Origin of the sequence: Helicobacter cetorum MIT 99-5656 (genome assembly GCF_000259275.1) — a bacterium.
Lineage (GTDB): Bacteria > Campylobacterota > Campylobacteria > Campylobacterales > Helicobacteraceae > Helicobacter > Helicobacter cetorum.
On sequence record NC_017735.1, the window covers coordinates 1,267,595 to 1,325,265 of the forward strand.

Genomic DNA, 57,671 nt, shown 5'->3' on the forward strand with positions numbered 1-57,671 from the left:
GGGGAGTTAAAAGTCTCTAGCGTGCGTGTGCATGAGACTAAGAACGGCTATGCCGAAAGCTTTTTAAAAGATTTAGAAAACCCCCATTTTAAAGCACTAGTTCATAAAAATTGCGTGTCTTTTTCACAAGGCATTCAAAACTTATGGCAAGACAAGAATTTTTTTAACAAAATCATTAGCGATGAAAACAAATGCTTTTTTCACGCCAAACCCCCACATCAAATCCCTTAAAAATAATGAAACTTCCGGTAGTTGAGAGCTTTTTTTCTCTCCAAGGCGAGGGCAAAAGGATAGGCAGACCAAGCCTTTTTTTACGCTTAGGGGGGTGCAATCTCTCTTGTAAAGGCTTTAATTGCAAGACCACGCTTAATGATGAAATTCTAGTGGGTTGTGATAGCTTGTATGCCGTGCATTCTAAATTTAAAGATTCTTGGGATTACTATAGCGAACCCAAATCCTTGATTAAACGCCTAGAAACTCTAACCCCAAGCTATCATCATTTTGATTTGATACTTACCGGTGGAGAGCCAAGCTTGCATTTTAATAACCCCATTTTATTGAGTGTTTTAGAATATTTTCATCATCATTCTATCCCCTTATATGTAGAGAGTAATGGCTCTATCTTTTTTGAATTTAGCCCTATTTTAAAGGAGTTGCATTTTACTTTAAGCGTGAAACTCTCTCTTTCTTTAGAGAAAGAAAACAAACGCATTAATCTTAAAGCCCTACAAAACATCTTAGATAATGCTAAAAGCGTGAATTTTAAATTTGTCTTAGATAGCATGAATGCCACTCAGTCTATTACAGAAATTCAAAACCTTTTAAAACAACTTACCTTAAAAAATAATGAAATCTTTTTAATGCCCTTAGGCACAACAAGTCATGAACTAGACAAAAATCTAAAAGCCCTAGCCCCCCTAGCCTTAGAGCATGGCTATAGTCTTAGTGATAGGCTTCATATCCGCCTGTGGAATAATGAGAAAGGGTTTTGAAAAACCAACAACACAAGATGTAAGTAGAACATGATTTAAGCCAAGTCTATAACTAAAAACTTGTCAACACCACTAATAAACATTAGATACAAAATACAAACACTAAAAACATATTTAGTCTATTAAGACTAGGACAACAACACTTCCTTTAATTTTTTTATGATAGCCTCTTCTCTTTTTTCATAAAAATCTTCTAAATTTTCCCATTCTAATTCTAAATTAGGCTCAATATAATTTCTTTTTTTATACTCTTCTATAGCTTGTTGATTATCCTTATATTCCTCTTTTAGCCAAAATTCTAGGTCTTTATCTTTTTTAGCCATGTTCTCTGTGCCTTCTAAAAGCTGGAGATTATAAAGATAATTTTTCCAATCATAGCATTCTTTATCTAGCTTTTTATTTTTTTGATTAAACTTAGATTTAGGATAAATATGGTCTATATGAAAAGTGGTATTTTTATAGTTTAGATGTAGATATAAAACCTGTAAAATAGGCAAAGTCTGAAAATCACCATATTCATAATATATCATATCTTCTATCATATCATTGGTAATTTTTAAAGGATTTTTTTCATGTTTAGCTAATGTTTGATTAACTTGTTCAAAGGTTTGACTTTCTTTAATAGTGTTAGCAATGATACCTAATTTTGTATCTGTTGAATTACTAAAATAGCTTGTGATTTGAGCGTTACGCACAAATTTAAGGGCTTGTTCTTCATCGTCTTTATTTATTTTTTGATTAAAAAAATAAAAATAGGCTAAAGTAGACAGAATATAGGCTGAGCTTAGATGACCTGCATAACCAAAAGATTGCAATAATTCTGTAGCCTTATAGATACTCTCTATAATTCTTTCGTAATCTTGCTCAATTTTTTTGATGTTTTCCTTGTTAAAATTTTCTAATTTAAAAGCGGTGTTACTACCAATTAAAAGCAAACAAGTTTTTAGCGCTTGGTCTCGCCCCATATTTGAAAAGCTTTTATCTTTTAAATCATCTACTAGCTTATTCATTTTTTCTCTAATATCACTTGAAAAGCTTGCTGTTAAAATAGACATCAATAAATCTGAATGGCTTAATTGAGTTCCACCACTATTAACACGGATAAAAATATTTAAAACTTTATCAAGATTTTTTTCTTTTTCTTCAAAATAAGAGATAAGTTTGTCTCTACAAAAAGTATTTTGTAATTTTTCTAATAATTCTGTCTCTTCATCATCTAAATTGTATTCTCTTGCGTATTTTGTAACACTCTTTAATTCTAAAATATCTCCCACCTTAAACCAAAAATGTTTTTCATCATTTTTAGGCGTTTTAATATGAAATTCAAATTGAAAATTATCTTCTGGGTCATCTGTATTTGGTCGGTGCTTTAAGTTTAAATACAAACATTTTTCTTCATAAGAGCTAGGATAATCAGCTTTACAATAAGGCTTTTTAAGTGTTCTAGTGCCTTTAAGTCCAATATAAAGCGAAGTTAAGCGTTGCTGACCATCTAGAACAATATACAAATCATCAACACTGATTTGTTCAACATTAATTTTTTCATTGTGGCTATTTCGCACATCATAATTTTCAATAAACTTATAAAGCTGAAAATTGAGTTTCTTACTACCTTGGTTGTTACTTGTTGCTATATCACTTTTTTGCAACTTCCAAAACAAAAAAGAACTAATGGGATAACCCCTAAGAATAGAATCAAAAAGTTGCTCTACCTTCTTAGCATCAGCATTTTTGAGCCACACATATTCACGCTGAATGTCAGGCAGAAAATAACGCCTATTTAAATCATCTATTACATCTTTAATGCTACTATCTAAAAACACACCCATAGAATACTCCTTTATTTACCTTTATCAAAACACACTTTTTTTAAAAAAGCATGTTTAATATACTTATTTCTTTGCCCTTTTTCTCATATTGGGGTCTAAAATCTTTTTTCTAATTCTTAGATTTAAAGGCGTAACTTCTAAAATCTCATCTTCTTCAATCCATTCTAACGCCCTTTCTAACGCCATAGTTCTTGGAGGAGTGAGCTTAATCGCATCATCGCTCCCACTAGCTCTCATATTGGTTAAATGCTTGGACTTAATAGGGTTAACATCTAAATCATTATCTCTACTATGCTCGCCTATAACCATGCCTACATAAACCTTAGTTTGTGGATTGACAAATAAGACACCCCTTTCTTGGATATTAAAGAGCGAAAAAGCGGTTGCTTCGCCATTTTCCATACTGATTAACGCCCCATTTTTGCGAGACTCCACACTTCCGCTAAACTCTCTAAATTCTAAAAAGCTATGGTTCATCACGCCTTCACCCTTAGTGTCGGTCAAAAACTCACTTCTATAACCTATAAGCCCCCTTGCTGGGATTTCAAATTCTAATCTTGTATAGCCATCACTCATAGGATTCATGGCTTTCATCTCAGCTTTTCTCTTGCCTAATCTCTCAATGATAGCCCCACTAAAATCTTGGGGAGTGTCAATCACTAAATGCTCAAAGGGCTCGCATTTTTTACCATTCTCTTCTTTAATGATTACTTCAGGGCGTGAAATACTAAATTCAAACCCTTCACGGCGTAAATTCTCCGCTAAGATTGTGATTTGTAATTCCCCACGCCCACTCACTTTAAACTTACCTTCACCCATTTCTTCGCATTTCATAGCGATATTAGTTTGCATTTCTTTTAATAGTCTGTCTTTAAGCTTGTTAGCGGTTACATGTTTTCCTTCTAGCCCTGCTAGGGGTGAATCATTGACCGCAAAATACACGCTCATGGTAGGTTCTTCTAAATGCATGGGGTCTAAGGGCATAGGATTAGATGGGTCAACTACACTATCGCCTACATCCATTGCATTAAAACCAGCAATCGCCACGATATCACCCGCATAGGCATTTTCAATCTCAGTTCTTGCTAGTCCTAAAAAGCCTATAAGTTTAGTGATACGCCCACTCTCCTTACTCCCATCGCTCTTCATTAAAAGAACGCTCTCATTCTTTTTAACCGAGCCATTAAACACTCTTGCAATACCGATTTTTCCCACATAGTTATCATAATCAAGTGTGAAAATTTGCATTTGTAACGGCTCATCTACGCTTCCGCTAGGACTTGGCACATGCTCTAAAATCGTTTCAAATAAAGGCTCTAAATTTTTCTTTTCATCATCTAAATTTTTCATCGCATAGCCATCTCTAGCGGCGGCATAAACTACAGGAAAATCTAGTTGCTTATCATTAGCCCCCATGGCTACAAATAAATCAAAAACCTCATCTACCACTCTATCAGGTTCAGCAGCAGGCTTATCAATTTTATTTACCACAACAATGGGGCAAATTCCAAAGCTCAAAGCTTTCTTAACTACAAATTTTGTTTGAGGCATGACCCCTTCTTGAGCATCTACTAAGAGCAATACGCCATCTACCATTTTTAAAACCCGCTCCACTTCGCCCCCAAAATCAGCGTGTCCGGGAGTGTCAATAATATTGATTTTAGTGTCTTTATAATGAATAGCAGTGTTTTTAGATAAGATGGTAATACCTCTTTCTCTTTCTAAATCATTGCTATCCATAACCCTTTCATCTACCTTTTCTCTCTCACTAAATGTGCCAGATTGAGAGAGCAAGCCATCTACTAAAGTGGTTTTTCCATGGTCAACATGCGCAATTACGGCGATATTTCTAATATTTTTCATAAATATTCCTATTCTAAATTAAAGGTATAAAAGCTAGAAGTATAATATATTTTAACTTGATAAAGGTTTAAGCAGTTTGTGTTATATCTAACCCTAAAATTTTAAATTTTTCTCTTAAATCTTTTTTGATATTAACACTTCTATGGGCTTTTAGAAGGCATTCATTTTTGCAATTAGGTGGCATAAAATCATCATTATCCCTATAGAAAAAGATAAAATAATTTTTCTTCAAGTAGTAAGTTAAATGGATTAAAAACGAATCCCCACCAATATACAAATCACTTTCTAAAATAAGATTTTTAACTTCTTCTAAACTTGTTTTGGTGTAGTAATAAGCCACTTCATCTTTTAAAAAAAGATAGCGTTCTTCAAAATCTAAAAGCGTGATAGAAAAGGGTTTTAAAAGTTTTAAAACAATTTGTAAATGCTCTAAAGAAATATTTCTATAATTTTCTCTAGTAAAGGGGTTAATCAAAATCTTTTTGGGGTTTTCCAAGCCAATAGAATATTGAGTGCTATCAAAAACATGCCCATAAATTTGTGAAAACAACTCCTGGCGGTTTTTATAGATATTCTTAATTTCTTTACTTGGAGTGCTTACTTGAATAAACTTAGATAAAAGAGAGCTTCTAAAATCTTGTTTTTCTAAAATCAAATGCTTGATTTGGTGTTTTTTAACCGCTTTTAACAACAGCAAAAAGTCCTTTATCGCAAAAATAACGCCTTGTTTTTTAATCTCATAAAAAGCTGGCACATTTTCAAAAATAGGCGTGATTTCAAAATGTTTTTCGCATTCCAAAAGTTTGGCAATTTTTAAAGTTAAATGTGTGCCTAAAATTTTAAGGGGTTTTTGTTGTTTATTGGCTATTTCTTTTAAAAGACTGAGCGTAATGAGATTATCCCCTAAGGCTAGAAGACAAGCAAAATGCATGATTTTTCCTTATTGTTTGATTGCAAAATGTTTAGGGTCTAATTTTTCTATTCCTAAACATTTTAAATAAGTTTTTTCATCAAACTTATCGTTAATAAACTGCGTAAATATGGGTAAGCATTCTAAATCTTTTCTTAAAATCTTATGCGTTCTAAAAAGTTTTTCAAAAATAAATTGCATTAAATCGCTGTTTAATAATTCTTTTAATGCGTAAGATTGAATAGGGAAATTTTCTTTTAAAACAAACATGTTTGCACTATTTAAAAAAAGGCGTTGCTTGGTATCACAAAAAAAGGCAAGTTTTGAAGAAATAAATTTATACACGATTTTTTCTCTAGCCTTGTATAGACTTAAGGGAGCGACTTGCTGGCATTTAGATAAATCAGCGTTAATAAATTTACTAGGGGGTTTTAAGCTATCCTTTAAAATATCTGAACCACTAAAAATAGGAATGGTATTCTTTTCTTGCTTGGAATATAATTTTTCTTTATTGTTGCCTGTAACAATCCCTAAAGCAAAATGAGCGTTATCTTTTAAAGTCATATGGGGAATGGAAAAAAGATGGTCTAAAACTTCATTTTCTTTACTAGAGCAATAGATATTAAAAATCTTTTTAGGGTTATTAAAAAAAGAATAAGGCGAGCGTTTGAACTCATTATTTTGATAAAAGCAAGAGATTTTTTCATCATTGTTAGGGGTTTTTTTAAGCACTAAACCCACAGCTCTAGTCATTAAGGTTTTAAAAGGTTTGTTAAAATCCATTAATTTTTTGATTTGAAATGTGAGAGCGATTTCTCGCATTTCACTAAACACATCAATATTCAAACAACTTTCTGGCAATAATAGTCCCAAATGAGCGTTTTCTTTCAAGCAATTCAAGCTCGCCATAAAAAATAGCGACGCACTATCTAGGCTTTGAGAGAGATTAAAACGCTGTTTGAAACTTTCTTTTTGGTTTTTAGGGTATTTCTTACCCCATGGTGGATTAGTGAAAATGCAATCAAATTGTGGGGTATGTTCTAAATTTAAAAAATCTTTTTGCAAAATATTAGGGCAATCTAAATGATAACGCTCTTTAATACGCTCTTTAGTTAAAGCGATAGCAAAGGCATCTATATCATAGCCATAGATATTTTCAACCTTGAAACCTAGTTTTAAGGCACGCATAATAAAATTCCCACTCCCACAGCACGGGTCGCAAAATGTCGCCTTAGATACATCAACATCTTTAGGAAGTGTAAAAAGTTGCTCTATTATTGTATTTGGAGTGTAGTAAATGCCTTCCAAATTTCTATGAGCATTAGAAAGCTCTTCTTCATAATGAGAACCTAAATTTTCTAAAAGAGAGCCATTTTCTAATTTTTTGAGATATTTTAAAGTGAGTTCTTTATGGTTGTGTGCGTCTTTTAAGGATTTATTAGCGTATTTATTAAGCTTATTTTTTCCTAAATGGTTTTGACAAAAATCTAAAAAAGAGCTAGTTTTGACATAAATTTTACTATCAATTTCTATGGTCTCTAAGAGATTGGTTTTTATCCAATTATGCACGCTACTATGAGAAACATTGAGCGAGTGAGCGATTGTTTCAATAGAAGTAGCGTTTGAAAGCATTTTTAAAAATTATAAACATAGCCAAAATTAAAAACCATAAGGCGTTTGAAAAAAAGCTCAGAGTTAAGCCCATTGCCATGCGATTCAAAATAAGAATTGATTGCTAAAGGAATTTTTACTCCCATTTCAAAGCCATTATGCTTATCAACATTAATACGAAAACCAAAATTTAAAGGAATTTGAAAGTAGCTTGTGTGCATCTTGGCACTATAATTGGGTAGATAATTATTAATAAAATCCATTTGACTAATCCATGCACTCGCACCTTTTCCTACCCAAGAGCTTCCTGCTAACGCAAATCCCACATAAAAACCAGCACTAAAATGCGTTTGTAAATTATCTATAAAATTAAGAAGATAATCCACGCCAAGCCCATAGACATTATTATTCATTTTGCCTAAACTTGTTGTGCCATTGCCTACAAATTTTGGGTTAGAATAGCCATAGTCATAGAATAAGTAGTAGCGAAACCCTTGATTTCTTTTTTTACCAAAGAAATGCTTGTAACCCACGCTTAAACTCACTCCATACATGCTTGAAATATTTTTAGAGTAAGTTAAGGGGTCAAGCGTGTTGAGCGAATGAGAAATTCCAGTCACTTGAGATGAAAGATGAGAAAGAATGCTATTTTGAGACTGAGCGAATTGAAGCTCTAGGTTTTTTAAATTAGTCTCAAATTCCGAAGGTTTAGTCAAGGGATTAGTAATAGGTTCTTGCATTTTTTCTAACGCTTGCACTAAATTAGGGTTTGAACTCGCACTATTGCTAATGACAATAATCTTTTGAATATCTTGTACAGTGGTTTTTAAATAGTGCAAGCCAAATGCCATGTCAATAGGGTTTTTAGTATCTTTTAAATTAGTGTTAATATATTCAAAGTTTTTTGACATTCCTTTCACTTGATTTTCAACCTTATTGAGTTGAGCGATTTTATTTTGAGCGTTTTCAATTTGAATAATACGCTCTTGATTTAAAAAAGGGTCGTTTTTTTCTACTGCTTTCATTAAAGAAAATTGCACCCCAAATCCTACAAACGCTCCATTCTCTTCAGCCAAACAAAAACACATTAAGGATAATAAATACAATAATATTTTTTGAACTCGCATAAATTTACCTTTTTAAAAATAATTTCAATAATACCCTACTTTTAATAAAAATACCGATAAACCAATTTTTAAGCCATTTTTGAATACAATAAGAGCATTTTATTTTTAAGGTTAGAATAATGAGTTTGATTGTTACTCGCTTCGCCCCATCGCCGACTGGGTATCTCCACATAGGGGGGTTAAGAACAGCCATATTCAATTATCTTTTTGCACGAGCTAATCAGGGAAAATTTTTTTTACGCATTGAAGACACAGATTTGAGTCGTAATTGTTTAGAAGCGACCAAAGCTATCATAGAAGCCTTCAAATGGGTAGGACTAGAACACGATGGAGAGATACTCTATCAATCCAAACGCTTTGAGCTTTATAAAGAATATATCCAAAAACTCTTAGATGAGAATAAAGCCTACTATTGCTATATGAGTAAAGATGAACTAGATACTTTAAGAGAAGAACAAAAAGCTAGAAAAGAAACCCCACGCTATGATAGCCGCTATCGTGATTTTAAAGGCACACCCCCTAAAGGCATAGAGCCTGTAGTAAGGATTAAAGTGCCACAAAATGAAATCATTAGCTTTAATGATGGAGTTAAAGGCGAAGTGAGAGTGAATACAAGCGAATTAGATGATTTTATCATCGCACGAAGCGATGGCACGCCTACTTATAATTTTGTCGTTACTATTGATGACGCTCTAATGGGAGTTACAGATGTGATTAGGGGAGATGACCACCTTTCTAACACCCCTAAACAAATCGTGCTTTATAAGGCTTTAAATTTTAAAATCCCTAATTTTTTTCATGTGCCTATGATTTTAGATGAAGAAGGGCATAAATTAAGCAAACGCCATGGGGCTACTAATGTGATGGACTATAAAGAAATGGGCTATCTTAAGGTGGCTCTACTTAATTTCTTGGTGCGTTTAGGATGGAGCCATAAAGACCAAGAGATTTTTAGCATGCAAGAATTATTAGAGTTGTTTAACCCTAAGGATTTAAATTCTTCGCCTAGTTGCTTTAGCTGGCACAAACTTAATTGGCTCAACGCTCATTATTTAAAAAACCAAAGCACACAAGAATTACTAGAACTTTTAAAACCTTTTAATTTTAGCAATACCACTCATTTAAACCCCGCTCAATTAGATTGCTTATTTGACGCTCTTAAAGAAAGGTCTCAAACCCTACAAGAATTAGCCCTTAAAATAGATGAGGTTTTGAACGCCCCTACAGAGTATGAAGAAAAGATTTTTAAAAAACTAGATAAAGCACTCGTTGTGCCATTGTTAGAAAAGTTTAAACTTGAATTAGATAAAGCTAGTTTCAATGATGAAAATACTTTAGAAAATGCCATGCACAATATCATTGAAAAAGAAAAGATTAAAGCAGGTGGCTTTATGCAACCTTTGAGATTAGCTCTACTAGGAAAAGGGGGCGGAATAGGGTTAAAAGAAACGCTTTTTATTTTAGGTAAAACAGAGAGTTTAAAGAGAATAGAGAATTTTTTGAAAGCTTTTTAAGGCTAGAGTTTTTTAATTTTGAAACGGATAACAGGCTTACTCAACTTAGCTTTGTTTAATGATTAGATAGCAAAAATAGAGCATTTTGACCATCTTTTTTGCATCTTTACATCTAAATTTGTCTCATTCTCTCGTTTTGCTACTCTCATAAAGCCACTAGATTACACAGAGTTTGACCACAATCAAATGTCAGTAGCTTGAAAATTTTAATTTTTTTAAAAATAACCGATCTTGAGATGTGATTTTAATTCAACACAAAGGATTATTTATGATTAAAAAAATTGCTTGTATTTTAAGTTTAAGTGCGACCTTAGCCATTGCGGGCGAAGTGAATGGATTTTTTATGGGTGCTGGTTATCAGCAAGGTGCTTATGGCTCTTATAAGGGCGAGTGGAAATATGCTGGAACCTTGTATGGATTAAATGCGAAACTAGGCTTTCAAGGTTTTGCAAATAAATGGTTTGGTGCTAGAATCTATGGCTTTTTAGATTGGTTCAACACACCTGCTAACGCCTACAATAAAAAGGACAATTTATTCACTTATGGTGGTGCTGGCGATATTATGCTTAATATCATTCCTCTAGATAAATTTGCCTTAGGTATTTTTGGAGGCGTACAACTGGCTGGAAATACTTGGATGTATCCTAGTTTTAATGCAACTAGATTTCAGTTCTTATTCAATGTGGGCGGAAGAATGCGTATTGGAAATCATAGTGCGTTTGAAGCGGGTGTGAAATTCCCTATGTTAAACCAAGGTGGAGTCCAACGCTATTATTCTTGGTATGTAGATTATGTCTATACATTCTAAAGCTGAACTTTTAGCTTTTTAATATTTTAGTCTAACTTGAGTTCCACTTGTTTAAAAGAAGTTGAACTCAAAAAGGCATTCACTAGGATAGAAAATTTGCCTTAGTTTAGTTATAATTCACTACTAAATTATGGCAAGTTTTTGGTTTGTAGTAGAATTTGTATTTGGGGTGTTTGAAGGGGTTTTGATTTTTAAACAATAATTACACATCATATTTCTAATCGTTTTTTTGCGGCTAGTTTTTTTGGAGTAATTTTTATTTTTGAAATGGGTTGTTTTGTTTGCTTTTATTTCTTTAGAATAAATCTATTTGGATTCACTAGGGCAAATTTTTATGGAAAATAGCACACTTTATATCATTGTTGTTGGCTTATGGCTTTCTGTAGGCTTTGGAATATTTTTGAAGAAATTAGATATTCCTGTTATTATCGGTTATATTTGCACAGGAACTGTCCTAGCAACCTTTTTTAAAATTGATGATTTTGATTTGCTATCTGATATTGGCGAATTTGGAATTGTCTTTTTGATGTTTATGATTGGTATTGAGTTTAATTTTGACAAGCTCAAATCCATTAAACAAGAAGTGCTGGTTTTTGGGCTTTTACAAGTTATTTTGAGTGCTTTAATCACTTTCTTATTGGGGTATTTTGTCCTAGGTCTTTCGCCCATTTTTTCCCTAGTTTTAGGCATGGGCTTTTCGCTCTCTTCAACCGCCATTGTGCTGAAATTCTTTGAAGACTCCAAACAGCTTAACACGCCTATGGGAAAGAGTGCTGTAGGTATTTTAATCTTTCAAGATATTGCAGCTATTCCTATGCTCTTAATCCTAACCATTCTCAGCAGTAAAGATTCTCATATCAACATGCTCATACTCAAAACCATCATTTCAGCAGGAATTATTCTGCTTATTTTGCTACTACCTGGCAAAAAAGGGGCTAATCTCATTTTAGAACACGCAAAAGACACGCATTTACCTGAAATTTTTATAGGCACTATTTTAGTGATTGTTTTTAGTGCGGCTGGGTTAAGCCACCTTTTTGGGTTTTCTATGTCCTTAGGGGCATTTATTGCCGGCATGGCGATTTCTAAATCACGCTACAAAATCAATGTCCAAGAAGAATTTGCACAATTAAAAAATCTCTTCTTAGCCCTTTTTTTCATCACCATAGGGATGCAAATTAATATTAAATTTTTTATAGAGAAATTCTTTGTCGTTATTTTTTTACTCATTCTAGTCATGGGTTTTAAAACATTTGTGATTTATGCTATTTTACGCTTTTTTAGAGATACCAAAACGGCTATAAAAACCGCTCTTTCTCTGGCTCAAATCGGAGAGTTTTCTTTTGTTATCTTCTTAAATTCAGGCTCTCACCAGCTCTTTAACCTACAAGAAAAAAAGGGGATTTTTGGTTTCTTACATGAAAAGAATATCTTACAAGCCACTCATAATGACATCCATCAACTCCTTATTCTTATGGTAGTCTTTTCTATGTTAGCCACCCCATTTATCTTAAAATATTTGGATTCTTTGGCTCAATTTGTCCTAGAAAATACCCATAGCCACACCAAAAAATGAGAAGCAAACCGCCTACAAAGTCCATTAGTTTGCTTGTATTGTAAGTGTTATGTTAAAATACACGCATGCGTTAATTTAAACAAAAATAAAAGGGGTTTTTATGCAAGAGCAAGAGTGGAATTTAAACGCCTTATTTGAAAATAAAGAAAGTGTAGAAGAGTGCCTAAAAGCGTTACAATTGACAACAAAAGATTTTGAAACGACTTATCAAAACCGCTTAAAAACCTTGAGTGCCACACAATTTTTAGAAGCCCTTAAGCATTATGAAAACCTGCTAGAAAAGATTTCTAGCGTAATGACTTATGCTTACTTGCTTTTTGCCAAGAATACCAAAGAAGCTAAATTTTACTCGCAATGCGAAATGGCTTGTGCTGATATTCAACAACACATTTTGTTCTTTGAGATTGAGTTTGTTAATCTAGACACCAAAAAACAACTGGCTTTCATTAAGAAATGTAAAAACCACGCCTTTTATCTAAACAATCTCATAGAGAAGAAAAAACATACCCTAAAACTAGATGAAGAAAGAATTGCACTAGCACTTTCGCCTGTTGGAGCGGGTGCGTTTAGCCGTCTTTTTGATGAACATTTATCTTCTTTGAAAATTCCTTTTAAAGAACAAACTTTAAGCGAAGAAGAGATTTTAGCTCTCTTACACAATCCTAACCGCAAAACTCGTAAGAAAGCTCAAAAAGCCTTTAGTGCTACTTTAGAAAAATCTCGTTTTTTACTTACCTACATTTTAAATATGGTGCGTAAAAACTTGCTGATTGAAACCAAACTAAGAAATTATGAAAAAAAAGAGAGTTTCCGCCATATTGACAATCAAATCTCACAAGACAGCGTGAATAGCATGATAGATATTGTGAACGCCAACTTTTCCTTAGTGCATCGTTACTACCATAAAAAAGCACAAATTTTAGGGCATAAACTCAAAGATTACGACCGCTACGCCCCCTTAAGCACTGAAAATGCAACCATGGCTTATTCTCAAGCTGTAGAAGAAACTCTTAATGCTTTTAAAGCCTTTAGCCCTGAATTTCATAAAATCGCTTCTAAGGCGATTAAAGATGGCTGGGTAGACTCACACCCTAGGGAGTTTAAGCAAGGGGGAGCTTTTAGCCATGGAGCAGTGCCTAGTGCTCATCCTTATGTGTTACTAAACTATACAGGAAATCGCAGAGATGCTTTCACTATAGCTCATGAATTTGGGCATATGATTCATCAGGAATTATCTAAAAAACAAGGTGTGTTAAACATGGATACGCCCCTAACCACCGCAGAAACCGCTTCTGTATTTGCTGAAATGCTACTCTTTGAACATTTAAAAAAGAGCTTGAAACAAGATGAGCTACTTTTTATGCTTGCAGGCAAATTAGAAGATATTTTTTCTACACTTTTTAGGCAAGTGGTTATGACTAATTTTGAAAGAAGAATCCATGAAATCGATGCAGAATTAGACACAAAGGACTTTGATAAAATTTGGTTTGAAGAAAATCAGCGGATGTTTGAAAGGAGTGTCAAACTCACTAAAAACTACCATTTGTGGTGGAGCTATATCCCCCATTTTATCCATTCACCCTTTTATTGCTATGCCTATAGTTATGGACAATTGCTCACTCTAGCCCTTTATGGACTTTACAAAAAAAGCGATACTAAAACCTTTGTTAAAACTTACACAGAGTTTTTGAGTTTAGGGGGTTCAAAAAGTCCTAAAGAATTAGTGGCTATGTTTGGTTTTGATATTGATAGTAAAGAATTTTGGGAAATCGGTATGCAAGAAGTCAGTCATTTGTTAGAAGAATTTGAAAGGTTGGTCGCATGCAAAGAGAGTTAAGGCTTTTAAACAATAAGCATTGTGTTGAATACTTGCAATTTTTATCCAAACACCATCTCAATTTCAGTCTCTTGTGTGAGAGAGATGCGATTGATTTTTCTCCAAAACTTCCTGAAGAAATTTATGAAAAATTTGGCACTTTTGTGCTGTTTGTTTTAGCTGGATACACTTTAGAGAGCTTGATGATTTATGAAGAAAATGTGCAATTTGAAGCTGGATTTGGTCCTAATAATATCGGTAGCATTGTTCAGGTAGATATTCAGGGCATTATACAAATCCTTATCAAAGATAGAGCTGAAAATATTGCCCTATTTAATCGCTGTGATTCATGCGAATTATTTATCAAAGAAGAGCCACTTAGCATTCAAGAACCTAGCAAAGATGAGCAAGATATTGCTAAAGAATTGTTAAATTCCAAGGAAGCCCTTTTTTCTAATTCCAAAAATCGTGCTATTTTAGAGAATTTACACAAACCCCTATAATTTAAATTAAAAGGACAAAGTTTATGAGCGTTTTGAAGTTACATTTAAAGGTCTTTCGTTTTGAAACAAACAAAGATTATAACCCAGCCTATGTGTCTTATTTCTTAGAATACCAAGAAGAGCAATACCTTTTGGATATTTTAAAACAACTTAAAGGCGTGAGTTATAGTGAAAATATCGCTCTTAAAATCAACCAAATTGCCGTGTTTGAAGACGCTAAAGTAAGTGATTTGGTGGTATTTTTTGGTAAGGAATGGGTGTTAGAACCTTTATCTAAACGCTACGCTTTAAAAGACTTAATCATTGATGAACAAGAAGTGTTAAAAAACTATGAAGATTTTTTTAAGGAAATACCCTACACCACTAAGGGCGAGAAAGAAGAATTAGAAAAGTTTATTCAAATCAATTTTATCAACCCCCAAACCAACCCTAAATACTTAGGCGATGGCTTTTTCCTGTATGTTAAATGGCTTATGAAGCGTTATCCTAGTCAGCAAAACAAATTGCTAGAAATTATCTCTAAAGCCGAAAGTGGCGTGATGAACTTTTTAAGCGTTGCAAATTATCTCTATAAGCACGATGATAATATTGACCATGAAATCTATGAATTGCAAGAAATGCTCACTAACTCCAAAATCAAACCATGGCAGGATTTTTCTAAAAATCTCTTAAGCCTTTATCAATACAACCCTAACCCCATTAAAACACCTAACCCCCCTAAGACTTGTGCCTTATTTAACGCCTATGCCAAACATCTCAACGCACAATCTCTTTTAAAAAGCTCCAAACTCTACCTAGAAAAAATGGGACAAAAAATCGTAGAACTACCTTTTTGTTACGATGGGGGCTATTATGGAAAGATTGTAAACACTCGTGAATTTCTCATAGCCTGTGCATATAATCTAGCTTTAGCCAAGGCTAATGGTGTGTCGCTTGTTTTCTGCGAAGAAGATGCGTATTTAAACATCTTGCATGCCAAAGAAATTTTAGACAATAATACTGAGCTTATTAGCTCTATCAATGAAGAGTTGAAAAAATACAAACTTGTTTATGAAAAAGGCGTTGAAGCCATTTATCTTAATGAATGGGTCAACGAATTTTTAGCATGGGAATTAAAAAGCCCTTTTGATGGTTTTTCAAGTGTCGCCTTTTCTCGCACTCAAAAGAGTGATAATTTTTTCAATAAAATCCATCTAAAAACCCCCATGCTTTTAGAAGCAAATCAAAATTACGCCCCCATTTTAGAAATCAATCAAGAGAGTGCTTTGTCTCAATGCGCTAACTTACGCTATTTAGGAATTGATTTGGGTGTGGATTTTTTAATCACGCATTCTTTAGGGCTTTTTGATGCTTTTGAGCGTTTAGGCAAACAAGCATCAAAGTTTTATAAGCGAGACCACGACAGCACGCCGACCTTATTTTTAGTCCAAGTCGTTCTTATGGCTATGGGAGAGAAAAATAAAGAAGCTTTAGGGCTTGACTCCCATCACCATAAAGTTACTTTCATTTAAAATGAATTCTTTCTTAAAAATCGCTTTGGCTTCTTTTGTCGGGGGGCTTTGGTATTCACTCAATGGCGAAGGTTCTGAGCTTATTGCATTAGGACTTTTTGTGCTGATTCTATTTGTCTTTTTCATAAGACCTGTTAGCTTTCAAGACCCAGAAAAACGAGAAGAATATATCCAACGCCTTAAAAGCAATCACGAAAGAAAAATCATCTTACAAAACAAGCAAAAAGAAGAGCAAATGCGTCTTTATCAAGCTAAAAAAGAGCGTGAGAGCAAGCAAAAACAAGAGCTTAAAGAACAAATGAAAAAATACTCATAAAGGACACTCATGGAAATCATTCTGTTAATTGTCGCAGCAATTGTATTGCTCTACTTCTACAACACACTCAAAGAATATTTGAAAAATCCCTTAAACCCCAAAATCAAAACCACTGAATATGATTTAAAAAATGACCCCTATTTGCTACAATCTAACCCCTTAGAAAAATTCAAGCAAAGTCAAGTCGGTGCATATATGCGCCTTTTAAGGTTTTTGGACACTCAAAAGAATGTTTTGGATAACGCCTTAAGAACACTCTTTGTGAATGAATTAGAGCGTTCCCTAAACAGCGAGCAACAAGCTTTAGCTAAAGAGTTTTTAAATGAGCCTATCTGCGAAGAAGAGAGTCTTGAATCATTGTGCGAAGAAATTGCTAATCACACTTATGGAGAATATATCAAACGCTTGAAATTAGTAGAATTTCTTATGCTATTAGCCTATGCTGATGGTGTTTTGGATAACAAAGAAAAAGAATTATTTTTAGATGTAGGAGCGTTTCTGCAGATAGAAAATAAAGACTTTAACGAGCTTTATGACAATTTTGAACGCTTCAATTTGATTGAAATTCCTATGTCTTTAGAAGACGCACAAAATCTTTTTGAAATCTCTAAAGAAACCAACATAACAGAACAAAGCCTAGAAGAAAAAGCCCTAGAATTAAGCACCCCCTACTACCACAAAATGAATTACCATAAACCCTACAGCGAACAAGAATTTGTGTCTTTGAAACAAATCGCTCTAGCTTCTCAAGTCTTAGAAGCGAATTTGGACTCTCAAAACCCATGAAAGATACAATTGAAAAGACTTTAGAGAGTTTTATCAAAGGATATACAATCAAAAAAAATCATCGTTATGCATCTTTTGATTTTTGCTATAACTATTTTAAATCTCAAATTTATAAAAAAGACAAGGAAAAAGCGTGTGCTATGCTTGGCTATTATTTAGCTAGCCATGTTGCGTGGCTCTGCTTTTTTATTGCAAAAAGTCAATTTAAAAGTGTATCTCCCTATCATTGATTTTATCAGCGAACCAAAGAAATATGGGGTATTGATGTGGATAATTACGATGAAAAAAATATAGAAAAAATAATAAACATCTATAAAGGGTTAGAACAATGTTTCAAAGAGCAAGGATACAATCCTAGTAAAACCCTAATCACAAAAATCATGTTAGGGGTGTTTGGAAATGTTTGTGCGTTTGATAGCTATTTTTGTGAAACTTTTAAAAATCTCTATAAAGACCATAAAGACCCTAAGCTGAAATGCAGTTTTGCAAGTTTTAGCCAAAAAGCTTTATTGTGTATTAGAGATTTTTATAATAGCTATGAAGATGTTATTAATCAATATGCCTTAAGCCAAAAAACTAGAATATTTAATTATGATAACGATTTTCTTTACAACTACCCTAAAACAAAAATTATTGATATGTTTGGGTTTCAGTATGGACTTATGCGTGATAAGAAAGAAAAATCATCACTAGGTTAAAATGTTACAAGCCCTAAAATTTTTTGATATAGCGTTTTTAGAAAAAGAAATTTCCAAGCGTTTTAGAGACAATTTACTCTTTTTTAAATCCTATAACCCTAATCTTTTTAACGCCCTAAACACCCCTTTTAAAAACTATCAGTTGCTTTTTGAAAATCATCATTTTAATCTTTTACACACGCCTACTAATGCTTTAAGCTACCCTAAAAACCAAATGATAGAAATCGCTTTTAATATGGCTCATAACCCCTTAAATAATCCTAGATGGTCGTTAGACAATAACAACCTTTCTTTAAATTACTTGCAAAATCAAAATAATAATAAACTGCCCCTAACTCTTAAAGCTACGCATAAAATCTTAAATTTTTTGCCAACAAATCATGCTCATAAACACTGCTCTTTAGGACAAAAATTCTTACCCCCTACGATGATTTATGGTTTGTTAGATGGTTTGTTTTTGGCGATTTTACAAGCTAAAGGTTATGCTTTTCATGCGCTTTATTTGTTTGAAGAAAATTTAGATTTGTTTAAAATCAGTTGCTATTTTGTGTGTTATAAAAAGTTGATTGAGCATGGGGCTAAACTCTTTATTCAAGGATTTTTTAATCCTAATGAATTAAAAATAGACTTTTTGAAACGCCCTATTACGCATTCTTTTTTGAAACTAGAAATCATGCCCTATAAAAGCGCTTTTAACACTCATATGCAAGAAAGTATTCAAAGCTGTTACAAGCAAGCCTTAAGGGGGTGGGGAAGTTTTGAAGATGAATTACTAGGATTTAATAACACGCTTAAAAACTTACCCCTATACAAAACTCTAAAGACTAAACCTAAAAAGATTGATGCCCCAATTTGCGTGGTAGGTAATGGGCCAAGCCTAGATTTACTCTTAGATTTTTTAAAAGAAAATGAAAAAAATTTCATCATTTTTTCATGCGGAACCGCTTTAAAGCCCTTAAAAAAGCATGGCATAAAAGTGGATTTTCAAATAGAAGTAGAACGCATAGATTATCTCAAAGAAGTTTTGGAACTTGCCCCCCTAAAAGACACCCCCTTAATCGGAGCTAACATGCTCAATCCTAAAGCCTTTAATTTAGCTAAAGAAGCGTTTTTGTTTATGCGTGGGGGGAGTGCGTGTGCGTATATAAGCCCTTTAAATATAGAGTTCAGCGCACCCTTTGTGGGTAATGCTGGAATAGCCCTAGCTTCTTTACTAAGTGATGAAATCTATTTGTGCGCTTTAGATTGTGCCTATATTAAAGGGTTTAAAAAACACGCTAAAAATTCCTATTACGAAAATGAAAAAGAAATCACTACCACGCATTTAATGAGCGTAGAAAGTAATTTCAAAGATTATAAAACCTTTAGTGATGCACTCTTTTTACTCTCTAAAGAAAGAATTGAAGAAGCCCTTAATTATTATAAGCCTAAAAAAGTCTATAATTTAAGCTATGGGGCTAAAATCAAAAACGCTCAAAGTTTAAAATATAATGATTTTAAACCTAAAAGTTTTGATAAAAACCAAGCCATCATTCACATTAAAAATGCCTTTAGTCCCCCAAATAATCCCCTTAACGATTTAAAAACTTGGCAAAAAAATCTTCTTGATTTTAAAAATGATTTTTCTAAGCATCTAGGCACGCCATGTAAGAGTAAAAAAGAAGTGTTTGAATGGGTGGATTTTTTAAATGCATTTTGTCAAACAACAAGCGCTAAAAACCCAGCACTAGGCATTTTATTTGAAGGGAGTATCGCTCATATCTTACAAAGTATCTTAATCGTTTCATTATATGTTGAGAAAAATGAGCTTATTAAATTTGTCCAACACTCTCAAAATACCCTAAAACAATTCCTTAAAAAAACTTGTTTATTGCTACAAATTAACTTAAATAAGCAATAACTAAGCAAACTTACATTATAATCTCATTCTTTTGTTTCGGAGTATGGCGCAGCCTGATTAGCGCGCACCCTTGGGGTGGGTGAGGTCGTGGGTTTGAATCCCGCTACTCCGACCATGACTTCTTTTAGAAACATCGTTAAATTATTAACTTTTCATTATATAATCACACCAAGCGAACTTTTATTCTTAAACATTATTATCTTAAAGGATTTTTCGTTGAATCATTTTTTTAACCGAGAGCTTTCATGGTTAGCCTTTAATACAAGAGTTTTAAATGAAGCTAAAGATGAGAGCTTACCTCTATTAGAACGACTAAAATTTTTAGCCATTTATAGCACTAACTTAGATGAATTTTACATGATAAGGGTGGCTGGACTTAAGCAACTTTATGAACACAAAATCATCTCTAGAGGCACTGATAACACAACCCCTGAAGAGCAACTAGAAAAAATAGAACGCTACCTAGCGCTTGAAATTGAAGAAATGGAATTAGAATTTCAAAAAATTCAAGCTTTGCTGGCTCAAAAAAAACTTTGCGTGAGTGCTTATAACAAACTCACTCCACTCCAAAAAGCTAAGGCTAAAAATTACTTTTTAGAGCAACTCTATGCATTAGTTTTGCCTTTCAAGCTTGATTCTTCACACACTTTTCCGCCTTTATCTAACTTGACCTTTGCGCTCTTTGCAAAAATCAAAGAGAAAAAAACTCAAAACATCTCTTACGCACTCATCAAATTACCCACCTTCACAGCTCGTTTTATAGAGCTAGAAAAGGGCTTGTTTGTGCTTGCTGAAGAAATTGTAGAAGCGCATTTACAAGATTTGTTTTTAGGGCATGAAGTCTTGGAGTGTATGGCTTTTAGAGTAACTTGTGATGCAGATATTGAAATTGCAGAAGATGAAGCTCACGATTATGTGGATTTGATGAGCGAAGGCTTAAGAAAACGCAATCAGGGCGAAATCGTGCGCTTACAGACCCAAGGGGGTAGCCAGGAGCTTTTAAACACCTTGTTAGCATCTTTAAGAAGCTTTCAAACCCACTTTCATGATAAGCTTAAACTCTCTGGTATGCATATTTATAAAAGTGCAACCATGCTGGGTTTAGGGGATTTATGGGAGTTAGTTAATCATAGTGATTTTAAAACGCTCAAATCGCCTAACTTCACGCCTAAGATTTTACCCCCACTTGATGAAAGCGACTTGTTTAAAGCTATAGAAGAACAGGATTTATTACTCTTTCACCCCTATGAAAGTTTTGAACCTGTAATTGATTTGATAGAGCAAGCCACTAATGACCCAACAACCCTTTCTATCAAAATGACTCTTTATCGTGTGGGCAAGCATTCACCCATTGTCAAAGCCTTAATTGAAGCAGCAAGTAAAATCCAAGTGAGCGTTTTAGTAGAATTAAAAGCCCGCTTTGATGAAGAAAGTAATTTACACTGGGCAAAGGCTTTAGAAAAGGCGGGGGCATTAGTGGTTTATGGCATTCTTAAACTTAAAGTGCATGCCAAAATGCTTGTTATTACCAAAAGGATAGACAATCGTTTGTGCCATTTTACCCATTTAAGCACAGGTAATTACAACCCCTTAAGCGCGAGAATTTATACTGATGTGAGTTTTTTTAGCGCTAAAAATGAAATCGCCAACGATATTATCAAGCTCTTTCATTCGCTTCTTACTAGTAGTGCAACAAGCAACACCCTAAACACTCTTTTTATGGCACCCAAACAGATTAAAAATCAAATCATTGAGCTGATTCAAAACGAAATCAAGCACTCAAAAGAAGGCTATATCATTTTAAAAGCAAACGCTCTAGTGGATAGCGAAATCATTGAATGGCTTTATAAAGCATCTCAAAAAGGGGTCAAAATTGATTTGATAATTAGGGGAGTTTGTTGTTTAAAGCCCCTAGTCAAAGGCTTAAGTGAGAATATTAGAGTATATTCTATTGTAGGAAAATACCTAGAGCATGCACGCATTTATTATTTTAAACATACTAACATCTATTTTTCTAGTGCGGATTTAATGCCAAGAAATTTAGAAAGGCGTGTGGAGTTGCTCATTCCAGCCACAAGTCCAAAGATTGCAAATAAATTGTTGCGTATTTTAGAAATTCAATTAAAAGACACCATGAAACGCTACGAATTGGATTCTAAGGGTAATTACACTAGAATTTCAAACCCAAACACCCCTTTAAATTCGCAAGATTATTTTGAAGCACAAACTCTCAAAATGGGTGCTTATTTAGATGAAGTAGAGGATTGAATAATGTTTTATCCATTATTGAAAAAATATTTTTTTAGCCTAGATGCTGAGGTTGCTCATGAAAGAGTTTGTAAGGCATTAAGAGTGCTTTCTAGAACGCCTTTTTGGTGCACTTTAACTCACGCTAAGTTTGGCTACACAGACCCTAGACTTAAGAATGAGATTTTAGGCTTAAATTTCCCTAACCCCCTAGGATTAGCCGCAGGCTTTGATAAAAATGCTTCGGTGCTTAGGGCTTTAATTGCATTTGGTTTTGGCTACTTAGAAGCAGGCACTTTGACAAATGTTGCCCAAAGTGGAAATGAAAAGCCTAGACTTTTCAGACACATTGAAGAAGAGTCCTTACAAAATGCTATGGGGTTTAATAATTACGGAGCCATTTTAGGGGTTAGGGCTTTCAATCGCTTTGCCCCCTATAAAACCCCTATCGGTATTAATTTGGGCAAGAATAAACACATTAAACAAATTCATGCCCTAGAAGATTACAAAGCCGTTTTAACCAAATGTCTTAGTATCGGCGATTATTATGCGTTCAATCTTTCTTCGCCTAACACCCCTAATTTAAGAGATTTACAAAACAAAGCGTTTGTAAGCGAGCTTTTTTGTATGGCTAAAGAAATGACTCATAAGCCCTTATTTTTAAAAATCGCCCCTGATTTAGAAATAGACAACATGTTAGAAATTGTAAGTAGTGCTATTGAAGCGGGAGCAAATGGTATTATTGCTACAAACACTACCATTGACACAAGCCTTGTAAGTGCTCCTAAAGAAGTGGGGGGCTTGAGTGGAAAATGCTTGAGCAAGAAAAGTCGTGAAATTTTTAAAGAATTAGCTAAGGCCTTTTTTAAAGAGAGTGTTCTCATTTCTGTAGGGGGAATTAGTGATGCCAAAGAAGCTTATGAAAGGATTAAAATGGGAGCGAGCCTATTGCAAATTTATAGTGCTTTTATTTACAAAGGGCCAAATTTATGCCAAAATATTCTTAAAGATTTGGTAAAATTACTTCAAAGAGATGGATTTTCTAGCGTCAAAGAGGCTGTAGGAGCGAATTTAAGATGAATTATTTTGGGTCTTCTGGTAAAAGATTTTTGGGGCTTTGTTCTGTCTTGTTAGTAACATTAGGAGCAAGCATGCACGCAAAGTCTTACTTACCCAAACATGAGAGCATTACTTTAAAAAATGGATTGCAGGTTGTAAGCGTTCCCTTAAGCAATAAAAGTGGGGTCATAGAAGTTGATGTGCTTTACAAGGTAGGCTCTAGGAATGAAATCATGGGCAAGAGCGGTATCGCTCACATGTTAGAGCATTTAAATTTTAAAAGCACTAAAAATCTCAAGGCCGGCGAATTTGATAAAACCGTCAAGCGTTTTGGTGGCGTGAGTAACGCTTCTACAAGCTTTGATGTAACACGTTATTTTATTAAAACCAGTCAGGCTAACTTAGATAAATCTTTAGAGCTATTTGCTGAAACTATGGGTTCTTTGAATTTGAAAGAAGATGAGTTTTTACCTGAGCGTCAAGTGGTTGCAGAAGAGAGATTATGGCGGACTGATAATTCTCCTATTGGCATGCTTTACTTCCGTTTCTTTAATACCGCTTATGTTTATCATTCTTACCATTGGACGCCCATTGGCTTTATGGGAGATATTCAAAATTGGACACTAGAAGACATCAAAAAATTTCATTCGCTCTACTACCAGCCTAAGAATGCTATCGTTTTAGTGGTAGGTGATGTTGATTCCAAAAAGGTCTTTGAACTCACCAAAAAACACTTTGAATCCCTGAAGAATCTCAATGATGAAGCTATTTCAAGCCCCCATATGAAAGAGCCTAAGCAAGATGGGGCTAGAATGGCAGTTGTGCATAAAGAAGGGGTTCAATTAGAATGGGTGGCGTTAGGCTATAAGGTACCTGCCTTCAAGCATAGAGACCAGGTGGCTTTAGATGCGTTGAGCATGCTCTTGAGTGGAGGTAATAGCTCTTGGCTTCAAAGTGAATTAGTAGATAAGAAACGCTTAGCTTCTCAGGCCTTCTCTCATAATATGCAATTACAAGATGAAAGCGTATTTTTATTTATTGCTGGGGGTAATCCTAATGTTAAGGCCGAGGCTCTGAAAAAAGAAATCGTGGGGCTTTTAGAAAAGCTTAAAAAAGGTGGAATCACTCAGTCTGAGTTAGACAAGCTAAAGATTAATCAAAAAGCTGATTTTATTTCTAATTTAGAAAATTCTAGCGATGTGGCGGGGCTTTTTGCGGATTACTTGGTGCAAAATGATATTCAAGGACTCACAAGCTATCAGCAACAATTTTTAGATTTAAAGGTGAGCGATTTGGTGCGTGTAGCTAATGAATATTTTAAAGACGCTCAATCAACCACCGTGTTTTTGAAACCTTAAAAAGAGTCATTTGGCATGCAATTTAGTTCGGCTAGTGCGTTAATTACGCCTTTTAAAAAAGATTTGAGCGTTGATGAAATCGCCTATGAAGCTCTGATTAAACGCCAAATTTATCAAGGCATGGATGCATGCGTTCCTGTAGGTACGACTGGAGAGTCCGCTACACTCACTCACAAAGAGCATATGCGTTGCATTGAAATCGCTGTGGAAACTTGTAAAAACACCCCCACGCCCAACAATACACATATGAAAGTATTAGCTGGAGTAGGCAGTAACGCTACTAGCGAGTCTCTTTCTTTGGCACGATTTGCTCAAAAAATAGGTGCAGATGCGATTTTATGTGTGAGTCCTTATTATAATCGCCCCATTCAACAAGGTTTATTTGAACATTATAAAACCATTGCTCAATCTGTTGAAATTCCTATAATGCTTTATGATGTGCCAAGTCGCACGGGTGTATCTATTGAAGTTTCAACCGCTCTTAGGCTCTTTAGAGAAGTTTCTAATATTAAAGCCATTAAAGAAGCTTCAGGGTCTTTAAAAAGAGTGATAGAATTGCACCACTATGAAAAGGATTTTAAAATTTTTAGTGGCGAGGATTTGCTCAATCACTCCATTATATTTTCAGGTGGTAGTGGCGTGATTTCAGTAACCGGAAATCTAATGCCAAACTTAATTTCTAAAATGGTATCTCATGCTTTAAATAAACAATACCAAGAGGTTTTAGAAATTCAAAACAAACTTTTTGATTTGCATCAAGCGCTTTTTGCAGAAACTAATCCTATTCCTATTAAGACGGCCATGCATCTAGCTGGACTGATTAAAAACCCTAACTATAGGTTACCCTTAGTAGCTCCAAGTAAGGAAACTTTTAAACTTTTAGAAAAAACTTTACAACAATATGAGGTTATTTTATGAATTCAAATTCTTGCAACCACACCAACCACATCAACCATATGAAAGGCAGAACACTTGTAATCAGTGGTGCTACAAGGGGTATCGGTAAGGCTATTTTATATCGTTTTGCTCAAAATGGCGTGAATATTGCTTTCACCTACAATAAGAATGTTGAAGAAGCTAACAAAATTATAGATGACATCAAAAAGCAATATTCTGTTCAAGCAAAAGCCTATCCCCTTAATGTTTTAGAGCCTGAACAATACAGTGAGCTTTTTAAACAAATTGATACGGATTTTGATAGGGTGGATTTCTTTATCTCTAATGCAATTATTTATGGGCGTTCGGTTGTAGGAGGGTTTGCCCCCTTTATGCGTTTAAAACCTAAGGGGTTAAATAACATCTACACCGCAACGGTCTTAGCATTTGTTGTGGGGGCACAAGAAGCAGCAAAACGCATGCAAAAGATTGGTGGTGGGGCGATTGTAAGCTTAAGCTCTACAGGAAATCTTGTTTATATGCCAAATTACGCCGGGCATGGCAATTCTAAAAACGCTGTAGAAACCATGGTAAAATACGCCGCTACCGATTTGGGTGAATTTAATATTAGAGTCAATGCTGTTAGTGGTGGACCTATTGATACTGATGCCCTAAAGGCATTTCCAGACTACGCTGAAATCAAACAAAAAGTAGAAGAGCAATCCCCCTTAAAACGCATGGGTAACCCTAACGACTTGGCTGGAGCAGCTTATTTTCTATGCGATGAAAAGCAGAGTGGGTGGCTCACAGGTCAAACCATTGTTGTAGATGGTGGAACCACCTTTAAGTAAAGACTTTTCTTGCAAAATACTATCCATATCAACCACAGCAAAGAGTTGCAATTAGTGAAAAAATGCTTGCTCTATTATTTTTTTGCTCCTTTAAGCGGTGTCATTCTTTGTGCAGTTTTAATCGCACTCAAAGGGGCGATAGTCTTTCAAGTCTCTACGCAATTTGTGAATAAAGATTTTTTAACTTACGCTATTTTGCTCGCTCTTTTTTTATGTGTTTTAGGATTTATTGCTGGAGCGATTGGGTTTTATCAGTTAGCTAAAATTACGCATAATTTATGTTTATTTGAAAATTTTGTCTTCAGTTTTTTAGCCATTGCTCTATGCTCTCTACTAGGTTACTTTCTTCCTAATGCTAAAAATACGCTCTCATTAATAGGTAATGGTGTCTCTATTTTTTATCTATACAAGCTCTATAGAGAGTTAAGCCTTTGCACTCAAGACAAGCATTTTTTTATGGGGTTTAGATTATTGCTCTTTAGTCTTATGCTTGCTTTTTTAGGCATTTTACTCCACTCAAGCCTAAATGTTATTTTTTTAATGGTCGCTATGGTTTTGATGTGCGTGGCTCTTACTTTTTTGGGGCGTGCGTTTTTAAAATTCTCACAAGTTTCTTTTAAAGCATGAAATTTTTAAAACTTTTACCCAACTCACTGACGATTTTACGCATTATTCTAGCCTTATTTTTATTGTTCTTATTATTAAACACGCACACTTATTTCAACCACTTAAGTTTTTTTGAAATAAATATGCTCTCTTCTTGTGTTTTTTTATTTGCCGCATTTACAGATTTACTTGATGGCTATATCGCTAGAAATTATCAGGCTAAATCTCGTTTTGGAGAAATCTTTGACCCCCTAGCAGATAAAATGCTTATCTTAAGTGCCTTTTTAGGATTAGTGCATTTGGGGCGTGTGGATGCGTGGATTCCTTTTATTATTTTGGGGCGTGAGTTTTTTATTTCAGGGCTAAGGGTCTTAGCTGCTAATGAAAAAAAAGATATTCCTGTAAGCAAACTAGGCAAATACAAAACCGCTCTTCAAGTCTTAGCCATTAGCTCTTTGCTCGCTAATTTAGCTTATGCTCATGTATTTGTGGCTGTAGCTGTTTTTGCAACGATTTACTCAGGACTAGACTACACCATAAAATATTATAAATCTTAATTTTAAAGTTTTCATCATCATCTCTTTGAGAAAGTTACCTAAATTATCATTTTATTTTTTGTTATAATTCAAGCTATTTTCTCATTTTTCAAAGGGGTGTCGCATGGACAATACAAACACAACGCATTCACAAAGCAAGCTTAAAAGAGACATCAAAATGCGTCATCTCTTGATGATTGCTTTTGGAGGAGCGATTGGAACAGGGCTTTTTGTAGGAACAGGAGGTAATATCGCTAGTGCAGGCCCCTTAGGCACTCTCATTGCTTATTGTTTTGGGGGACTTGTGGTGTATTGCATCATGCTCTCTTTGGGCGAATTAGCAAGCTTTTATCCAACCACAGGAAGCTTTGGAGACTATGCGGCTAAATTCATAGGTCCTGGCACAGGCTACATGGTCTTTTGGATGTATTGGCTTGGCTGGGTCATAACGGTTGCACTAGAATATATCGCCATAGGCATGCTTATGCAACGCTGGTTTGCTGACATTCCTATCCATTATTGGGTTGTTGCTTGTATTCTTTTGGTTTTTTTATTAAATTTCTTTTCAGTCAAAATTTTTGCTGAAGGGGAGTTTGTTTTTAGCCTTGTTAAAGTTTTAGCGGTTATTTTTTTTATTGCCATTGGAGTTGTGGGCATTCTTTATCAAATCTATTTGAATGGGTTTAACTCTATTTTTGATAATTTTCATTTTGGCGATAAGGGCTTTTTTCCTAATGGAAGCACGGCTGTTTTTAGTGCCATGCTGGCTGTCATTTTTGCTTTTACCGGCACAGAAGTCATTGGCGTTGCTGTAGGAGAGACTAAAAATGCAAGTGAAGTTATGCCAAAAGCGATTAAAGCGACCTTATGGCGGATTGTATTTTTCTTTTTAGGCTCTGTGTTTGTGATTTCAGTCTTTTTACCCATGAATGATTCTTCTATCACACAAAGCCCTTTTGTAAGCGTTTTGGAACGCATTAATTTACCTTTTGTAGGCATGGGCATTCCCTATGTAGCTGATGTGATGAATATGGTTATTATCACAGCTATGTTCTCTACTGCAAATTCAGGACTTTATGGAGCAAGCCGTATGATTTATGGGCTATCAGAGCAAAAAATGTTTTTTAAGGCTTTTTCTAAACTCAACCAACAAGGCACCCCCACAAATGCTATGATTTTTTCCATTTTCTTTTCTCTCATAGGGCTTTTAGTTCAGTTCTACGCTAAAGAAAGCGTTGTGGAAGCCTTTATTAATGTGATTAGCTTCACGGTAATTATCGTATGGGTTAGCGTATCCATTTCACAATATGCTTTCCGCAAACAATATCTAAAAGCGGGGCATTCCCTAGATGATTTACCCTATAAAGCCCCCTTTCTACCCTTTTTACAGCTCGTAGGAATCACAGGTTGTATCATCGGCGTGATTGGTTCTGCTATGGATAAAGAGCAACGCATTGGAATGGTTCTAACCATTATTTTTGCCATTATCTGCTACATTGGATACTATTTTACACAAAAAGCTAATCAAAATAATAAAAAAGATTTGATATAATCTCTTTTTAAATTTTGAAATCTAGCCTTATTAAGGAAGCAACATGATGAAGAAAGCCTTTTTTATTTCATTAACTCTAGCACTGAGTTTGAACGCTGGCAGTATCCAGATTCAAGACATGCCAAAAGTCAAAGAGCGAGTGAGCGTTCCATCTAAAGATGATACAATTTATTCTTATCATGATTCTATTAAGAATTCTATCAAAGCGGTGGTCAATATCTCTACTGAAAAAAAGATTAAAAATAGTTTTATGGGCGGTGGTATGTTTAGCGACCCGTTCTTCCAGCAGTTCTTTGGAGATTTAGGTGGTATGGTGCCTAAAGAAAGAATGGAGAGAGCCTTAGGCAGTGGGGTGATTATCTCTAAAGATGGCTATATTGTTACCAACAACCATGTCATTGATGGGGCAGATAAAATTAAAGTTACCATTCCAGGAAACAATAAAGAATATTCCGCCACTTTAGTAGGCACTGATTCTGAAAGCGATTTAGCTGTGATTCGCATTACAAAAGATAATTTACCCACGATTAAATTCTCTGATTCTAATGATATTTTAGTGGGCGATTTGGTCTTTGCTATCGGTAATCCTTTTGGAGTGGGTGAGAGCGTTACTCAAGGCATTATTTCAGCACTCAATAAAAGCGGCATTGGACTTAATAGCTACGAAAATTTCATTCAAACGGATGCCTCTATCAATCCCGGAAATTCTGGGGGTGCGTTAATTGATAGCCGTGGTGGGTTAATTGGAATCAATACCGCCATTCTTTCCAAAACCGGTGGAAATCATGGCATCGGTTTTGCCATTCCTTCTAACATGGTTAAAGATATTGTTTCTCAGCTCATCAAAACCGGTAAAATTGAGCGGGGTTACTTGGGCGTAGGCTTGCAAGATGTGAGCAGCGATTTGCAAAATTCTTATGACAATAAAGAGGGAGCGGTTGTTATTAGCGTAGAAAAAGACTCACCAGCCAAAAGGGCAGGAATTTTAGTGTGGGATTTAATCACTGAAGTGAATGGTAAAAAAATCAAAAACACCAACGAATTAAGAAATCTTATCGGCTCTATGCTACCTAATCAAAAGGTTACATTAAGGGTTATGAGAGATAAGAAAGAAAGAAGTTTCACACTCACTCTAGCAGAGAGAAAAAATCCTAATAGGAAAGAAACAAGTTCCACTCAAGGCGATGCACAAGGTCAGTTAAACGGACTTAAAGCAGAAGATTTAACCCCTAAAACAAGAAAAAGCATGCGGTTAGGCGATGATATACAAGGGGTGGTTATCGCTCAAGTGAATGAAAATTCACCAGCAGAGCAAGCGGGCTTTAGACAAGGTAATATCATCACAAGAATTGAAGATGTTGAAATTAAAAGCATTGCTGATTTTAACCATGCCTTAGACAAATATAAAGGTAAGCCCAAACGCTTCTTAATTTTAGATTTGAATCAGGGCTATCGCCTTATTTTGGTTAAATAACACGCTAGACATGTCTTTTATCAAAGTAAATGGGGAGACTTTTCAAGTTTCTTTAGAGGTCTTAGAAGAAAATACAAACTCTCTTAGCAATGAAGAAGCGTTAAAAATGCTTGCCAAACAAACAAGCGTCATCTTACTTAGTGCTGGAGATTCTAGGCGTTTTTCTCAAACGATTAAAAAGCAATGGCTACGCTCTTGTCATACTCCCCTATGGCTAAGTGTTTATCACAGCTTTAAAGAAGCCCTAGACTTTGATGAAATTGTTTTAGTAGTGAGTGAGCTAGACTATATTTATATCAAACGCCACTATCCAGAAATCAAGCTTGTAGTAGGCGGAGCCTCACGACAAGAGTCTGTGAATAATGCTCTAAAAATTATTGATAGTGCTTATGTGCTTACAAGCGATGTGGCTAGGGGTTTGGTAGATATAAAAGTGCTTGAGAATTTGTTTTTGACTTTGAATCAAACCAATCATTATTGTATCGCCCCCTACTTACCATGCTATGATAGTGCAATTTATTATAATGAAATTTTAGACAGAGAAGCCATCAAACTCATTCAAACTCCGCAATTGAGCCACACCAAAACACTTCAATTAGCCTTAGCTCAAGGAGAGTTTAAAGACGAAAGCACCGCTATTTTACAAGCTTTTCCTAACCTTGTAAGCTATATTGAAGGTAGTAGCCATTTACATAAACTCACTACAAGTGATGATTTGAAGCATTTTACACCTTTTTTTAACCCTTCAAATGACACTTTCATAGGTATAGGCTTTGACACGCATGCCTTCATTAGAAATAAACCCATGGTTTTAGGCGGGGTTACTTTGGATTGTGAATTTGGGTTAAAAGCCCACAGCGATGGCGATGCCCTTTTGCATGCGATTATTGATGCGATTTTAGGTGCGATTAAAGCTGGAGATATTGGAGAGTGGTTTGCAGATGATGATGAGCGTTATAAAAACGCTGATTCGAGCGTGCTTTTAAAAATTGTATTGGATTTTGCTCAAAGTATTGGGTTTGAGCTATTAGAAGTTGGGGCGAGTATATTGAGCGAAATCCCTAAGATTACTCCCTATAAGCCGGTGATTTTAGAAAATTTGAGCCGTCTTTTAGGCTTGAAAAAATCTCAAATCAGTCTCAAAGCCACTACGATGGAAAAAATGGGCTTTATTGGAAAACAAGAAGGATTATTAGCTCAAGCGCATGTGAGTATGGGCTATAGGAAAACGATTTGAAAATTTTATTATCAAATGCTATAAAGGAAAAATAGATGAAAATCTTAATCATTGAAGACGATTTAGCACTTGCAAGAAGCATTTCCCACAATTTACATGATTTAGGGCATACTTGCGAGATTATCTCTAGCATTTCTCAAGAAAACAAAGAGCCTTATGATGTGATTTTAGTTTCTTCTAAGGTTTGCACTCAAGGGCGTTGTGAGCATTTTGTGCGTTATAACTCTAAGCAAATTATTATCATGATGGCTTCACATGTCAATGAAGATGGCGTGAATAAGCCCATTCAAGCTGGAGCGAGAGACTATATTTTAAAACCTTTTAAAATGGACGAATTGTTGCGTAAGATTCAATACCACAAAGCCTATCAAGAAATGACCGCTCGCATTGGGTTTTATGAAAATTACTTGGATTTTATCCATGCTGAATTGCCCTTGCCTAAAGATTTCTCTTACAGACCGCCCTTTGTGATTCACACGCAATCTCAAGACCTTGCTAACGCTTATTTATTGCAATATGCTAAAGAAAAACAAATGGATTTTTCTTTCTTCTCTTTAAAAGACACGACTTGGAAAGAGTTATACAAAAATAAAGACAAATTGGAACGCCCCTTTTACATCACGCATTTAGAAGAACTCAAAAAAGATGAGCAAGTCAAGTTGCTAGAATTAGCTCTTTCATGCCCTATTGTGCTGTCTTATACCCATAAAGAACCTTTAGATTTTCCTAGAGTTGTTACCATAGAAAGCGAAAACAAACCCCTAGCCTTATTCAACAATAACGCGCAATTTCTTTCTATCCAAGAATATGAAAAAGAAGCTATCAAACATTTTTCTTGTGCATGCACTGACACTGAGCTGGCGAGCAAGCTTGGCATTAGCCGTAAAAGCCTTTGGGAAAAACGCCGTAAATACAATTTACCCCGCAAATAAAATTTTATTTGGGGTTTTTATCCCACACACTTAAATAAAATCCCTTCTTAAAATAGTAAAAGAGTTTATTATTTGCTATAATAGTGAGTTTGTAAAAATAAAACACAAGGATTAGCAATCAAACAGGCACGCTATAAATCAAGGCATTCTAGAGTCCTTTTGCTGGATATTGATTGTGTTATTCCTAATATTGTTAGGCGTTTGCTTTCTAACAAAACGCTTCCTAAGAAATTCGCAACTTGTAGCCTACAAGAAGTGGGTGTAGTCTTTCTTACCACTCAAATCCTGTCTATCATGCGCAAGACTAATTGCTCTAAAACCCTTTTCTTCATCACTAGGGGTAGGGAGAGTTTTCGTTATCAATTATGCGATTATTATAAGAAAAAACGCCGTCAATTTGATGAAGATTTTAGAACTCTTTTAAAGGCTTTAAAAATCGCTTTGGTTGAAAAATACCCTTTTAAAAAAGGGGCTAGGATTCAAGGCGAGCATTGTTTTGAATACGAAGCTGACGATATTATCTCTTTTTATAAAAAGAAAAATCCCAAGCATTATGTGATAGCCAGCATGGATAAAGATGTCCTATACTCTAATAGTGGCTCTCATTTCAATTTGAAAACAGAGACTTTTTTTAATGTTAGCAAAAGAGAAGCCCAGTTTTTTGCCTACTATCAATGTATTGTAGGAGATAAGGGGGATAATATTCGTGGGGTTAAGGGAGTTGGCGAGATTAATTACAGAGATTTTTTAAACGAGCAAGCCAAAGAGCATGAATTATGGGAACAAACCATACAAGCTTTCAAAATCAAAGAAAATTTGAGCGATGTGGAAGCTAAAGAAAAAGCCCTTTTAAACATGCGTCTAGTCAATATGCACCAGATGACTCATCATGGTGCTATCAAACTCTGGGAGCCTAAGTTCAAACCACAAAGAGCTTTTTTTTACAAAAGAGTAAGGCTACAAAATCCTAATTTTAAAAAGAGTTCCTAAACATTTAAAACGAAAATTTTCCAAAAACGATAAAGGAACTATTTCCAAAACTCTTTTTAGTGGCTTTAGAATTGTGGGCATATACATACCCCCCACCCGCTTCAAAATCCAAGCTCTTATAAGTCCAAATCCTGTAACTACTCATCAAAGAATACTCTTGATAATTTCCAAAGGCTATCATCACATCTAAACGCATCTTATTAGTCTTAAGCCCACCAAAAACATAACCTGAAATACTGGAATTAGCAAAATAAATGGCTGGCACACCCGGTGCGTTAATCCCACGACCATAGAATTTTGTCCTATCATTAAAAGTCCATAAATAACCCTTATTATTTGGTGCAGGAACCATATAAAAACCCATTCCGAAATTAAAAATTCCGTATTTAAAAGTTTGGTCTATCATAAACAAGCCGGTGTTTTTAGCACTTGTAGTGGCGTTGGTGTTGCCATATTGATACATGCCCTGTGCTAAAGTGTGCAAAGTAAAACCTTTAGCGATAGAAGTAGCATATTCAAACTTACCCCCCACTTGAACTAGAACATTTTCAGTAGGCATAGGTAAACGAGTGTCTATCAAAACAAAAGGACTGAATTTAAAATTTTCTTTCTTGTATTCTGTGCCTAGTGCAAACACTTCTCCGCCTACATACAAGCGTTTAGACACAGGATTATAGGATGCCAGAGTGTTTAAAGTGGTAGCGATACGATTGCCCTGTTCTTTATTGACTTGATGCCCATTATAAAGCATACTATCCATAAAAATTCCAAAATAACGCATAGAATTTTGCTCTATGACTACAGATGCCCCTTGAATATTGCCCCCTATCCAATCAAAATCCACAAAATCCGTATCAAATCGCCCTAAAGCCACTTTAAAACGCTGAGTGGTGTATTTGAGATAAGCATCTGAAACATCGCCAGCACTTAGATAGGGTTTAACATTTTTAGAGCTACCTAAAAAATTGCCTAAACCGATATAAATGTTTGCCAAACGCTGTTTGTTATAAACATTCCAAGCACCGATAGCTCCAATGCCAAATGACCATCCATTGTTATAAGAAAAATCCACTCCAAGGCGTGTCAAAGCCCCCACATAACTATGCGGATTTCTTTGCATGCCTTGATTGTATAATAACCCTAGATACCCAAAGGGGCTAACTGAAATCTCCAAAGCCTTTAAGGGGTAAAGCCCCAACAATAACCCCCATAACACCAGGCTATAGCACTGATTCTTTTCTTTCCTATACCACATCTTGTATCGCATCAAGCAAACTCTAATAAAACCCCAAATCATTCGTTAATGTGTTTTCATTTAATCAAAATATTCTAATTAAAATTCAATTTAATTGTGCTGAAACCAAACAAAAAACGACAAGTTTTCCACTCATTCAAGCTCAAATCACATGAAATTATCAACTAACTTGATTGACTAACGCTAAAGATTTATGATAGCATTTATTCTAATAAAACTATTTTATAAGGTAAGTATCCATGAGTAAGAGTTTATACCAGACTTTAAATGTGAGCGAAAACGCCAGCCAAGATGAAATCAAAAAATCTTATCGCCGTTTAGCTAGACAATACCATCCTGATTTGAATAAGACCAAAGAAGCCGAAGAAAAATTTAAAGAAATCAACGCCGCTTATGAAATCTTAAGCGATGAAGAAAAACGCCGTCAATACGACCAGTTTGGAGACAATATGTTTGGCGGACAACACTTTAGTGATTTTGCTAGAAGCCGTGGCTCTAGTGAAAATTTAGATGATATTTTAAGCTCTATTTTTGGAAGGGGGGGCTTTTCACAAGGATTTTCTCAAAACGCACAGGGCTTTTCTAGTTTTGGTTTTTCTAATTTCGCCCCTGAAAATTTAGACATTACCACCACTTTAAATGTGTCTGTCCTAGACACCCTTTTAGGTAATAAAAAGCAAGTCATTATCAATAATGAGACCTTTAACATTAAAATTCCTATCGGCGTAGAAGAAGGCGAAAAAATTAGGGTGCGTAATAAAGGGAAAATGGGGCGAATGACTAGGGGTGATTTGCTCCTACAAATCCATGTTGAAGAAGATGAAATTTATAGGCGTGAAAAAGATGATATTATTCAAATCTTTGACTTACCCTTAAAAATGGCTCTTTTTGGGGGTAAAATTGAAATTGTGGCTTGGCATAAAACCCTAACTTTAACCATTCCACCTAACACAAAGGCTATGCAAAAATTCCGTGTTAAAGCCCAAGGGGTTAAAAACAGAAAAACTTCGCATACAGGAGATTTGTATTTACAAGCTCGTTTAATCTTACCTAAAGTTGAAGAGCTATCTGATGAATTAAGAGCGTTATTAGAAAAGGAATTATAAGGGATATGCTATGTGTGATTATGATGAACCGCTTTATTTAATCAGTGTTGTAGCTAAAATCCTAGATGTGCATCCTCAAACCTTGCGGCAATATGAAAAAGAAGGTTTGATAGAGCCTAACAGAACCGGTGGAAAAATGCGTCTGTATTCTCAACGAGACATGGATAAAATTAAGACTATTTTACGCCTTACAAGAGATATGGGGGTTAATCTAGCGGGCGTAGATATTATTTTACGCTTGAAAGAAAAATTAGACGAATTAGATAATCTCAATAAAGAATTGCAAAACGCTCTTCACAAACGCTCTAAAGATAACACAACCTTAATGAAAAATTTAAATACCCCTACTGATTCTTATGAATTGATTTTATTTAAAAAATGAGCTTGACTTCTCTTTTAAACCCAAAAAGCCTAGAAGATTTTTTAGGGCAAGAGCATTTAATAGGAAGAGATACCCCCCTATTTAAAGCCTTACGCTCAAAACACTTTCCGCATGCCTTTTTCTATGGCCCACCAGGCGTGGGTAAAACAAGCTTGGCTCAAATCATCGCTCACACTTTAGAACGCCCTATTCTCTCGTTTAATGCGACCGATTTTAAGCTTGATGATTTGCGTCTTAAACTCAAAAATTACCAAAATGCCCTTTTAAAACCGATTGTTTTTATTGATGAAACCCACAGATTGAATAAAACCCAGCAAGAATTTTTACTCCCCATTATGGAGAAAGATTTTGCTCTCATCTTAGGGGCTAGCACACAAGACCCTAACTACAGCCTAAGCCATGCCATTCGTTCAAGAAGTTTCATTTTTGAATTAACCCCCCTAAAAAATAGCGAATTAGAAAAACTTTGCTCTAAAGCCTTAAAATTGCTAGACAAACAAATAGAACCTAGCGCTAAAGTTTATCTTTTAAATAACAGTGCCGGTGATGCTAGAGCGTTATTGAATCTCTTAGATTTGAGTGCCAAAATAGAAAATCCTATCACTTTAGAAACCCTAAAATCCTTACGCCCCCATAGTCTAAATGACGGAGCCTGCAGCGATGATACCCATTATAATCTTATCAGTGCGTTAATCAAGTCTTTAAGGGGAAGCGATGAAAACGCTTCTTTATACTATCTAGCACGCCTAATTGCTGGCGGAGAAAATCCTGAATTTATCGCAAGAAGGCTTGTTATTTTTGCGAGTGAAGACATAGGCAACGCTAATCCAAACGCCCTTAATCTAGCCACTTCATGCTTATTTTCAGTCAAACAAATCGGCTATCCAGAAGCTCGCATTATTTTGAGTCAATGCGTGATTTATTTGGCTTGTTCGCCTAAGTCTAACACGGCTTATAAAGCCATAAACAAAGCCCTAGATTGTATTAAAAAAGGGGGGCTTTATCCTATTCCTAAGCACCTACTACCTAATGCCAAAGATTATCTTTACCCACACGATTATAATGGCTATGTGAAACAAGACTATTTAGAAAAACCCTTAGAATTTGTTTGTTCTCAAGGCATAGGGTTTGAAAAAACCTTGAAAGAATGGTTAGAGAAAATAAAGTCTGTTTGACTCGCTTAGCTGGATAAAAATTAACATTTCTTATCAAATTTAAATAATAATGAGTTTTATTTAGTTTTCATCTCATTATTATATGTTATAATATTGTCGTTATGAAAATCATTTTATATACAAAGGAAATATTTAACCATGAAAAGATTAGAAACTTTGGAATCCATTTTAGAGCGTTTGAGAATGTCTATCAAAAAGAATGGACTAAAAAATTCTAAGCAACGAGAAGAAGTCGTGAGCGTTTTATATCGTAGTGGCACGCACCTAAGCCCTGAAGAAATCACACATTGTATCCGCCAAAAGGATAAAAATACAAGCATTTCCTCAGTGTATCGCATTTTAAATTTCCTAGAAAAAGAAAATTTTATCTGTGTTTTAGAGACTTCAAAAAGCGGACGGCGTTATGAAATTGCGGCTAAAGAACATCATGATCATATCATTTGTTTGCATTGCGGTAAGATCATTGAATTTGCCGACCCTGAAATTGAACACCGCCAAAACGAAGTCGCTAAAAAGCATGAAGCCAAACTCATTAGCCATGACATGAAATTATTTGTATGGTGTAAAGAATGCCAAGAAAAGGAAGGTTAAATCAAGGACTAGCTTGAATGGTTTTAAGGACTTCATTCAAGTTAAAACGCTTGAGTTTTAGGGCTTTAACTTGTTCATTGCTCATGCGTTTCCAAATGAAGGTTTTGCCTACATACCCCCATTTGTCATAGCTTGGGGTAAATTCCAAATCCCCCTTTGAATTTTGAGTTACCTTGACATAGTAAGTCTTGCCATCATAAAAATTATAAGCTTTTCCATCTTTATAAGACCTATCGCCCTTTTTGACCAAACCGCTCAAAAACACCACGCCCTTATCGCTACGATTCCTTAGTTCTGGGTTAGGGTTATATTTGTCTTTTCTGGCACTAGAGCCATCTACATTAGAAATACCATAAGCATAAAATTTGCCCTTGTATTTGAAAAATTCCACATAAGAACTTTTCATGTGTAAAAACGCCTGAGTTTGATAGATTCCAGACAGCTCCACAGCCCCTAAAAAGCCAAAAAAGGCTAAGAAAATTATGATTGTAACCATAATATACTATAGCTTAAACTTGATTAGCCCTTTAGGCACCTTAACTACCACCTTAAAAATCGCTTCTGTCATGCGTCTCTCAAAAGACTTGTCATAAAATCTTAACGCATGCACATCATTCTCAAAAAAGATAGCTAACATACCCTTTGTCAAACACAGAAAAGAAGTTTCACAAGCTGGCTCATAAACGATTAAGTCTTTCTTTTCATCATAAGGCGTTTTAAGAGTGGCTTGGCTTCTATCTAGCACCTTAGCTCCTTCAGTCCCTTGAATGATTAACTGAAAATCCACATATTGCTCGTGGCTTTCAAAAAAGCCCTTCTCGCTCTCTCTAGCATGCTCTAAGCAATAGCTCTGTTCTATACTAAACATGCCATGCCCTAAATGAACCCGATGTTCTTTATTTTGAGCAAGACTTAAAATCCTTTGACAAATTTCACTATCTTTTTGTAAAGCATTTTTTAAATACCCATGCAAAATTTCTAATTCTTGCGTTTTCTTAAACAAATGCCCTAGCGAACCCAATGCACCAACAATTGCCATTTTCCTTCCTTCTTTACTATAAAATGATTTAATTTTTCAATTGTTCTAAACGTTCTTTTTTGGTCCCAATATCTGTGATTTGTATGCCAAAATTCCCATCCACAATTACCACTTCGCCCTTAGCAATTACTTTGTCATCTACTAGAATCTCTAAAGGGTCATTCACCAGCTGGTCAAGCTCTACCACACTTCCGATATCCATAGAAACCACATCTTTTAAAATCATCTTTTTTTGACCGATACGCACTTTGACATTCAATTTCACATCTAAAAGCATGCTAATGTTGCGGATTTCTGTATTGTCTAATGCCACTTCATGCTTTTGAGCTTCTATAGACTCTGAAACACTTGCTGAGTTTTGTGGGGTTTCTGTGGGCGAAGAAGTGGCTTCAAATTGATGGCTAAAAGCGGTGGTTGTCAAGAGAATCATTTGGCTTTCTTCAAAAGCTTCCATCTTGAAAGAAAGCACAATAGCCTTAGCATAATCTTCTTTTTTAGGAAGCTCATTAGAAATCTCAGCACTTGTTGTCGTAAAGTTTAATTTAGGAAGCAATTCTTGAGACTTCAAGCTTGTAGCAATCGCTCCAAAAATATTAGAAGCCATTTCTTTAAACGCATCTAAATCATCATTATCCAAATCTTCTTTACTAGCCCCATCACCCCCTAGCATTAAATCACTCAATGAAGTAACCAAACTTGCTGGAGCTAATAATTCAATATGGCTCTCACTCTCGCTTACTGCACTAATAACTACCCTTGCATAAGGCACATTCGCCAAACTTTCCCAAGCTTCTTCATCAGTAGCCACTTCTTTTTTTAATTCTACGCTCGGAGCCTTACCCACTAATCCTTCTAAGGTAGAAATAATCTCTTGGATAAAAATCTTAATAAAATCTTGCATTTCTTACTCTTCTTCTGTCTTCATAATATCGCCCACTTTACCCCTACGCTGTTCTTCTAACATTTCTAAAATTTCTTTAGTCCGCTCTTTTTCACCATAAATCACTTCCTTAATTTGAATGGTTTTTCTATACCCTTGAAACCCTACACTCGCTAAATAACGCTTTTTCTTATGCACGAACACGCTCACTTCATCATTGGCTACCTTATTCAAGCGAATGGTATCCCCCACATCTAAATCTAACACTTCTTTCAAGCTCAAATCTATCGCACCTAAAAACACCATCATATCCACACTCACCCCACTTAGTAAGGCTTGCAATTCTTTATTACGGCTCTTTTTAGAGTTAGTTTCTGAAAGCATTAAATCCCTACTCCCCATTTTAGAAAGAATACTCTCAATAGAGATAACTGGGTAGCAAATATTCATCATGCCACGACTATGTCCGATAATAATTTCTAAGACCACCATAATCGCAATTTCATTTTGAGCCACGATTTGAACCACATTTGCACTAGATTCTTTAGCATCAATAGTAGGAAACATCTCTACTACAGGCAACCAAACTTCTTTCAAAATTTGCATCACTTGGCGCAAAATCGTATCTAGCAAATTCAATTCAATATCGCTAAACTCCCTATTTTGCTCATACGCACTTCCCTTGCCCCCTAGTAATCTGTCAATCATAGGAAAAGCAATGCTAGGATTAATTTCTAAAACCCCAGTTCCGCCCATAGGCTTCATAGAAAAGACATTAAAGCTTGTAGGACTAGGCAAGCTCATTAAAAATTCGCCATAAGTCATTTGGTCAACGCTATGAAGCTGAATTTCTACAATAGAGCGCATGATAGAAGAAATTTGACTAGAGAGATTCCTAGCCATTTTGTCATGGATACTTCTAAAAGAGCGTAGTTGCTCCTTGCTCACACGATTAGGGCGTTTAAAATCATAAAGAGTTACACTGCGTTGGGGAATAATATCTTTTTTTTGGACATTCTGAATATCTACATTTTCATCAACGACTTCTAAAAGCGCATCAATTTCTTCTTGGCTTAAAATATCAGCCATGGCTTGCTCCTAAGGATTTACGCACTTTTTTAATCACTTCTTTGATAATTTGAGAAATGCGTGATTCTGTAATACCTAAAATCTCTTTAATCTCACTCAAATTCAACTCTTCAAAGTAATAGAGCTGGATAAGGGTTTGCTCTCGCTCACTCATTTGACTCAACACTTTTTGGACATGCTCTAACAACTCTTCTACTTCAATTTTTTTAGTGATTTGGTCTTGCTCAATCGCATTAAATTGCTCATCTATAGGCACTAAAGCGTAAATATCAGAAGCTACTTTAGCTTCTCTAATTTTTTCAATGCTTTCACCCAAAACCTGTGCTAAATACTCATCACTAGGCTCTTTTCCATGCTCATTAAGATACTTGGTTGTCTCATTATCAATATTTTTAATCAATTTCCTACTAGAGCGAGAAATCACATCTAAAGAGCGTAAATAATCTAACATCGCTCCATTGACACGAGTTTTTGCATACCCCCAAAAAGAGTCGTTTAACGCACTCTCATAACGCCTAGCTAATTTAATTAATTCTTCAGTGCCGACAGAGACTAGGTCGTTAAAATCAATAGAACTAGGCAAGCGCTCTTTCAAGCGAAACGCCATAGCACGCACCGCTGGTAAATACTGAACAGCTAGTGCATCTTGATTGTGGTGTTGTTGCTTATCATAGGCGTTCAAAACTTTTTCTACGCTTTTTTCCTTAGGAGTCTCTTGTAAATGTTGCATTTCATTGTCCATCATCAAAATCATAACTTCTAATGTAATTTAAAATGCCTGTAACTTCTTTTTCTCGGCTTTTGAACTCATGATTAAAACGAAGTAGTCGCTCTTCTGTGCCTTTCTTATCAAAAAGACAAATATCTAAATCCGTGCAAGCAATAAAAACAGACGCAAATAAAAGCACAATCAAGTAAGAACCAAGCGTCGATACCACCGTCCATAATAAAATACTCTCAGGTTGATTAAATTTCAACACAGAAAACACTAACCCCAAGAAAAATCCCACTACAACAGAAAAGTGTATAAAGTTTTGTATCTTCATTCCAAGCCTATCCCAAATATTTCAAAAGTCTCTTAAAAAAGCTTTTAAAATCTTCTTTTGGTGTTTCTAAAATGCCTGTCTCTAGTTTAGAAACTAAAATACCAGCTATTTGGTCAATAGATTGCGAAAACAAATCATTAGGGGCAATTTTTCGCAAAATCTTTCGCTCCCTAATGTAGCGTTTCAATAAAGAGCTGTTCTCTATCGCTCCTAAGTAATGCAGTTGTAATGAAACAATATTGCTTTTAGCTACCTTAAGCAACCTATCATAAGTTGCCTTGCCTTCTTTAGGCTGTGCCACCATGTTTGTGATAAGAAACAATTCATTTTTATTCTTAGCATTAATTTTTATGCATGCATACGCATCAGTGATGGCTGATGGGTCAGGTGTGGTAACCACCACCACACAATCGCTCGCATTTAAAAACGCTTGCGTAGTGGCTCCAATCCCAGCTCCTGTATCAATAACGATATAATCTAAGGAGCTTAAAACCCCTTCATCATCTACAAATTTATCTAAGGCTTCTGTGCCACTAATATATTTTAAAATTTCTTCGCCACTATCCCCAGGAATGAGACAAAGTCCCGGTTCAATCTCGCAAATAATTTCTTGCAATTTAGCTTCACCTTTGAGAGCGTGCAAAATATTCTTATAAGTTTTTACCCCAAAGATTACATCTAAATTCGCTAAACCAATATCTGCATCAAACACCCCTACCTTATAACCTTTCTTATACAAAGAATAGGCTAAATTAGCACTAATATTAGATTTTCCCACTCCCCCCTTACCACTTGTTATGGCAATAAACTTTGTATTTCCCCTATTATTAAAAAAACTCTTAGAGGCTTTGACATTGATAAAGCTGTCTAAACGGCTCGCCTGATTACTCATGCATGTTCCTTGTTAGGGTTAGTGAAACCATCTAACATACAATCCACTAAATATTCATTAGTTGCAACTCTCAAATCCATAGGCACTTCTTGTCCAACAGAAAGATAGCTAATGGGCTTTTGGCTCTCATGCACAAGCGAGAACAAATTCCCCAATCCCCTACTCTCATCTAATTTGGTAAAGATTAAGGTGTCAATCCCTAGCACTCCAAAAGAATCATAAATATCTTTCATGTCTTCATATTTAGTGGTAACTGAAAGCACTAAGGACACATCAATATTATAGCCCCCATCTACAAATTCCTTCAAACTAGCAATCTTTTCTTTATCGTATTGCGAATGCCCTGTGGTGTCTACTAAAATGAAATCACAATACTCCAAAGCTTCAATTTCTTTAGCAAAATCCTTTGCATCAATAACGGTTTCTATACTCATCTTCATTTTATTAGCATACCAACTCAATTGCTCTAGGGCTCCGATACGATAATTATCTAAAGTAATAATGCCTACCTTATATTTTTTATCTAACATCTTAGAATAGCGTGCGGCCAGTTTGGCTAAAGTGGTTGTTTTGCCTACGCCCGTAGGCCCTACAAGCATTAAAATTCGTTTCTCTCTCAAACTCAAATCTTCAGGGCGGCATAGTATCATTTTCCGTAGCACTTCTCTAAAATAGCGTTTAACCGTTACAGAATTTTCTCGCATGCGTAAAGGCATCAGTTCTAAACTCAATTGCATGATTTCATCTAAATGGCTCGGACGCATTCCACTTTGTTTGGCTATTTTATAAATTTCAGCGAACTCTTGGGGAATATTAACGGAGTTAGGATTCTTCTCATCCCAAAACATGTTTTGAATCAACTTCAAACTATCTGTTATTTTACTCAGTTGCACATTAATATCTTTAATTTCTTCTTGCTGTGCGTCTTTTTCTTTTTTAATCTTAGTTTCACTCTTTAAGGTTTTTAAAAAACTATCTTCTTTACTCGTTTCTAAAGCCATGTCATCTAATAGAGCATCTTTTTCTTGAATGGTCTTATTTCTTGAAATTTTATTATTAAACGAAACTCCAGCAAGCTTACGCATTTCTTCCACAGTGCTTGAAAGCTGCATAACCACATCTTCTTCGCTCAACTCTTCATCATACAAACTCTCTGGAATAAGGGGAGCTTTGATGGACTCATCTTCTATCTCTTCTTCAACCGCCACAACAATTTCATAAAGTCCTGCAGAAGTGAGCGTTTTTTTACGAATTTCTTGAGTTTTAAACACTAACGCATCTACTCCGTGATGACTTTGAGCAATTTTTAAAGCTTCAGCTGCTGTCTCTCCGCTATAGGTATAGAATTTCACTTTAATTCCCCATTTTTAAAAAGGATTTGCTGTAAGGCTAAAGGCACTAACACGGACTCTCTCTCATGCCACTTAGGATGGGGCAAGGTCAAATAAGCTTGATTCAACACCACCTTATTAAAGGCAAGAATATCAATATCCAAAGTCCTTGGAGCGTCCTTAAAATCACGCTTTCTTTTGCGACCAAAACGCCTTTCTATATAAAAAACTAAAGCAAAAAATTCACGCAAACTCAAATATGTCCTAAGCACAATCGTAGCATTATAAAAAGTGGGTTGCTGAGTATAGCCAAAGGGTGGGTTCAAATAGATAGGAGAAGTTAAAAGTCTTCCTATGCCACTATGATTTTTCAACCACAAGTAGCATCGCTCTAAAGTTTTTAGCGGACTTTTTATATTGCCCCCAATCCCTAACACAACCCTATTAGAAAAACACACCCCACTCTTAGAAGCACTCGGAAAAAAATGTGTCAAAAGAATCTTATGCATTAGAGAATTTCGGCCTTAGAATTTTTAATCACTACCAAATCTTCAATACGCACCCCAAAAAACCCCGGAATATAAATCCCAGGTTCTACAGAAAAGACCATACCCTCTTCTAGGATAGTCTCGCTTCGTGAAGAAATATAAGGAAGCTCATGAATATCTAATCCAATGCCATGCCCTGTGCTATGAGTAAAATACTCACCATAACCACATTCAACAATCACTCCCCTAGCCAAACTATCAGCTTCCTTACCCGTCATACCTGCTCTAATGCCAGAAATTGCCCTTTCTTGAGCTTTTTTAACAACATCATAAATCTTTTGGTGCTCTTTGTCCTTGAAGCTCTGCTCTCTTTTGAAAGAGAAATTTATGGGGTCAAAAAAAGCCGTTCGAGTTCTATCAGAGCAATAACGCTCATATTTGATACCCATATCCAAAAGAACGCTATCAGTTGCTTTTAAAAAATCCTTAGCACTAGGCAAAGCATGGGGCTTGCTTGCATTAGCATTCAACGCTAAAATGGGTTCAAAACTCAGATTATAAAGACCATCTCTAGTTAAAAAATCCTTTACCTTGTGCTGTAAAAACTGCTCGCTCAACAACCTTTCCTGACTAAAAATTGTCTTCACATATTCAGCAAAATTCTCAAAAGCTTCAACATTCAACGCTTGAGACTTTTTGAGAAGTTTGATTTCATGTTCGCTTTTAATAATGCGTTTTTGACGATGATAATTAGGCACACCTTCTAAGGTAATCTTAGTGCCTATTGCTGAATCCAAACGCCTATAAGTTTGTAGATTCACTTGATTTGGATCAAAAAAGAGTTTTTTAACAGAGCTTTTTAGGATTAAATCAATAGCACCTTGCACCAAATCACTTGTTTCTATTACTTCAGCTAAGATACCATTCTTAGATTGAATGCTTTCCTTAGCTTCTTGGGTATAGCGAGAATCAGTAATAAAGAATGCACGCTCATCTAATCGCAAAAATAAGGCATTGTCACAACTATATGCACATTCAAAAAACATCGCATTTTCATTGAGTGTGAAATGCGAATCTCTTGCTAACTCTCTCATAACAACCCCTTTTGCTATGTTACTGGTTATTGACTGAATTATTGTTAGGGTTATTTTGTTGGGCTTCTTGGAAAGCTTTCATTTCTGCTAGAATATTTACCATTGCCATTAAAGCCATGTTGTAACCAAGCGGACCGAACCCCATAATTACGCCCCCACAAGCTGCTCCGGTGTAAGAATTTTTTCTAAATTCTTCTCTAGCCTGAATATTAGTCAAATGCACTTCAATCACAGGTTTTCCTGCCAACATAATCGCATCAGCAATCGCAATAGAAGTGTGGCTAAACGCTCCAGGATTAATGATAATGCCTTCATAATCACTACCCACGCTCTCTTGGATTTTATCAATGATTTCACCCTCAAAATTCGTTTGGAAAAACTCCAACTCCACATCTAAGTTACTCTGCTTGACAAAAGTTTGCATGATTTCATGGATTTGGTCTAAAGTTACCATACCATAAAGTCTAGGGTCGCGATGTCCTAGCATGTTAAGATTAGGACCTTGAATAACTAAAATTTTCATTATCTCTCCTTAGATTAAAGTATATTTAGGGGGCATTATACCATAAGTTCTAGGTTTTTATCCCCTAGCCAAAAGAGATTAGACTTTAGAATTTGCCCTTAAAAAGACTCCCATAACAACCATTCCTACAAAAAAACTTCCTGTAATAAAAAAGTCAAAAGGGTCAAATCCTATGCCATAAATTAAGTAAAAAGTTAGAACGCTCAATATAAAAAAGGATATTAAAGCGTTTTGTCTTAAACCATTCCAAAATATTTTAATTAGAATAATACAAAATGCTATAAATATAATAAGCCCTATAATACCTCTAGTCGCTAGAATATGAATAAGCTGATTATCATATCTTTCAATACATAAAATCAATTCTTTTTGTCTGTATGAATGCGATAAAGATAGAATTTCATCTAATCGCTGACACTTTTCACTCGCTGCCATTCCAAATAAAGGGCGTAGTTTAAGGATAGTTAAGGCTTCCTTCCAGCGTTCTAACCGCCATCCTATACTACTATCAGCATCTTTTTTTGCATAGCGTTTTAAATCCGCTTCAAAGCTTTGACTTTGAACTCTAGACTGCTCTATAGCTCCTTTTTTTTCTAAAATGCCACTTTGTGTATATAAACCGCTTAAAACAAGAGTCACAAAGCCCATATAAATCAGTTGTTTAAGAGATTTTTGAAAATATAAAACAAAACATGAAAGGATTAAAAAAGTAGCACTAAAGGCGATTAAAGCACTTCTTGTAGCACTAAAAATAACAACTAGAAACCCTACAAAAATAGAGAGTGTGAAATAAAACTTTTCTTTTTTATCTTGTGAATAAAGAGCATAAACATAACAACCCAAAATTGACACACTCACCAATACAACATACTCTTTAACCGTGCTAAAACCTTGTACTCTAGGCATGTTGAAATAAAACTTCTGCACTAAAGACAACAAGCCATTAAAAAAGTTTGCTACGCACATGCTGTAAAAAATGATTTTTTGATTGAGCTTGATTTTTAAACGACTTGCAAAAACCAAACATAGCGTTCCAAGAATATAGGTTAAAGACATGTTTAGTGCAAACAAATTGTAGCGAAAGGTTTGACTATCATACATGCTAAACATGTTAGGAAAGACACTTAAAAACACACCCAAAAAAGCCACAGAAAGCCATTTAAAGGGCATTTTTTTCAAGTTATTGATTCTAAAAGTCTCTTTTAAAGACGCCTGCAAATAGCATTTTAATAATAAAAACACCACCAAAACTATCAATAAGACTTGTGTTAGGGGCTTTTTAAATGAAGTGAGAAAGAAAAGGGCAAAAATCAGGGTAAAAACATAGTCTGCATTGAATAATACCCTTAAACGCTCTTTCAATGTGAATCCACCATAAATCTTGAGAACTCTATCTGTCTTTAATGCCTAGCTTTTCAATCAAAACCATGTAGCGTGCATGCTCTGTGCGTTTAATATACTTCAATAAATTGCGTCTTTGAGCGACTAACTTTAAAAGCCCTAGGCGACTTGAATGGTCTTTAGGATTAGCTTTCAAATGCTCTGTTAAAGATTTGATTCTCTCACTCAACAACGCTACTTGAACCTCACAAGAACCAGTATCATTTTCTTTAGTAGCAAACGCCTTAATGATTTCTTGTTTTTTCTCCAAATTTAAAGCCATAACGACCTCCTAATTGGTAATTGAAATTTAAAAAAGTGATTATATCGTAAAATTAGCTTTTTTAGTTCATAGATTATGAACTTTTATAATTATGCATACCCCTTAGACTAGAAAACACGCCAAAAGAAGATTCAAATTTATTTTTCTAATTTAGTGGATAGTTTATTCTCTTTTTGGCATATGAAGTGAAAAAATTTAGCAACAAATCCGCCCCTAACCCTAGCTGAGAAATATAGTCTAAATGATTTATGCCCCTAGAATAACCGTAAGTGATTAAGCCACAATAAGCTAGACCGATAGCATTATTGGGGCATTACCGATAACCCACCTTAAAATTTACCTCTAGCATGGCAAGAGATTGCTTAGAGATTTTATTAGCGAAAATAGAAGTCTTTGTGGTTTGTATTATGGGTTTATAATAGGGCATCTTGGAGATGATTCAATAAGATTTGTTGCATGAGTTTGTCCCACACAGTGACACTAATCTCAGTAAAACCGGTCAGAATACTAGCACAATTGGAATAAATGGCGTTTTGAAGCTTTGTGGGGTAGGGATTAAAGTGAGAACAAACATTATGGTTGCCCCCACTAGGCACATTTTCATAAGTCATGTTTTCATCATGATTATAACCTTTAGTCATACTTATACAAGAGAATTTTTAGCTTTTCTGCATAAAGCCTATAGAAGTGCTGTTAAAAATTTGAGTGAGGTCAAAAGTTAGTGTAATAAATCGCTCGCATGATTTAGAATGGTTTTTGGGGTATGTCAGTATCCTTCACTCTTTTTGGCCTAACTTTTTCAACTATTTTAGGCAATTGTTTTAATCTCTTGGGCTTCTAAAAACCTGGTTTCAAACCCCTCTTCTATAAAAAAGCCACTTTTTTTCATGGGCTTCTAAGGGGTTAAACAAACTTGTTAAAATGAAATCTAATTGTTTGGTGTGTTTTAAAAATTTATTTTATTTAGTAATCTTTGGTTTTCCTTGATTAAATTGTGTTAAGTTGATTGTGCAAAGAAGGCTATTATACTTTGCAATAGCTTTTTAAAGGGATTTTAAGGGTCATAAAGGGGCTTAATGGGTTAATGTTTTTTAATATCCGTTTGTAATTAATATCTTTTTGCTCTGTGTTTAATTCACTTCTTAGCAAATAGGCACAATAGAATTTAAATGCATGCGTTTTTGTTAAAAGGGGTTTTTTATTCTTTTCTAAAAACTCGCCCATGTCTTTGTAGCTCTTGTCTTTAATCTTAATAACGCTAATATTTGTAAAACCATAATTTAGGCACAATTCTATTGCCCTTATACTTGCATCCATGCCTGCCTTGTCGTTATCTAGTGAAAAACATATTTCAACATTTTGTTTTTTTAGTAAAAATAGATGCTCTTTAGTAAAAGCAGTCCCTAAACAACAAACTGCAAAATTATAATTAAAAAATTCATATGCCATTACATCAAAAAAGCCCTCGCTTAATATAATTTGCTTCTTCTTAGCGATTTCACGGCTGGCTCTGTGATAGTTATGTGAAACACCCCTCGCTAAAGCGAGGAGCTTCCTAACTAAAGCACCCTACTGAATGCTAATACGAAAGGCTTTGCTCTTTAAAGTCTGCAAGGCTATTTCCTAACCCAAGAAGACTTAACCCTTTGCTTAAAATATTACTTGCGGCGTTTATATCTCTATGCTCTATATATCCGCAATTTTGACACAGATATTCTCTATGATTTAATTTAAGCTCGTGGTTGATTTGCCCACAACTATGACAAGTTTTACTCGTATATTGTGGGGGAGCTTTCACTAACAATTTGCCATTATGCTGTTGTTTGTAGTCTAAAAAAGAGATGATTTGATAGAATGAAGTATTTAGTATAGACTTATTAAGCCCACTCTTTTGTTTAACATTTTTGAGTTTGGCTCTTTTGGTCATGTTCTTAATTTGTAAGTCTTCAACTACTATCAATTCAAATTGCTTTGAAAGTTCGCTTGTGATTTTATGGTATCTGTCTAGTTTTTGATAGCTTGATTTATCAAAGGCTTTGTTTAATTTTTTTTGAGTTTTGTAAAAATTACCTCCTAGTTTGATTTTATTTTGTTTAGATTTTAAAACCCTACGGCTTTGTTTTCTTTGTAGTCTTTTAAATTCTTTAGAGTATTTTTTAAAAGAATGTAGTTTAGAATAAGTAGGAATAAGTCGTTTTAGATTGATATTTTCATCTACTTTTAAACCTAGTTCTTTCATGTCTTTTTGGTATTGTTCTAGGTCGGTTAGTTTTTCATATTCTTTTAAATCAACGCTTAAAGCTATATCATAGATATTTAAGTCCACACCGACACAATTTCTAGGCTCTTTAATAGTGTTAAGCTCTTTTTCGTATTCTATGCTAAAACTAACAAAATATTTTTGATGAGAGCAAGAGACTACGATTTGTTTAATCTTAGCATTAAGGGGTAAGTCTCTATGCATACGCATTTTTAAGGGCATTTTCATTAAGTTAAACATCTTAAAGCGTTCGTTAAAGTCTTTGATAGAAAAGCCTTGATTATTCCAAGTAAAACTTTGTTTAGCAAATTTAGAGTTTTTAAATTTAGGAAAGCCCCTATTTTTGACTTTAAAGGCATCTCTTAAGGCTCTTTCTGCATTCATGCGTGATTGTTGAGCGACTACACTACTAAAACTTAAATTCCTAGCTTTTAAATGGTGCTTAATCGCACTATCTAATTCGCTTGATTTTTGCCATTTTCTTTGTTTAGTGGGTAAATCTTTGTTTTTTTCGTATTGCTCTTGTTGTAGATTTAAGCAAATGTTATAGGCTTGGTTATAGACAAAAAAAGAGTGTTGTAATTTGGTCTGTTGCTCTTTGGTAGGATACAAACGAAATTTAAAGCCCTTATTTACTTTCATAGAAAGATTTTAGCATAATTTAGTTAAACTTGGTCTATGAAACAAATTGATAATATTAGACATGGCAGACATTGTGTTTTTTTAATGCATGTGCATTTAGTATTTGTAACTAAATATAGGCGTAAAGCATTCAACAAAGAAGTTATAGACTTTTTAGGTTCTGTATTTGCTAAGGTATGCAAAGACTTTGAAAGCGAGTTAGTAGAATTTGATGGGGAAAGCGACCATGTGCATTTACTTATCAATTATCCACCAAAAGTTAGTGTTAGTAGGTTAGTTAATTCTTTAAAGGGTGTTAGTAGTCGTTTGGTTAGACAACAAAATTTTAAAAATGTTAAAGCTACTTTGTGGGGCAATCATTTATGGTCGCCTAGTTATTTTGCTGGAAGCTGTGGGGGTGCTCCTTTAGAAATCATTAAGCAATATATCCAAGAGCAAGAAACACCACATTAGATTTGCTAACCTTTTGTTTTTAGGTTAAATGACACTAAAAAATAGCCTAACGGCTATTGACGCTTACATCTCCGCCCTAAAGGACGGAGTTTTTCGCTTTGTTGGGATAAAAGCGGCTTTTTCATAGAAGGGGGATTTGAAACCGGGCTTTTACAAGGCACAGAAATTAGAGAAGAAAAAGTAACGACCGGTAAGAATGTCTATGAAGATTACTTGCCTTTAAACACGATTTTAAAAGGAGCAACTAATTTATTTGGTAACGCCCAAGCTATATCACAATTACAATTTTCATCTTTGCATCCGGTTAAGGTGAGCGTGAGTGGTGCTAATTTGGTTGTAGAAAATTTTCTGCCTTATAATTTAAACAATGTTAAGCTTTCGTTTAAAGATAGTCAAGGCAAACTCATTGATTTGGGCATGATAGAGACCATTCCTAAGCAAGCCAAAATCGTTATCCCCGAAAAACTATTTGATAATTTCAAAGATATTACTCCTAATGCTACTTATCAAAGTTTTGAAGTTTCTAGCACAAAGTTTTCAGATGTTAATACACAGAGATTGTTTAAAGTGTTAGATACCATGACGACGGATTTGGTGGTAGAATATAAGTCTCCGCCTACTTTTGATTCTTGTCAATACCATACGCAAGCAGGTCATAATACATGTTATTCACCCTTTAATGCAAAAACCGCTGAGGAATTTACTAATTTACTTCTAAATATGTATGCGGTTTTAGATTCAAAATCATGGCAAGAAAATATAAAAAACGCTCCCTTTGATTTCGTGAATAGTTGGCATCCTGGAGATTGCCATTTTAAAGCATCAGATTGTGTGGCTCCTGGCAAGAATGGACAAGTTGAATCCAAGTTTCAAAAAGATGTGGTTTCCCCTGAAAAAGTTATAGCCGATTTTAGAAGTACTATGCACCTTGAAGTTTCAGTCTTAAATAATGCTGGGGTAGATGGCATAGGATTAGGGCAAGTTACTTGGGGAAAATTGGGCGTTGTTGCTTGGGCATTAGACCCTAAAACACTTTTTGGTGCTGGTTATAAACATATTAATTTAACCGCTTTGAGAACCATTTTGCACGAATTTAGCCACACCAAACACTACAGCCATAATGGAAACATGACTTATCAAAGAGTGCCAAAACCTGATGGCACAGGCGATTCTGATGGTATTCCTTATGATGTGTGTTCTAGGTTTGGTCATAAGGGTCAGCCCACATATCCAGGTGATTTTCAAGGTTCAGTCTATCCTAATTGTGCTAATGTCCCAGCAGGCTTTACCGGATTGACTATGGCTGTGTGGCAACAACTCATCAATCAAAACGCTCTGCCAATAGATTATGCTGATTTGGGTAGTCAAAAGGATTATAAACTCCATGCTAGTTTAAACACTTCAGATTTAGCCAATTCTATGCTTAGCACACTCAAACAAAGTTTTCTGGTTGCTTCAGCTCAAACAATAACTAATGATGTTTCAAAAAACTTTAAAACCCCTATGCTAGGGTTTAACTTTAAAATGGGTTATCAGCATTACTTTAATAATTTTATAGGGTTAGCTTATTATGGTATTGTCAAATACAATTATGCTAAAGCTAATAATGAAAAAATCCAGCAATTGAGTTTAGGAATAGGCACAGATTTATTATTAGATTTTGTTACTACTTATACTAAAGCTTCAAAGGATAGCAAGAAGAAAAGCTTTTCTTCTTCTTTTGGCATGTTTGTTGGTGTAAGGGGTTTGTATAATGGTTATCATGTGTTCAATCAAGTTCAAAGAGCTAAGAATGTAGATGCGACTACAGGATTGAATTATCGTTACAAGCATTCTAAGTATTCTGTAGGTATTAGTGTGCCTTTAATAGAGAGAAAGGTTAGTATCGTTTCTAATAGTAGTGTTTATAACGCTGCTATTAGTTTGAATGAAAAAGCGAATGATTTTAATGTGTTTTTTAATTATGGGTGGGTGTTTTAAATTTATTATTCACTCTAATTTTTATTGATTAAAGTTGCCTTTAAATATGAGAAAATTAGCTAGAAACCACAATGCTTTCACACGCTATTTTAGAAAGAAAGATTTAAAACAGCTGAGTTTTACAAAAAAGATTTTTCTAAAACAAACCCAAATTAAATTTTAATCAAAGTTGCTTTCTAAAAGACATTACACAAAGAAGAAGTCTCAAAACTTCTCTTGAATTTTAAAAACTCCAATTATTTTGGGGCTTAAAAGCACGCAACAAGCGAGCCATAAGAACCATTAAAATTTAAGCTAAAAACCCTGATAAAACTTCTTAAAAACCATTTTCAAATAAAAATAAAAATTAATCTTTCTTTAAAACAAAGAAAACTCTTAAAGCCTATATTTTAGAAACGACAATTTGAATACACATCTCATGTTATTATTGAAACCCCCAATACAAAAACTAATATCCCCTAAGCTTTGTAACATTCTCGCATGCCTGTTGCATGCCTAATTTACAACCCTTATCATAAACCCTTATAGCGTTTTCTTTGTCTTTCATGTTAGTGTAATACATGCTAGCTAGAGCAAAACAGCCCTTCTCATCGCCCATATCACAGCCCCTTTCGTAATTATCAAAAGCCTTTCTCAAGTCTTTTTTAATGGTATCCCCTTGAGCATACATAAAGCCCATTCTAGAGCAACTGACTCCGCTCCCCATTTCACATGCTTGTCTGAAATAGTCAAAGGCTTTATGAGAGTCTTTTTTCACATACCTACCCAACATATACATAGAGCCTAAACTCGCACAGCCATCGGGGTTATTCAACCCACAAGCTTTTTGCAAGTAGTCAAACGCCACTTCAAAATCTTCATCAAGTCCTGCATCGCCATTTTCAAACAAGCTTCCTAAAGCACGACAAGCCTGTCCGTCATTTAACCTGCAAGCCTTCAGATAGTAAATAACCGCTTTATGGTTGCTTTGCTTGACTTCCAATGAACCCCTTTCATAAGCAACCCCCAAAACATAGCACCCCTTAGCAACATCAAAATTACAGCTTTTTTGATAGTAGGTAACCGCTTGGGCGAAATTTCCCCTAATCTTTCTGTCATAAATAATGCCCAAGCTATAGCAACTCTTAGGGTGTTTTAAAACACATGCCTTAGCGTAAGCGTCAATAGCTTTTTGATAATTTTGATCTACCCCTAAGCCCTCATCATAAAGCGACCCCACACCAAAGCACCCCTGCCTATCATCAGCCTGGCATGCGGTTCTATAATATTCTAAGGCTTTCTTATAATCTATCCTAGTGCCTTGACCATTTTCATAAATCACGCCTAGCTGCACACAACCCTCACTCACACCTTCACTGCATGCTCTTTTGAAATTAGAAGTAGCTTTAGAATAATTCCCTTCTTTATAGGCTCTCTCACCTATACCTAAAGAGCTATTGTCTCTTTTTGTCCATTCCGCACTCAGCTCCCCTAAAAATAACATGCAAAATACTATCTTTAAAATCTTGTTCCAATTCATCGTTGCCTTCTTTTACAAATTTTTAACTCTTAGGGCGTTAAATAAAATAAATTTCATCTAATGAAAATAAGCTTTAATTCTAACATAAAAACCTAAAATAAAAGGCGTAACACAACTTCTATAGTCCCTAGCCCCTAAAACTCACTTAGCTGTAGAAGTTTTTTTACGCCCCATAGAAGTGATGTAGAGATAAATCGCTTGCACTTCTTCTAAATTAAGATTGTATTTAGGCATCATGCCCTTGCCTAAATATAGAGCATCTTTGAAAGTTTTAAAATCTAAATCATTGATTTTAGGGGCATAAAGGACTTTTTCTTCATCTTTTTCATAATAGGAAGTGATTTTTTGTTTTTCTCCTTTAAACCCATGACATTTCACACAAGAGATACCCCTAGGGTTTTTATAAAGAGCCAAACCATATTCTAAATCTGAGATAAAATCTGCTTCCTTAGCCTCTAGGCTTAACAAACCTATTGCTAACATTATGATAAAACGCATTAAAATAACTGAGCCTTGTCTAAAATCTCTCTAGCCCCACTAGCTATAAACTCTTCTAAAAGCTCTTTAACTAACATAAAAGCCTTAGCCTTATCCCCTTGCTTTTCTTTAGAAATGACTTGCTCTCCATTAGGCAAGCCTAAAATCGCTTGGATTTTGACTTCATCATCAATTAGGCTTGCATGCACGCCTATAGGAATTTGACACCCCCCATTAAGGGCTTTGACAAACTCCCTTTCTAAATGACAGCAAAACGCAGTTTTTTCATCATTGAGTTTTTGAAGCGTTGAAAAATGCTTGTGGCTTTTTAGCATTTCTACCCCTAACGCCCCTTGTCCCATGCTAGGAATCATTTCATTGACACTAAAAGCTTTACGATAATTTGCCCCTTTAATTTCTAAGCGTTGCAACCCCGCTTCAGCTAAAATAATAGCGTCAAATACGCCCAACTCAAGCTTTTTCAAACGAGTTTGGACATTCCCCCTTAAGCTCTCTGTGTCTAAATCCTTGCGTTTAAATTTGAGTTGCATAGAGCGTCTTAAAGAAGTGGTGCCAACTTTTGCCCCCTTAGGCAAGCTCAACAAATTAGGATATTTAACGCTTAAAAAAGTGTCTCTCACATCAGCTCTTTTAGTAATGCATGCTAAGTCTAATTCGTTTTCAAACACTACCGGCACATCTTTTAAAGAATGCACCGCTAAATCAATTTCCCCACTTAATAGCAATTCTTCTAATTCCTTAGTGAATAGTCCCTTACCCCCAATCTTATTTAAAGGCGTGTCTAAAATCTTATCACCCTTAGTCTTAACAATTTTAATCTCGCTTTCTATAGAGCATTCTGTTTTTAGGCGTTGTTTAATGTAATTCGCTTGCCATAAAGCGAGTTCGCTCCCCCTAGAGCCAATCAATAATTTTTCCATTTTATTAACCCCCTACTCACTCTCTAGCATTTCTAAAATTTTATCTTCTAACTCAGTGTCTTTAAGCATTTGTTTTTCTAAATTAGAGCGTTTGATACATTCAAATTTCTTACTCTCTAAAGTTTGCTTCCCAATAATGAGAGCAAAGCGCTCCCCAATAAGCTCAAAATCTCTCATTTTTGCCCCAAAACGCACATCTCTATCGTCTAGTAAAACATCAACACCTTTTTTAAGCAATCTTTCATACACTTCAAAAGCGAGCTGTTTTTGAGACTCGTCTTTCAAATTAGAAACCACGATAACCACATCAAAGGGGGCGGTATTTTTTGTCCATACACAACCTAAATCATCGCTCTTTTGCTCTAAAATCGCACTGAGTAACCTGCTAATGCCTATCCCATAGCAACCCATTTCAAAAAATTGCTCTTTGCCATTCTTATCCAAGAAACTTGCTTTCAAGCTTTTAGCATACCCTTGCCCTAGTTTAAAAATATGCCCCACTTCCAAACTCTTATGATACCTCAATGCCCCCTTACAACAAGGGCAATTATCACTCTCTTTGACTTGGATAATATCCGCATAAACAAGGTTTTCAAACTCTTCTAAATTCACACCCACTACATGAAAATCTTTTTCATTAGCCCCAGCAATTAAGCAATCACAATCTTTTAAATCTTCATCAAAAACAATGCAAGAAACATGCTTTTTCAAACCATAAGGCCCTACAAAGCCAGCTACTAGCCCCGCTTTCTCTAAATCATCTTTACTCGCATCTACTAATTCTAAAGCACTCGCTCCTAAAGCATTCAAAGCGTTTAGGGCTTTTGTCTCTTCTAAATTGTCATCACCCCTAGTAAAAAAGCATGCTAAAGTTTCTTTGTCTTTATGAATGACTTTTTTAACAACCGCTTTTAACACAAAGTATGGCTCTATTTTAAAGAACTCAGCTACACTTTCAATACTTGTAATATTAGGGGTAGGAAACTTAGCGAAATTTGCTTTTGGCACATTTAAAGGCTCTAGTCTTTTGGAGCGTTTAGCGATTTCAATATTAGCCGCGTAATCACAATTTTGACACACCACAATCGTGTCTTCCCCACATTCTGTAAGAACGACAAATTCTTTACTTTTATTCCCACCAATCGCCCCACTATCAGCCTCTACAATGCGAAAATCTAACCCCAAATCACTTAAAATTTCTTTATACGCACTTTCTGTGTTTAAAAACTCTTTATCCAAACTCTCAATATTTTCATGAAAGCTATAGCCGTCTTTCATAATAAATTCTCTCGCTCTCACAAGCCCAAAGCGTGGGCGGATTTCATCACGAAATTTAGTGTGGATTTGGTAAAGATGGATAGGTAATT

The 57,671-nt window shown here is 35.1% G+C and carries 56 protein-coding genes, 1 tRNA gene and 1 pseudogene (2 of these 58 running past the window's edge); 32 read left to right on the forward strand and 26 right to left on the reverse strand.

The window, feature by feature from the left end; all coding sequences use genetic code 11:
- Together HCD_RS05955 and HCD_RS05960 are read left to right on the forward strand one after the other, a co-directional pair.
- On the forward strand, positions 1 to 231 hold the 3' portion of the coding sequence (locus HCD_RS05955) for a 6-pyruvoyl trahydropterin synthase family protein (RefSeq protein WP_014659676.1). It extends 372 nt beyond the left edge of the window; only the last 231 of its 603 coding nucleotides appear in the window; its start codon lies off the left edge, out of view; the stop codon is at positions 229 to 231.
- A 5-nt stretch (positions 232 to 236) separates the two neighbouring features.
- Positions 237 to 992 (forward strand): 7-carboxy-7-deazaguanine synthase QueE, encoded by a 756-nt coding sequence (locus HCD_RS05960; protein WP_014659677.1) that lies wholly within the window; start codon positions 237 to 239, stop codon positions 990 to 992.
- A gap of 128 nt (positions 993 to 1,120) precedes the next feature.
- Here HCD_RS05960 and HCD_RS05965 read toward each other — a convergent pair whose 3' ends face one another.
- The 5 genes and pseudogenes from HCD_RS05965 to HCD_RS05985 all read right to left on the reverse strand — a co-directional run bounded on the left by HCD_RS05965 (position 1,121) and on the right by HCD_RS05985 (position 8,332).
- Positions 1,121 to 2,821 carry a DUF262 domain-containing protein gene (locus tag HCD_RS05965; RefSeq protein ID WP_014659678.1) on the reverse strand — a complete coding sequence of 567 codons (1,701 nt, stop codon included), beginning with the start codon at positions 2,819 to 2,821 and terminating at the stop codon, positions 1,121 to 1,123.
- A 63-nt stretch (positions 2,822 to 2,884) separates the two neighbouring features.
- Entirely contained in the window at positions 2,885 to 4,684 is a 1,800-nt protein-coding gene (gene typA / locus HCD_RS05970) for a translational GTPase TypA (RefSeq protein WP_014659679.1), read from the reverse strand.
- A 67-nt stretch (positions 4,685 to 4,751) separates the two neighbouring features.
- Positions 4,752 to 5,615, reverse strand: a complete 864-nt coding sequence (locus tag HCD_RS05975) for a glycosyltransferase family 9 protein (RefSeq protein ID WP_014659680.1) — start codon at positions 5,613 to 5,615, stop codon at positions 4,752 to 4,754.
- Positions 5,581 to 7,226, reverse strand: a pseudogene (locus HCD_RS05980) (class I SAM-dependent methyltransferase). Before HCD_RS05980 ends, HCD_RS05975 begins: the two are co-directional and overlap by 35 nt.
- A 2-nt stretch (positions 7,227 to 7,228) precedes the next feature.
- Positions 7,229 to 8,332 carry an outer membrane protein gene (locus HCD_RS05985; RefSeq protein ID WP_014659682.1) on the reverse strand — a complete coding sequence of 368 codons (1,104 nt, stop codon included), beginning with the start codon at positions 8,330 to 8,332 and terminating at the stop codon, positions 7,229 to 7,231.
- Positions 8,333 to 8,451: 119 nt separating this feature from the next.
- Here HCD_RS05985 and gltX point away from each other — a divergent pair, with 119 nt between their 5' ends.
- From gltX to HCD_RS06105, 24 genes are all read left to right on the forward strand, one after another.
- The gene (gene gltX / locus HCD_RS05990; protein WP_014659683.1) at positions 8,452 to 9,846 is read left to right on the forward strand and encodes a glutamate--tRNA ligase; all 1,395 of its coding nucleotides are present in this window, start codon (positions 8,452 to 8,454) and stop codon (positions 9,844 to 9,846) included.
- A gap of 268 nt (positions 9,847 to 10,114) precedes the next feature.
- Positions 10,115 to 10,654: an outer membrane beta-barrel protein gene (locus HCD_RS05995; RefSeq protein ID WP_014659684.1), complete on the forward strand. Its 540-nt coding sequence runs from the start codon at positions 10,115 to 10,117 to the stop codon at positions 10,652 to 10,654.
- 334 nt (positions 10,655 to 10,988) lie between these two features.
- Positions 10,989 to 12,230 (forward strand): cation:proton antiporter, encoded by a 1,242-nt coding sequence (locus HCD_RS06000; protein WP_014659685.1) that lies wholly within the window; start codon positions 10,989 to 10,991, stop codon positions 12,228 to 12,230.
- 100 nt (positions 12,231 to 12,330) lie between these two features.
- On the forward strand, positions 12,331 to 14,067 hold the full coding sequence (locus HCD_RS06005) for a M3 family oligoendopeptidase (protein WP_014659686.1): 1,737 nt from the start codon (positions 12,331 to 12,333) through the stop codon (positions 14,065 to 14,067).
- Positions 14,052 to 14,549 (forward strand): hypothetical protein, encoded by a 498-nt coding sequence (locus HCD_RS06010; RefSeq protein WP_014659687.1) that lies wholly within the window; start codon positions 14,052 to 14,054, stop codon positions 14,547 to 14,549. The genes HCD_RS06005 and HCD_RS06010 overlap by 16 nt, the downstream gene beginning before the upstream one ends.
- A gap of 23 nt (positions 14,550 to 14,572) precedes the next feature.
- Positions 14,573 to 16,060, forward strand: coding sequence for a DUF5644 domain-containing protein (locus tag HCD_RS06015; RefSeq protein WP_014659688.1), 1,488 nt, complete (start codon positions 14,573 to 14,575; stop codon positions 16,058 to 16,060).
- Between the two features lies 1 nt (position 16,061).
- On the forward strand, positions 16,062 to 16,376 hold the full coding sequence (locus HCD_RS06020) for a hypothetical protein (RefSeq protein WP_014659689.1): 315 nt from the start codon (positions 16,062 to 16,064) through the stop codon (positions 16,374 to 16,376).
- 9 nt (positions 16,377 to 16,385) lie between these two features.
- Positions 16,386 to 17,162, forward strand: coding sequence for a TerB family tellurite resistance protein (locus HCD_RS06025; protein WP_014659690.1), 777 nt, complete (start codon positions 16,386 to 16,388; stop codon positions 17,160 to 17,162).
- Positions 17,159 to 17,392: a hypothetical protein gene (locus HCD_RS06030; protein WP_014659691.1), complete on the forward strand. Its 234-nt coding sequence runs from the start codon at positions 17,159 to 17,161 to the stop codon at positions 17,390 to 17,392. Before HCD_RS06025 ends, HCD_RS06030 begins: the two co-directional genes overlap by 4 nt.
- 36 nt (positions 17,393 to 17,428) lie before the next feature.
- Positions 17,429 to 17,860, forward strand: coding sequence for a hypothetical protein (locus HCD_RS06035; protein WP_014659692.1), 432 nt, complete (start codon positions 17,429 to 17,431; stop codon positions 17,858 to 17,860).
- A gap of 1 nt (position 17,861) precedes the next feature.
- Positions 17,862 to 19,760: a motility associated factor glycosyltransferase family protein gene (locus tag HCD_RS06040; RefSeq protein WP_014659693.1), complete on the forward strand. Its 1,899-nt coding sequence runs from the start codon at positions 17,862 to 17,864 to the stop codon at positions 19,758 to 19,760.
- Positions 19,761 to 19,797: 37 nt separating this feature from the next.
- A tRNA-Pro gene (locus tag HCD_RS06045) sits at positions 19,798 to 19,875 on the forward strand.
- A gap of 101 nt (positions 19,876 to 19,976) precedes the next feature.
- Positions 19,977 to 22,028: a polyphosphate kinase 1 gene (gene ppk1, locus HCD_RS06050; RefSeq protein ID WP_014659694.1), complete on the forward strand. Its 2,052-nt coding sequence runs from the start codon at positions 19,977 to 19,979 to the stop codon at positions 22,026 to 22,028.
- A 3-nt stretch (positions 22,029 to 22,031) separates the two neighbouring features.
- Complete coding sequence (locus HCD_RS06055) at positions 22,032 to 23,087, forward strand: quinone-dependent dihydroorotate dehydrogenase (RefSeq protein WP_014659695.1); 1,056 nt, start codon at positions 22,032 to 22,034, stop codon at positions 23,085 to 23,087.
- Complete coding sequence (gene pqqE / locus HCD_RS06060; RefSeq protein ID WP_014659696.1) at positions 23,084 to 24,424, forward strand: zinc protease PqqE; 1,341 nt, start codon at positions 23,084 to 23,086, stop codon at positions 24,422 to 24,424. The genes HCD_RS06055 and pqqE overlap by 4 nt, the downstream gene beginning before the upstream one ends.
- 15 nt (positions 24,425 to 24,439) lie before the next feature.
- Positions 24,440 to 25,342, forward strand: a complete 903-nt coding sequence (gene dapA, locus HCD_RS06065) for a 4-hydroxy-tetrahydrodipicolinate synthase (RefSeq protein WP_014659697.1) — start codon at positions 24,440 to 24,442, stop codon at positions 25,340 to 25,342.
- On the forward strand, positions 25,339 to 26,151 hold the full coding sequence (locus tag HCD_RS06070; RefSeq protein WP_014659698.1) for an enoyl-ACP reductase: 813 nt from the start codon (positions 25,339 to 25,341) through the stop codon (positions 26,149 to 26,151). Before dapA ends, HCD_RS06070 begins: the two co-directional genes overlap by 4 nt.
- Before the next feature lie 9 nt (positions 26,152 to 26,160).
- Positions 26,161 to 26,778: a hypothetical protein gene (locus tag HCD_RS06075; RefSeq protein ID WP_014659699.1), complete on the forward strand. Its 618-nt coding sequence runs from the start codon at positions 26,161 to 26,163 to the stop codon at positions 26,776 to 26,778.
- Positions 26,775 to 27,314, forward strand: coding sequence for a CDP-diacylglycerol--glycerol-3-phosphate 3-phosphatidyltransferase (gene pgsA, locus HCD_RS06080; RefSeq protein WP_014659700.1), 540 nt, complete (start codon positions 26,775 to 26,777; stop codon positions 27,312 to 27,314). The genes HCD_RS06075 and pgsA overlap by 4 nt, the downstream gene beginning before the upstream one ends.
- A gap of 103 nt (positions 27,315 to 27,417) precedes the next feature.
- Positions 27,418 to 28,845 (forward strand): amino acid permease, encoded by a 1,428-nt coding sequence (locus HCD_RS06085; protein WP_014659701.1) that lies wholly within the window; start codon positions 27,418 to 27,420, stop codon positions 28,843 to 28,845.
- Between the two features lie 43 nt (positions 28,846 to 28,888).
- Entirely contained in the window at positions 28,889 to 30,319 is a 1,431-nt protein-coding gene (locus HCD_RS06090; RefSeq protein ID WP_014659702.1) for a DegQ family serine endoprotease, read from the forward strand.
- Between the two features lie 10 nt (positions 30,320 to 30,329).
- A complete protein-coding gene (locus HCD_RS06095; RefSeq protein ID WP_014659703.1) occupies positions 30,330 to 31,556 on the forward strand; it encodes a bifunctional 2-C-methyl-D-erythritol 4-phosphate cytidylyltransferase/2-C-methyl-D-erythritol 2,4-cyclodiphosphate synthase in 1,227 nt (408 codons plus the stop codon).
- 35 nt (positions 31,557 to 31,591) lie between these two features.
- The gene (locus HCD_RS06100; RefSeq protein ID WP_014659704.1) at positions 31,592 to 32,488 is read left to right on the forward strand and encodes an OriC activity response regulator; all 897 of its coding nucleotides are present in this window, start codon (positions 31,592 to 31,594) and stop codon (positions 32,486 to 32,488) included.
- A 159-nt stretch (positions 32,489 to 32,647) separates the two neighbouring features.
- Positions 32,648 to 33,478 carry a 5'-3' exonuclease gene (locus HCD_RS06105; protein WP_014659705.1) on the forward strand — a complete coding sequence of 277 codons (831 nt, stop codon included), beginning with the start codon at positions 32,648 to 32,650 and terminating at the stop codon, positions 33,476 to 33,478.
- A gap of 4 nt (positions 33,479 to 33,482) precedes the next feature.
- Here the strand turns inward: HCD_RS06105 and HCD_RS06110 are convergent, their stop codons facing one another.
- Positions 33,483 to 34,733 (reverse strand): hypothetical protein, encoded by a 1,251-nt coding sequence (locus HCD_RS06110; RefSeq protein WP_041594833.1) that lies wholly within the window; start codon positions 34,731 to 34,733, stop codon positions 33,483 to 33,485.
- A 239-nt stretch (positions 34,734 to 34,972) separates the two neighbouring features.
- Here HCD_RS06110 and HCD_RS06115 point away from each other — a divergent pair, with 239 nt between their 5' ends.
- The 4 genes from HCD_RS06115 (at position 34,973) to fur (ending at position 37,987) form a co-directional block, all read left to right on the forward strand.
- Positions 34,973 to 35,839: a DnaJ family protein gene (locus tag HCD_RS06115; protein WP_014659707.1), complete on the forward strand. Its 867-nt coding sequence runs from the start codon at positions 34,973 to 34,975 to the stop codon at positions 35,837 to 35,839.
- A gap of 10 nt (positions 35,840 to 35,849) precedes the next feature.
- Positions 35,850 to 36,221, forward strand: a complete 372-nt coding sequence (locus HCD_RS06120; RefSeq protein WP_014659708.1) for a heat shock protein transcriptional repressor HspR — start codon at positions 35,850 to 35,852, stop codon at positions 36,219 to 36,221.
- Entirely contained in the window at positions 36,218 to 37,396 is a 1,179-nt protein-coding gene (locus HCD_RS06125) for a replication-associated recombination protein A (protein WP_014659709.1), read from the forward strand. Before HCD_RS06120 ends, HCD_RS06125 begins: the two co-directional genes overlap by 4 nt.
- A 138-nt stretch (positions 37,397 to 37,534) precedes the next feature.
- Complete coding sequence (gene fur / locus HCD_RS06130; RefSeq protein ID WP_014659710.1) at positions 37,535 to 37,987, forward strand: ferric iron uptake transcriptional regulator; 453 nt, start codon at positions 37,535 to 37,537, stop codon at positions 37,985 to 37,987.
- 1 nt (position 37,988) lies between these two features.
- On the opposite strand, the gene HCD_RS06135 is transcribed toward fur, so the two are convergent.
- The 16 genes from HCD_RS06135 to HCD_RS06210 form a co-directional block, all read right to left on the reverse strand.
- A complete protein-coding gene (locus HCD_RS06135) occupies positions 37,989 to 38,483 on the reverse strand; it encodes a DUF2147 domain-containing protein (RefSeq protein ID WP_014659711.1) in 495 nt (164 codons plus the stop codon).
- A 6-nt stretch (positions 38,484 to 38,489) separates the two neighbouring features.
- A complete protein-coding gene (locus HCD_RS06140; protein ID WP_014659712.1) occupies positions 38,490 to 39,026 on the reverse strand; it encodes a YhcH/YjgK/YiaL family protein in 537 nt (178 codons plus the stop codon).
- A 28-nt stretch (positions 39,027 to 39,054) separates the two neighbouring features.
- Positions 39,055 to 39,927 (reverse strand): flagellar motor switch protein FliY, encoded by an 873-nt coding sequence (gene fliY, locus HCD_RS06145; protein ID WP_014659713.1) that lies wholly within the window; start codon positions 39,925 to 39,927, stop codon positions 39,055 to 39,057.
- 3 nt (positions 39,928 to 39,930) lie between these two features.
- Positions 39,931 to 40,995 carry a flagellar motor switch protein FliM gene (fliM, locus tag HCD_RS06150; protein WP_014659714.1) on the reverse strand — a complete coding sequence of 355 codons (1,065 nt, stop codon included), beginning with the start codon at positions 40,993 to 40,995 and terminating at the stop codon, positions 39,931 to 39,933.
- Positions 40,988 to 41,749: an RNA polymerase sigma factor FliA gene (locus tag HCD_RS06155; RefSeq protein ID WP_014659715.1), complete on the reverse strand. Its 762-nt coding sequence runs from the start codon at positions 41,747 to 41,749 to the stop codon at positions 40,988 to 40,990. The genes fliM and HCD_RS06155 overlap by 8 nt, the downstream gene beginning before the upstream one ends.
- Positions 41,727 to 42,041, reverse strand: coding sequence for a hypothetical protein (locus HCD_RS06160; protein ID WP_014659716.1), 315 nt, complete (start codon positions 42,039 to 42,041; stop codon positions 41,727 to 41,729). Before HCD_RS06160 ends, HCD_RS06155 begins: the two co-directional genes overlap by 23 nt.
- A gap of 7 nt (positions 42,042 to 42,048) precedes the next feature.
- Positions 42,049 to 42,933 (reverse strand): flagellum site-determining protein YlxH, encoded by an 885-nt coding sequence (ylxH, locus tag HCD_RS06165; RefSeq protein ID WP_014659717.1) that lies wholly within the window; start codon positions 42,931 to 42,933, stop codon positions 42,049 to 42,051.
- Positions 42,930 to 44,285 (reverse strand): flagellar biosynthesis protein FlhF, encoded by a 1,356-nt coding sequence (gene flhF, locus HCD_RS06170; protein WP_014659718.1) that lies wholly within the window; start codon positions 44,283 to 44,285, stop codon positions 42,930 to 42,932. Before flhF ends, ylxH begins: the two co-directional genes overlap by 4 nt.
- The gene (gene folK / locus HCD_RS06175; protein WP_014659719.1) at positions 44,282 to 44,773 is read right to left on the reverse strand and encodes a 2-amino-4-hydroxy-6-hydroxymethyldihydropteridine diphosphokinase; all 492 of its coding nucleotides are present in this window, start codon (positions 44,771 to 44,773) and stop codon (positions 44,282 to 44,284) included. Before folK ends, flhF begins: the two co-directional genes overlap by 4 nt.
- Complete coding sequence (locus HCD_RS06180) at positions 44,773 to 45,846, reverse strand: aminopeptidase (protein WP_014659720.1); 1,074 nt, start codon at positions 45,844 to 45,846, stop codon at positions 44,773 to 44,775. The genes folK and HCD_RS06180 overlap by 1 nt, the downstream gene beginning before the upstream one ends.
- Positions 45,847 to 45,865: 19 nt before the next feature.
- Positions 45,866 to 46,369 (reverse strand): type II 3-dehydroquinate dehydratase, encoded by a 504-nt coding sequence (aroQ, locus tag HCD_RS06185; protein WP_014659721.1) that lies wholly within the window; start codon positions 46,367 to 46,369, stop codon positions 45,866 to 45,868.
- Between the two features lie 78 nt (positions 46,370 to 46,447).
- Complete coding sequence (locus HCD_RS06190; RefSeq protein ID WP_014659722.1) at positions 46,448 to 47,731, reverse strand: O-antigen ligase family protein; 1,284 nt, start codon at positions 47,729 to 47,731, stop codon at positions 46,448 to 46,450.
- Between the two features lie 28 nt (positions 47,732 to 47,759).
- Entirely contained in the window at positions 47,760 to 48,032 is a 273-nt protein-coding gene (gene rpsO / locus HCD_RS06195; RefSeq protein WP_014659723.1) for a 30S ribosomal protein S15, read from the reverse strand.
- A gap of 413 nt (positions 48,033 to 48,445) precedes the next feature.
- Positions 48,446 to 48,673: a hypothetical protein gene (locus tag HCD_RS06200; protein ID WP_014659724.1), complete on the reverse strand. Its 228-nt coding sequence runs from the start codon at positions 48,671 to 48,673 to the stop codon at positions 48,446 to 48,448.
- Positions 48,674 to 49,055: 382 nt separating this feature from the next.
- Entirely contained in the window at positions 49,056 to 49,529 is a 474-nt protein-coding gene (locus HCD_RS06205; RefSeq protein ID WP_338034396.1) for a toprim domain-containing protein, read from the reverse strand.
- 82 nt (positions 49,530 to 49,611) lie between these two features.
- On the reverse strand, positions 49,612 to 50,934 hold the full coding sequence (locus tag HCD_RS06210) for an RNA-guided endonuclease InsQ/TnpB family protein (RefSeq protein ID WP_014658798.1): 1,323 nt from the start codon (positions 50,932 to 50,934) through the stop codon (positions 49,612 to 49,614).
- Between the two features lie 36 nt (positions 50,935 to 50,970).
- Here HCD_RS06210 and tnpA point away from each other — a divergent pair, with 36 nt between their 5' ends.
- Both tnpA and HCD_RS06220 read left to right on the forward strand, forming a co-directional pair.
- The gene (tnpA, locus tag HCD_RS06215; RefSeq protein WP_014658764.1) at positions 50,971 to 51,387 is read left to right on the forward strand and encodes an IS200/IS605 family transposase; all 417 of its coding nucleotides are present in this window, start codon (positions 50,971 to 50,973) and stop codon (positions 51,385 to 51,387) included.
- A gap of 123 nt (positions 51,388 to 51,510) precedes the next feature.
- Entirely contained in the window at positions 51,511 to 53,367 is a 1,857-nt protein-coding gene (locus tag HCD_RS06220) for a porin family protein (protein WP_050854964.1), read from the forward strand.
- A 448-nt stretch (positions 53,368 to 53,815) separates the two neighbouring features.
- Here HCD_RS06220 and HCD_RS06225 read toward each other — a convergent pair whose 3' ends face one another.
- The 4 genes from HCD_RS06225 to proS form a co-directional block, all read right to left on the reverse strand.
- Positions 53,816 to 54,886, reverse strand: coding sequence for a tetratricopeptide repeat protein (locus HCD_RS06225; RefSeq protein ID WP_014659727.1), 1,071 nt, complete (start codon positions 54,884 to 54,886; stop codon positions 53,816 to 53,818).
- A 141-nt stretch (positions 54,887 to 55,027) separates the two neighbouring features.
- Positions 55,028 to 55,384 carry a c-type cytochrome gene (locus HCD_RS06230; RefSeq protein ID WP_014659728.1) on the reverse strand — a complete coding sequence of 119 codons (357 nt, stop codon included), beginning with the start codon at positions 55,382 to 55,384 and terminating at the stop codon, positions 55,028 to 55,030.
- On the reverse strand, positions 55,384 to 56,304 hold the full coding sequence (hemC, locus tag HCD_RS06235) for a hydroxymethylbilane synthase (RefSeq protein WP_014659729.1): 921 nt from the start codon (positions 56,302 to 56,304) through the stop codon (positions 55,384 to 55,386). Before hemC ends, HCD_RS06230 begins: the two co-directional genes overlap by 1 nt.
- Positions 56,305 to 56,316: 12 nt before the next feature.
- A protein-coding gene (gene proS / locus HCD_RS06240) for a proline--tRNA ligase (protein ID WP_014659730.1) crosses the window boundary here: on the reverse strand, positions 56,317 to 57,671 show its 3' portion. Its footprint extends 379 nt past the window's final position; 1,355 of the gene's 1,734 nt are visible here — the last part of the coding sequence; the start codon falls outside the window, past its right edge; the stop codon is at positions 56,317 to 56,319.

Bases quoted from the DNA above. Each gene is read 5' to 3' on its own strand.
- rpsO (WP_014659723.1), bottom strand. From the start codon at position 48,032: ATGGCTTTAAATTTGGAGAAAAAACAAGAAATCATTAAGGCGTTTGCT.
- HCD_RS06200 (WP_014659724.1), bottom strand. From the start codon at position 48,673: ATGACTAAAGGTTATAATCATGATGAAAACATGACTTATGAAAATGTG.
- ylxH (WP_014659717.1), bottom strand. From the start codon at position 42,933: ATGAGTAATCAGGCGAGCCGTTTAGACAGCTTTATCAATGTCAAAGCC.
- hemC (WP_014659729.1), bottom strand. From the start codon at position 56,304: ATGGAAAAATTATTGATTGGCTCTAGGGGGAGCGAACTCGCTTTATGG.
- HCD_RS06160 (WP_014659716.1), bottom strand. From the start codon at position 42,041: ATGAAGATACAAAACTTTATACACTTTTCTGTTGTAGTGGGATTTTTC.
- HCD_RS05960 (WP_014659677.1), top strand. From the start codon at position 237: ATGAAACTTCCGGTAGTTGAGAGCTTTTTTTCTCTCCAAGGCGAGGGC.
- HCD_RS06110 (WP_041594833.1), bottom strand. From the start codon at position 34,733: ATGTGGTATAGGAAAGAAAAGAATCAGTGCTATAGCCTGGTGTTATGG.
- fliM (WP_014659714.1), bottom strand. From the start codon at position 40,995: ATGGCTGATATTTTAAGCCAAGAAGAAATTGATGCGCTTTTAGAAGTC.
- HCD_RS06000 (WP_014659685.1), top strand. From the start codon at position 10,989: ATGGAAAATAGCACACTTTATATCATTGTTGTTGGCTTATGGCTTTCT.
- HCD_RS06025 (WP_014659690.1), top strand. From the start codon at position 16,386: ATGGAAATCATTCTGTTAATTGTCGCAGCAATTGTATTGCTCTACTTC.
- HCD_RS06140 (WP_014659712.1), bottom strand. From the start codon at position 39,026: ATGGCAATTGTTGGTGCATTGGGTTCGCTAGGGCATTTGTTTAAGAAA.
- HCD_RS06015 (WP_014659688.1), top strand. From the start codon at position 14,573: ATGAGCGTTTTGAAGTTACATTTAAAGGTCTTTCGTTTTGAAACAAAC.
- HCD_RS06055 (WP_014659695.1), top strand. From the start codon at position 22,032: ATGTTTTATCCATTATTGAAAAAATATTTTTTTAGCCTAGATGCTGAG.
- HCD_RS06020 (WP_014659689.1), top strand. From the start codon at position 16,062: ATGAATTCTTTCTTAAAAATCGCTTTGGCTTCTTTTGTCGGGGGGCTT.
- HCD_RS06095 (WP_014659703.1), top strand. From the start codon at position 30,330: ATGTCTTTTATCAAAGTAAATGGGGAGACTTTTCAAGTTTCTTTAGAG.
- dapA (WP_014659697.1), top strand. From the start codon at position 24,440: ATGCAATTTAGTTCGGCTAGTGCGTTAATTACGCCTTTTAAAAAAGAT.
- typA (WP_014659679.1), bottom strand. From the start codon at position 4,684: ATGAAAAATATTAGAAATATCGCCGTAATTGCGCATGTTGACCATGGA.
- HCD_RS05975 (WP_014659680.1), bottom strand. From the start codon at position 5,615: ATGCATTTTGCTTGTCTTCTAGCCTTAGGGGATAATCTCATTACGCTC.
- HCD_RS06210 (WP_014658798.1), bottom strand. From the start codon at position 50,934: ATGAAAGTAAATAAGGGCTTTAAATTTCGTTTGTATCCTACCAAAGAG.
- folK (WP_014659719.1), bottom strand. From the start codon at position 44,773: ATGCATAAGATTCTTTTGACACATTTTTTTCCGAGTGCTTCTAAGAGT.
- HCD_RS06100 (WP_014659704.1), top strand. From the start codon at position 31,592: ATGAAAATCTTAATCATTGAAGACGATTTAGCACTTGCAAGAAGCATT.
- HCD_RS06090 (WP_014659702.1), top strand. From the start codon at position 28,889: ATGATGAAGAAAGCCTTTTTTATTTCATTAACTCTAGCACTGAGTTTG.
- HCD_RS06010 (WP_014659687.1), top strand. From the start codon at position 14,052: ATGCAAAGAGAGTTAAGGCTTTTAAACAATAAGCATTGTGTTGAATAC.
- HCD_RS05995 (WP_014659684.1), top strand. From the start codon at position 10,115: ATGATTAAAAAAATTGCTTGTATTTTAAGTTTAAGTGCGACCTTAGCC.
- pqqE (WP_014659696.1), top strand. From the start codon at position 23,084: ATGAATTATTTTGGGTCTTCTGGTAAAAGATTTTTGGGGCTTTGTTCT.
- tnpA (WP_014658764.1), top strand. From the start codon at position 50,971: ATGAAACAAATTGATAATATTAGACATGGCAGACATTGTGTTTTTTTA.
- HCD_RS06120 (WP_014659708.1), top strand. From the start codon at position 35,850: ATGTGTGATTATGATGAACCGCTTTATTTAATCAGTGTTGTAGCTAAA.
- HCD_RS06230 (WP_014659728.1), bottom strand. From the start codon at position 55,384: ATGCGTTTTATCATAATGTTAGCAATAGGTTTGTTAAGCCTAGAGGCT.
- HCD_RS06180 (WP_014659720.1), bottom strand. From the start codon at position 45,846: ATGAGAGAGTTAGCAAGAGATTCGCATTTCACACTCAATGAAAATGCG.
- HCD_RS05985 (WP_014659682.1), bottom strand. From the start codon at position 8,332: ATGCGAGTTCAAAAAATATTATTGTATTTATTATCCTTAATGTGTTTT.
- HCD_RS06085 (WP_014659701.1), top strand. From the start codon at position 27,418: ATGGACAATACAAACACAACGCATTCACAAAGCAAGCTTAAAAGAGAC.
- fliY (WP_014659713.1), bottom strand. From the start codon at position 39,927: ATGCAAGATTTTATTAAGATTTTTATCCAAGAGATTATTTCTACCTTA.
- HCD_RS06005 (WP_014659686.1), top strand. From the start codon at position 12,331: ATGCAAGAGCAAGAGTGGAATTTAAACGCCTTATTTGAAAATAAAGAA.
- HCD_RS06070 (WP_014659698.1), top strand. From the start codon at position 25,339: ATGAATTCAAATTCTTGCAACCACACCAACCACATCAACCATATGAAA.
- HCD_RS06225 (WP_014659727.1), bottom strand. From the start codon at position 54,886: ATGAATTGGAACAAGATTTTAAAGATAGTATTTTGCATGTTATTTTTA.
- HCD_RS06030 (WP_014659691.1), top strand. From the start codon at position 17,159: ATGAAAGATACAATTGAAAAGACTTTAGAGAGTTTTATCAAAGGATAT.
- HCD_RS05965 (WP_014659678.1), bottom strand. From the start codon at position 2,821: ATGGGTGTGTTTTTAGATAGTAGCATTAAAGATGTAATAGATGATTTA.
- HCD_RS06135 (WP_014659711.1), bottom strand. From the start codon at position 38,483: ATGGTTACAATCATAATTTTCTTAGCCTTTTTTGGCTTTTTAGGGGCT.
- pgsA (WP_014659700.1), top strand. From the start codon at position 26,775: ATGAAATTTTTAAAACTTTTACCCAACTCACTGACGATTTTACGCATT.
- HCD_RS06040 (WP_014659693.1), top strand. From the start codon at position 17,862: ATGTTACAAGCCCTAAAATTTTTTGATATAGCGTTTTTAGAAAAAGAA.
- HCD_RS06155 (WP_014659715.1), bottom strand. From the start codon at position 41,749: ATGATTTTGATGATGGACAATGAAATGCAACATTTACAAGAGACTCCT.
- gltX (WP_014659683.1), top strand. From the start codon at position 8,452: ATGAGTTTGATTGTTACTCGCTTCGCCCCATCGCCGACTGGGTATCTC.
- aroQ (WP_014659721.1), bottom strand. From the start codon at position 46,369: ATGAAAATTTTAGTTATTCAAGGTCCTAATCTTAACATGCTAGGACAT.
- HCD_RS06115 (WP_014659707.1), top strand. From the start codon at position 34,973: ATGAGTAAGAGTTTATACCAGACTTTAAATGTGAGCGAAAACGCCAGC.
- HCD_RS06125 (WP_014659709.1), top strand. From the start codon at position 36,218: ATGAGCTTGACTTCTCTTTTAAACCCAAAAAGCCTAGAAGATTTTTTA.
- fur (WP_014659710.1), top strand. From the start codon at position 37,535: ATGAAAAGATTAGAAACTTTGGAATCCATTTTAGAGCGTTTGAGAATG.